The following is a 49,903-nucleotide window of genomic DNA, read 5'->3' as shown; positions in this document are numbered from 1 at the left end:
CGCACCGCGGAGTCGGTGGTGTTCACGCTCTGCCCACCCGGGCCGGAGGACCGGAAGACGTCCACCCGGATGTCCTTCTCCGGGATCTCGACGTGGTCGGTCTCCTCCACCACCGGGAGCACCTCGACACCGGCGAAGGACGTCTGGCGGCGCCCCTGGTTGTCGAAGGGGGAGATGCGCACCAGGCGGTGGGTGCCCTGCTCCACGGAGAGCGTCCCGTAGGCGTAGGGGACGTTGACCCGGAACGTGGCCGACTTCAAGCCGGCCTCCTCCGCGTAGGAGGTGTCGTAGATCTCCACCGGGTACTCGTGCCGCTCCGCCCAGCGCAGGTACATGCGCATCAGCATCTGCGCGAAGTCCGCGGCGTCCACCCCACCGGCCTCGGCGCGAATGGTGACCATCGCCTCGCGCTCGTCGTACTCCCCGGAGAGGAGGGTGCGGACCTCCAGCGACTCGAGGTCCTTCTTCAGCCGGGCGCGCTCCTCGTCCGCCTCGGCCAGACCGGCGGAATCGCCCTCCGCCTCACTGAGCTCGTAGAGCACCTCGAGGTCTTCCAGGCGCTGCCGCAGCTCGGTGACCTTGCGCAGCTCCGCCTGGCGGTGCACGAGCTGGCTGTTCACCCGCTGCGCGTGTTCGACGTCATCCCAGAGGTCGGGCTTGGCGGCCTCGGCCTCCAACTCCGCGATCTTGGCTCGCAGCGAGTCCAGATCCATCACACTCTCGATGCCCTCGAGAGTGCTGGCCAGTTCCTTCAGCTCAGCGGCGACGTCGGGATTCACAACCTCCAGGGTACTTCACCGGTACCGCTGGAGTTCTGCGGCAGCCCGGTCCTCGGCGTGCCGGGCTGCCGCAACCCCCGGGGTCACTCCGGAATGGCGTCCAGCATTTTGATGACGGCCCGGTTGTAGGCGACGGTGAAGTCGGCCGCGGCCTTCTCGTACGGGTTGTCCGCCGCCTTCGCCCTGGCCCTGGCCTCGTCCAGTTGTTCCACGTACTGCTCCCGGGCCGACTGCACCAGGTTCGCCCGCTGCCTGGGCGTCAGGGAACCGGAGTAGACCAGGCGCAGGATCAGCGGGCTGCGGACGTTGTCCGGCCCCGGCTCGGTGTTCAGCCAGGCCTTGAACGCCCGCTTGCCGGCCGCCGTGATCGCGTACTGCTGGCTGGACCGCGGCCCCTGCTTCCCCAGCCGCAGCAGCCCCTGCTCGGCCAGCGCGGGCAGCTCCCGGTAGACCTGGCTGCGGGTCACGCTGAAGAAGCCGTTGAAGCGCTCGGCGGCCGCAGCCACCAGCTGTCCACCAGTCTTCGGACCTTCGTGCAGTAGCCCCAACAAGGCTGCAGATGTCGAATTCAGCTCGGTCACAGTGACAACCGTGCCACGTAAACGCGATGCTGTCCACAATGGTCGCTAAATCTGTCCACTGTGGTTGCAGTCAACTGGTCCAAGTGGACGAACCGTTGGGCCATTAGTGCGAGATCGGACGGCTTGTGGATCACCACAGGTAATCATCCGTCACTCCCAGCACTCCAACACCACCCATCAGGTGCTCAGCGCTTTCCCATGCCCCCTTCATTCGCTCGAACGGGGGTTCTTCGCCACACAAAAAGGTGCTATCACCGAAAGCCTCTGCCACGGCGGGGGAGAAATGAGCACGCTGCAGACAACCGGCTGATCTGCGGCCACCACGGGCCGCCAGGGAGGTGCTAGCAGTGCGCTGGTCCGGACGCGAGAACGCCGACCACCGGCCCCCCGACACCGGGACCGAAGAACCCCTGACCCCGGTGCGCCCGGACGATCCCGCGGACAGCTGCATGATCTGCGGGCGGCCGCTGCAGCGCAACGAAGTGGTGCGCCGCGCGCAGCGCATCTGCTCACCGGAGTGCGCCCACACCTGGGCGAGCCGGTCCTGACCACGTGAAAAGGGCCCGGCTGCAGCCGGGCCCTTCCTCAGTAGCGGGGGCAGGATTCGAACCTGCGACCTCTGGGTTATGAGCCCAGCGAGCTACCGAGCTGCTCCACCCCGCGTCGTTTTCTGTTCTGCCCATAACTGTACACGCCCCGGAAACCGGGGCGCACAGGGGGGGGTGCCCCGAGCTGGAAACCGCAGCTCGCGCCCCCACCGGCCACGCCGGACGATCCGGCCGGCGAGGTCCGCGACGGGACGGCCCGACCGCCGGCATGACGAAAGGCCCCCGCGCACAGCGAGGGCCTTTCTTCAGTAGCGGGGGCAGGATTCGAACCTGCGACCTCTGGGTTATGAGCCCAGCGAGCTACCGAGCTGCTCCACCCCGCGTCGGCAACATCCACTTTACGGGCCGAAGAACCTTAGTGCAAATCCCGCCCCGGTAAAAGTGACGTATCGCATTTTCCACCGAACGGCTCACCGAAAAACTGTGGCGGCGGGGATTCCCCGCCGCCACAGCTGCGCTCAACTCGCTCAGCCGCCCTGGGCCTGTTCGAAGCGCCGGATGGCCGCGTCCAGCTCCTGGTACGCCGCGCCGATGTCGCCGAAGTCACCGGCCTGCTGAGCACGGCGCAGGTGCTCCAGCGCCGACTGGATGTCCGAGACCGCCCGCTGCAGTTCCGGGCTGGCCTGCTGGTCCTGGTCCGACGGAGGCGGCGGCTGCTGGCCCGGCCGCTCCGGGCGCTGCGGCTGCTGCTGCTCGGAACCGTCCTCCGTGCTGGCGGCCTGCCCGGCACCGGGGCCGAACACTTCCTCCAACGCGCCTTCCAGCGTCTCGGCGAACCCGACCCGGCCACCGAACGACACCAGCACACGAGCCAACTGCGGATACGAATCCGGCTCGTTCCGCTGGATGTAGATGGGCTCCACGTAGAGCAGACCGCCGGCGACCGGCAGGGTCAGCAGGTTGCCGAAAATCGCCGTCACGTTCGGGTTGTTGAACAGCGTGCGGTTCTCGGTGACCTCCGGTGTGGACTCCATCTGGTTCTGGACCTGGTTGGGCCCCGGGGTCTGGGTGTTCGTCGGCAACCTGAGGACCGTCAACTTGCCGTACTCCTCCGGATCCGACGACGCCGAGACCCAGGCCGCCAAGTTCTGCCGCCGCAGCTGGGTCAGCGCACTGGTCAGCTGGAACTGCGGCCGGTCCTGCCCCGGGATCTGGGCGATCACGTAGTACGGCGGCTGCGGCGAGCCCTCGGTGCCCTGCGCCGCGGTCGGGTCCGCCGGAACCTCCCAGAACGTGCGGTTGGCGAAGAAGTCCCCGGGGTCGGTGACGTGGTACTCGGTCAGCAGCTTGCGCTGGACCTTGAACAGGTCCTCCGGGTAGCGGAAGTGCTCCCGCAGCTCCGGCGAGATCTCGCTGGAGGGCTTCACCAAGTCCGGGAAAACCCCCCGCCACGCCTTGAGGACCGGGTCCTCCTCGTCCACCGCGTAGAGCGTCACGGTGCCGTCGTAGGCGTCCACCGTGGCCTTCACCGAGTTCCGGATGTAGTTGATCTCCTGGTTCGGCTGGCGCTCCACACCGACCAGACTGTCCTGGGTGGCGGTGCCGAACTCGGTCAACCGCGAGTACGGGTAGTTGTTGAGCGTGGTGTAGCCGTCGACGATCCACTTGATCCGACCGTCGATGACCGCCGGGTACGGGTCACCGTCCAACTTCAGCCACGGGGCGACCTTCTGCACCCGGTCCCGCGGGTTCCGCTCGTACATGATCTTCGACTCGGAACCGATGGCCTGGTTGAACAGGATGTTGCGCTCGCCGTAGTAGGCGGCGAAGACCAGGCGCTGGAACAGGTTGCCCAACGGCACACCGCCCTGGCCGGTGTAGGTGTACTGCTGGGTGTCGGTGTCGTACTCGCGCGGCGCGTCCCCCGGGGAGCCGCCCACGATGGCGTAGTCGGTGACCAGTTCGCCGTAGTAGATGCGGGGCTGCTCGACCGGGATCTCGCCCTGGCCGTCGTTGGCCACGTCGCTGATGGAGAAGACCGGGTAGCCGCCCTCGGTGGCGCCTTCCTCCAGGGTGGAGTCCACCCGGTCGGCCGGGGCGCTCACGAAACCGTTGCCGTGGGTGTACACCATGTGCCGGTTGATCCACGACTGCTGGTTGGCGGCCAACCGGTCGGTGTTGATCTCGCGCACCGCCACCAGGTAGTCCTGCAGCTCGCCGTTCTCGTCCCGGTAGCGGTCGATGTCGAGCTTGTCGGTGAAGCCGTAGAAGTTGTACTGCTGGGTCAGCTGGGTGAAGGTGTCCGACAGGACGCTGGGGTCCAGCAGGCGGATGTTCGGGATCGATCCCTTGTCCGCGGCGACTTCGGACGGCTCCAGCTGGGTGCGCCCCGGGTAGTCGATGAACTCGACCTCGTCCGGGCCGATGGCGAAAGCGTCCTTGGTGGCCGCCAAGTTGCGACTGATCGACTCGGCTTCCTTCTGGTTGGCGTTCGGCCGCACCGAGAACTGCTCCAGCAGCGCCGGCCAGATCGCCCCGACGATCACGCTGGACAGCACCAGCAGCACCGTGGCCAGCGCCGGGATCTGCAGGTTGCGCAGGAAGATCGCGGCGAAGAAGGCGATCCCGCAGAAGATCGAGATGAACATCAGGATCAACTTGGCGGGCATCACCGCGTTCAAGTCGGTGTAGCTGGCGCCGGTGAACAGCGAGTTCCGCTGCGACAGCAGCAGGTCGTAGCGGGCCAGGAAGTAGTCCACCGCCTTCAGCAGCACGAACACCCCGGCCAGGACGGCCAACTGCACCCGGGCCGGCATCGACAGCTGCCCGGAGCGGCCGGCCAACCGGATGCCGCCGAAGATGTAGTGGGTGATCAGGGCGCCGATGAAGCTGATCACAACGGCGACGAAGCCCCAGGCCAGCAGGAAGCGCCAGAACGGCAGCTCGAACGTGTAGAAGCTGATGTCCTTGCCGAACTCCGGGTCGGTCTTGCCGAACGGCACGCTGTTGAGGAACAGCTGGAGGGTCTGCCAGTCGGCCTGCGCCGCCAGACCGGAGATGACACCGACCACGATCGGGATGCCCAGCCCGAACAGCCGGGACCGCTCGGTGGTGACCGTGCGGTACCGCGCCAGCGGATCGTCAGGACCGCTGACCGGCACGAACACCGGCCGGTTCCGATACGCCAACCACAGGTTCAGCAGCAGAACCGCGAAGATGAAGACGGCCACTGCCAGGCCCAGCCCCAGCCGGGTCACCAACTGGGTGGTGAAGACCTGTCGGTAGCCGACCTCGCCGTACCACAGCCAGTCCACATAGGTGCCCAGCAGACGTGATCCCGCGATCAGGGCGACCAGCAGGATTCCACCCAGGATCAGCAGGATCCGGTTCCGCCGGGACAACTTCGGCATTCCTACCGGGGGCCGCATGGCCACAGCGCACACTCCTGGCGACGATCAGCGGGACCTCAACCGGCAGCCATGGTGGTCGCCACGGCCGCCCACGTGATGTCCAACTCTACGTGGAGCCGAAAAGTTCCTCCGAACGGGTTCACGAAATGGACGAACCGGATATCGATCCGGGGTCCGCCACCCGCGCGGGGGTGGACAGGGCGATGCTCGGCAATGCGACCATGGCATGCATGCCATCGCCCACCGCCGAAGAATTGTCGGCCGCGCTGCCCGCCGCCGCCCGGGAGATCGAGGAGTTCGTCGGCAACGCCGGCTGGGACCAACCGGCCCAGGTGTTCGCCCTGGTGCCCACCAGCGAGCTGCTGGCCGCTGAACCGGAACTGGCCGACCAGCTCGACCAGAGCGCTCCGCTCACCCCGGTCGCCCAGGAAGCGCTGCCGAACGAGGACCTGGGCGAAGCGCTGGCCCAGATCGCTTGGCCGGAGCAGGTCGCCGGCTGCGCGGTGGCGCAGGAGATCGTGGTGCTGCCCCCGGAAGCCGAAGCGGAACTGCCGACGGACGCGGAGCAAGCGCGGCAGGCCGCCGCCCAGCACCCGCAGCGCCAAGAGGCCCGGCTGGTGGCCGCGGTGCTGCGCAGCGGCGGGCAGACGTGCCTGCTGCGGCTGCGCGACCCCGAGCAGACCGGTGGCGAGCTCATCCAGGACCCGTCGTTGGCCCCCAATCTGACCAAGGCGCTGCTGGCCACCTTCGCCGACTAGGCGTCAGCAGTGGTCGGGCTCCAGCCCGGAGCGGTACTTCTCCAGGTTCTTGACCGCGTCGTCGAGGGTGGCCACCTTGACCAGCTCCAACCCCTCCGGTGCTTGGGCCTTGGCCTCGGCGCAGTTCTTCTCCGGGACCAGGAAGAGCTCGGCCCCGGCTTCGCGGGCCTGCACCATCTTGAAGTTGATGCCGCCGATCGGTCCGACGTTGCCGGCGGCGTCGATCTCCCCGGTGCCGGCGACGAAGTGGCCGCCGTTGATCTCGCCCGGAGTGAGCTTGTCCACGATGGCCAGGGCGAACATCAGCCCTGCGGAGGGGCCGCCGACGTCGGCCAGGCTGATCTCGATGTCGAAGTCGACGTCGGGCCGCTCCGCCGGCGCCACCCCGATGAAGCCGCGACCCGGCTGGCGCGGGTGGTCGGCGAGCTCCACCTGGACCTCGCTCGGCCGTTCTTCCCCGCGCTGCAGCCGGATCGAGATCTCCTCCCCGGGCTTGGTCCGGGCCACCGCCTTGCTCACCGACTCCGGGTCGCGCACCGGCTGGCCGTTGACCTCCAGCAGCCGGTCACCGGGTTCGACCACCCCGTCCGCGGGGCTGCCGGTGACGACTTCCTGCACCACCACCTTCATCGGGTAGCCCAGGTACCGCAGCGCGGCGGCTTCGGCCGACGTCTGGGAATCGTTGAACGCCTTGGTGTTCTCCTGCTCGATCTGCTGCTCGGTCTTGTTCGGCGGGAAGTACAGCTCCCGCGGGGCGAGCGCGTAGCGGCCACTGGCCCACAGGCCCAACGCGCCGAACAGGGAGAGCTGGTCGGTGACCGAGACGGTCGTCATGTTCAGGTGCCCGCCGGTCGGATAGGTCCGCTCCCCGTCGATCCGGACGACCGGGGTGCCCTCGTTGTCCCCGAGGGTGTCGTAGGTCGGCCCCGGCCCCAACGCCACGTACGGCACTCGGGCGAACGTGCCGAGCAGGCCGAATACGGCGACTAACACGACGCTGAAGAGCAAGGTCCACGTTCGGCGGTTCACGGTCCGACAGCGTACGTGTTCGCTGTCAGCGATGTGCCTAGGTGGACCGGGGCACAGTGGGCAGGACGTCTTCTAATGCCGCCACCGGGCCGCGTACGGTGGAACTATGACCAACTTGCCGTTCGGGTTCGGCCCCCAGGATCCCGACGACCCCGACAAGCGGGGTGAGTCGGAAGGGCGCTCCGAGGGTGGCGCCGGTGACTTCTCTGCGTTCGGTTTCGCCGGCATGCCCGGCCCCGGCGGCACGCCTAACTTCGACATCAGTTCGCTCGGGCAGATGCTCACCCAGCTCGGCCAGGCCTTGAGCCAGTCGGCCAGCAGCACGTCCGGCCCGGTCAACTACGACCTGGCCAAGCAGCTGGCGGTCCAGCAGCTGCACCAGACGCAGCGGACCGAACGACCGGCACCGGACCAGGTGACGGCGGTGGAGGAAGCGGTCCGGCTCGCCGAGCTGTGGCTGGATCCCGCGACGGCACTGCCCACCGGTGTGCGCAGCGTGCAGACCTGGTCCTCGGTCGACTGGGTGGAGAAGACCCTGGGCACGTGGCAGCGGCTGTGCGACCCGATCGCCGAGCGGATGTCCGAGGCTTGGGTGGACGCGCTTCCGGAGGAGGCCAAGCAGGCGGCCGGCCCGCTGCTGTCCATGCTCAGCCAGATGGGCGGGCTGACCTTCGGTTCGCAGCTCGGCCAAGGTTTGGCCCAGCTCGGTGGTGAAGTGCTCACCTCGACCGACGTCGGGCTGCCGCTGGGCCCCGAGGGCACCGCGGCGCTGCTGCCGGCGAACATCCAGCGCTTCCTCGAGGGCCACGACCGGCCGCTCAGCGAGGCGACGGTCTTCCTGGCCGCGCGGGAAGCGGCCCACCACCGGCTGTTCAGCCACGTGCCGTGGCTGCGGCAGCGGTTGCTGGCGACCGTCGAGGAGTTCGCCCGGGGCATCCACATCGACACCTCCTCGCTGGAGGACATGGCCAGCAAGGTGGACCCGTCGAACCCCGCCTCGATGCAGGAGCTGATGAACTCCGGCGCCTTCGAGCCGAAGACCACGCCCGAGCAGCAGGCGGCGCTCACCCGCTTGGAGACGCTGCTGGCGCTGGTCGAGGGCTGGGTCGACGTGGTGGTCGCCGACGCCGTCGGGGAACGGCTGCCCGGTGCTGACGCGCTCAGCGAGATCGTGCGCCGGCGGCGGGCCACCGGTGGGCCGGCGGAGCAGACCTTCGCCACCTTGATCGGCCTGGAGCTGCGCCCGCGCCGGATGCGGGACGCGGCGAACCTGTGGCGGTTGATGACCGAGCGGCACGGCCTGGAGAGCCGGGACCGGGTGTGGGAGCACCCGGACTTCCTGCCCACCAGCGAGGACTTGGACGAGCCGCTCGACTTCGCCGACCGGTGGGGCAGCAGCGACCTGGACGACCCGATCGCCGCCATCCGGCGGGCCGAGGAGAACGAGGCCGAGCAAGGGCGTCGTGACGGGGAGCAGGAGCGCCGGGACGACGAGGAGCAGTGAGCTTCAGCTGCGGGCGTCATCCTCCAGGGTGAGCTTCAGCTGCGGGCGTCATCCTCCAGGGTGAGCCCCAGCTGAGCAGCTGCCGACAGGCCCTCCAGGTAGCCGATCGCCCGTTCCGCCTTGGGGTAGCGCCGCACCCACTTCCAGAACCGCTCGTTGTGCCCTGGCTCGAGCAGGTGGGCGAGCTCGTGCACGAGCACGTAGTCGAGCACCCAGCCGGGTACATCTTGCAGCTTGCGACTCACCCGAATGGTGGCAGTGCTGGGGGTGCAAGAGGCCCAGCGGGTGCGCATCGGCGGCACCCACCGCACGGAGCTGGGGCGCGCTTTGCCGTCGAGGTAGTGCTCGGACAGTTCGGCGCACCGCTGCGCCAGTGCTCCATCGGATTCCCGCGCCGGTGAGCGCCGTCTGGTCTCGCTGCGCTCGAGCCGGCTGATCATGTCCGCTACCCAGCGCTTTTCCGCTGCTCGGGACAGGTGTGCGGGGAGCAGCACGACGATCTTGTCGCCATCCCGGTATGCGCTGACCGTCTGCCGCCGCCGCTTGCTGCGACGCACCTCCACCCGCGGTTCGGTCACGGCTGTGGACCTTAACCGGTGTGCCCGCACTTGATACCCACGTGTGATCTGAGTCTCAACTTTCACCCGACGTCTGGCTGCGGGGCATTACCCCGTTAAGCCGTACGTGCGATGCTCTCATTGCATGCGCGGCACGTGGCCCGCATGTACCGTTCCTCGAGTTGCTGCAGGAGCAACCAGCAGCGGCGAGGAACACCGGGGCAGGACCGAAGGAGGAGACCGTGGCCGAGACCTACAACGGCTACTGCGTCAAGTGCCGCGAGAAGAGGGACTTCTCCGGCGAGGTGTCGGAGACCAACGGCCGCCGGATGGCCAAGGGGACGTGCCCGGTCTGCGGCACCAAGATGACTCGGATCCTCGGCAAGGCGTGAGCCACGCGGGTGGGCGGCACCCGTTGTCCACCCGTTAGAAGCGCCACAGCACCGCACCGGACAGCCGGCGCGGCTCGACGTGCTGTGCTCATTGCGGCCCGTTGAGCCGAAAACGGCCGCGGAATCGCCGGCATAACGAAACGGAAAAGAACCTTTTTCCAGTTGATCACGCCCCAAACTTGCTGCGAAAGTCTCTAGCATGGGACTGGGTTACTCAACTTCGAATGCGCCTTCGGGTGCAGAAGGAGTTCCCTGACTCGCAGCAAGGGAGAATTCGTGACCGACATCCCCCGCCGAGCGGCCCACCGCACCGCGAAGCTGGCAAGTCTCCCGTTCGGTGTTGCGGGCCGGCTGGCTGCAGGCTGGGGAAAACGCCTGACCGGCCAAGACTCCGAAACGGTCAACGCCGAAGTCTCCGCCAAGACCGCCGAGCAGTTGTTCGAGGTGCTCGGGCAGCTCAAGGGCGGCGCGATGAAGTTCGGCCAAGCCCTGAGCGTCTTCGAGGCCGCTGTCCCGGACGAACTGGCCAGCCCGTACCGGGAAGCGCTGACCAAGCTCCAGTCCGCCGCTCCCCCGATGAGCCGCCACAGCGTGTTCCGGGTGCTCGACGAGCAGCTGGGCCGGGCGTGGCGGAAGCGGTTCGCGAGTTTCGAGGAAACCCCGGCGGCCGCGGCCAGCATCGGCCAAGTGCACCGGGCCGTGTGGCACGACGGTCGGGACGTGGCGGTGAAGATCCAGTACCCGGGGGCGGACGAGGCGCTGCGGGCCGACCTGCGCCAGTTGCTGCGCTTCTCCCGGTTCTTCCAGTCCCTGGCCCCGGGCACGGAAGTCAAACCGCTGCTCGTCGAGCTGCAGGACCGGATGGTCGAAGAGCTCGACTACCGGGTCGAAGCGGACAACCAGCGCGCCTTCGCCAAGGCGTTCGCCGGTGACGAAGCGGTCCTGGTGCCGCGGGTCGTCGCCAGCGCCCCGAAGGTGATCGTCACCGAGTGGGTGACGGGCAAGCCGTACTCGCGGATCATCGCCGACGGGGATCGGCACGAGCGCGACACCGCCGGGCGGCGGTTGGCCGAGTTCCACTTCTCCTCCCCGAGCCGAGCCGGGTTGCTGCACTCCGACCCGCACCCGGGGAACTTCATGCTGCTGGACGACGGCCGGATGGCCGTCATCGACTTCGGCGCGGTGGCGCGACTGCCGGAGGGGCTCCCGCCGACGTTGGGCCGGATGCTGCGATTAGCGCTCGACAACCGCGCCCAGGAGTTGCTGGACCTGCTGCGGGCGGAGAACTTCGTCCAGCCCGACATGGAACTGACCGCCGAAGACGTGTTCAACTACCTGGCCCCGTTCATCGACCCGGCCCGCACCGAGGAGTTCCACTTCACCCGTTCCTGGCTGCAGCGGCAGGCCGAGCGAGTCGGCGACCTGCGCAGCCCCGACTTCCACACCGGCAGGTCGCTGAACTTGCCCCCCGAGTACTTGATGATCCACCGGGTGACGTTGGGGGCCACCGGAATCCTCTGCCAACTGGACGCGAAGGTCCCGGCCCGGGACATCATCGCCAAGTGGCAGCCGGGCTTCGCGGCCTGACGCACCGGTCACCGCACCCCGGAGCGGTGCAGGGGCGCGGCAATCCAGCGGTGCTCTCCTTCAGTTCCCGCGCGCCCGGAAGGCCGAAGCGCGCTCGGCGCGCTCGGCCGCGTACTCCGCCAACCAGCGCCACCAGCGCCCGGCGGTGAACAGCCGGGCGCGGCGTTGCCAGCGCGCTTCAGCCATCAGTTCGGCGCGGTGGATGTGCTGCATGTCCTCCGGGTAGAGCCCCGGCAGGCCCGAGCTGCACAGGTTGATCCGGTGCGCGAACGGCTTCCCGGTCATGCGGCGTTCTCCTTCCCCCTGGATCGAGTGGTTCCCTTCGGCTGCTCCTCCGCAACCGGGTGCTTCCGCGGACGGCCTCGCGACCGCTTGCGGGCCACGACCACGCCCCGGTCGAAGATTTCGCCGCCCCAAACACCCCACGGTTCACCGCGGGAAAGCGCACCGGCCAAGCATTCGGCCCGGATCGGGCACTGACCGCACATCGCTTTGGCCCGCTCCAGCTCGTGCGGTTTTTCGGCGAACCACAGGTCCGGATCTTGCCGGCAGGGCAGTTCTTCCCCGGACGGCAACTGCTCCGCCCCCGCGGAGGAGTCTTCAGCTGCTGAAGCGCGCCCGGCTTCCGGGGCGATCGGCTTGGACATCAGAACACCCGCCGTCACCATGCAATTTCCTCCGGTAGTCACTTCTTGGCGCATGTCGGTTGTCGCGAACACGGATGACGCAAAAAGGCCGCGGACCTGAGCTCGGTCCGCGGCCTTCGCAAGCCCCTGGGAAGCGCCTAGATCAACGGATCAGGTACGCCCCGGCCAACGGACCAAAGCAGATCGCCAGCAACCGGCTCGAACTCGTGAACTCGCCGGCGCGGTGCGACGTGCACACGGATCCCCCAGAACTGGGCGAGCGGTTTACGAGCAGCCAGGAGAACAGCGGCCACCACCGCGGGAAGGTGCGCAACAACGCCGGCTCGGCCAGTGCTGAGCATCCGCGCACCTCCTCCAGAACGCCGCTGACGGACGGCATGAACTGCTTGTCCGCAGAGTATTGCGAAGCAGCACAGCGGCGCAACGTATTTTTTCGCGGTTCCCCCGGATTCCGGAAGAACTGCTTCGACCAGGAGTTTCAGTCCGCGTACGGGGATTCGCCGCGGACCAGCGCCAGCACTTCCGCCCCGAACTTGTCGATCTTGGCGGGACCGATCCCCGATATCTGCACCAGACCCGCCTCGTCCAGCGGGCGCTGTTCGGCTATGGCGGTCAGCGTGGTGTCGGTGAACACCACGTACGCCGGCACTTTGAGCTGCTTGGCCCGACTGCGCCGCCACTCCTTCAGCCGAACCAGCAATTCTTCGTCCACATCGGAGGGACAGGTGGCGCAGCGGCCGAGCTTGACCTCCGGCGTGCTGGCCAGCTCCTCGCCGCAAATCCGGCAGCGCGGCTTCTCCTTCTTGGGCCGCGGCAGCAAATCCCGCTGGCGCGCCTTCTTCGGCAGCGCAGCCGGGTGCTCGTCGGGAACCAGGTTGTACAGGAACCGGCTGCGCCTGCGGTACCGCCGACCACCCGGGGTGCGGGACAGCGCCCACGACAGGTGCAGGTACTGGCGAGCCCGGGTGACCCCGACGTACAACAGCCGCCGTTCCTCTTCGACGGCGCTGTCGGTGTCGGCGTGCTGGATCGGCAACGTGCCCTCCACCAAGCCGGCCAGGAAAACCGCGTCCCACTCCAGGCCCTTGGCCGCGTGCAGCGAGGCCAACGTGACGCCCTCCACCGTCGGCGGGTGCTGGGACTGGGCGCGGACTTCCAGCTCCCGCACGTAGTGCGCCAGATCCGCCTCCGGCTGCACCGAAACCAGTTCGCCGGCCAGCTCCACCAGGGCGTTCAACGACTCCCAGCGCTCCCGGGCCGCCCCACCGGTCGGCGGCTCGCTGGTCAAGCCGACTTCGGCGAGCACCTTGCGCACCGCTTCCGGCAAGTCACCGGCGGCAACACCGTGCCCTGCGGCAGCGCGCAACGCCGTCATCGCCTGCCGCACCTCGGCCCGGGAGAAGAACCGCTCTCCCCCGTGCAGCTGGTACGGGATCTCCGCCTCCGACAGCGCCCTTTCGTACACTTCGGACTGAGCGTTGACCCGGAACAGCACCGCTATCTCGGACAGCGGCACCCCGGAACCGACGAGTTTGGCGATCCGCCGGGCGATGGCCTGCGCCTCGGCGGGCTCGTCGTCGTACTCGGCGAACTCCGGGCGCGGGCCGTCGGGACGCTGCCCGATCAACCGCAGCCGGGTGCCGGCCGGCCGCTCCCGAGCCGCCCCGATGACCTGGTTGGCCAGCGCCACTATCTGCGGGGTGGAGCGGTAGTCCCGCTCCAACCGCACCACGGTGGCGTCCGGGAACCGGCGCGGGAAGTCGATCAACCACTTCGGGGTCGCCCCGGCGAACGAGTAGATCGTCTGGTTGGCGTCCCCGACGACGGTGATGTCGTCCCGGTTGCCCAACCAGGCGTCCAGCACGCGCTGCTGCAGCGGGTTCACGTCCTGGTACTCGTCCACCACGAAGGAGCGGTACTGGCTGCGGAACTCCTCCGCGACCTCCGGGTACTCCTCCAGCAGCGCGGCGATGTGCAGCAGCAGATCGTCGAAGTCCAGGGCCTGCGCCCGGTTCTTGAGCTTCTCGTACGCGGCGAAGACCTCGGCGAGCTTGCTGGGCAGCACCGGGCATTCCCGGCCCGCCCGCTCGGCCGCGGCCGGGTACTGCTCCGGGGAGACCAGGGACGCCTTGGCCCACTCGATCTCGCTGGCCAGGTCCCGGACGTCCTCCTTCTCAGTGGACAGCCCGAGCCGGTTGGCCGCCTGCGTGACCAGGCGGAACTTGTTGTCCACCAACTGCCACACCTGACCGCCGTGGACCCTGGGCCAGAAGTAGCGGAGCTGCCGGAAAGCCGCCGCGTGGAAGGTCTGGGCCTGCACCCCGGCCGCGCCCAGGGCGCGCAGCCGGGTGCGCATCTCACCGGCGGCGCGGGCGGTGAACGTGACCGCGAGCACCTGCTGCGGCACCACCAGACCCCGCTGCACCAGGTACGCGATGCGGTGGGTGATCGTTCGCGTCTTGCCGGTGCCCGCACCAGCGAGGATGCAGACCGGTCCGCGAGGTGCCATGACCGCCTGCCGCTGCTCCGGATCCAGCCCTTCCAGGAGTCGCGGTTGCTCGGCCATGCCGGCATCTTCGCAGACCGGCCCCGCCGCACCGCGGTGCACCCCGGGCTCGACCCGCGTGTCGCCCCGGCCGCGCGGCCGGCCGCCGCTCAAGCGGTGGCCCAGCCGCGCAGCATCCGGTAGGCGATCGAAACGCTGGGCGGCAACCGCAAGCCGTCCGCCTCCCCGGTCTCCAGGGCGGCCAGCACGGTGCTCCGGTGCACCCAGCGGGCCTCGGCGATCTCCCCGTCAGCCGGCCGCAGCGGCGTGCTGCGGTCCGCGGTGGCGGCGAAGCCGAGCATCAGGGAGCGCGGGAAGGGCCACGGCTGGCTGCCCAGGTAGCGCACGTTGTCCACCTGGACGCCGACCTCCTCGGCCACTTCCCGCTGCACGCAGGCCTCCAGCGACTCGCCGACCTCGACGAAACCGGCGAGCACCGAGTAGCGGCCCTGCGGCCAGGACGGCTGCCGGGCCAGCAGCACGTGGTCGTCGCCGTCGTGGACCAGGCAGATGATCGCCGGGTCCGTGCGCGGGTACTCCTCCCGCTCGCACCCGGTGCAGCGGCGGGCCCAGCCCGCCCGCACCTGCATCGTGGCCGCTCCGCACACCGCGCAGTACCGGGCGTGGTCGTGCCAGTTGAGCAAGCCCACCGCGGTGGTCAGCAGGCCGGCGGCGGTGTCGTCCAGCACCGCTCCCGCCGACCGCAGGTCGCGCCACTGGTCCGAGGAGCCGCGCTCCACCCGCAGCGCCCAGTAGCCGGTCCCGTTCTGCACTCCGAGCAGCACCGCGTTCGGCGGCGGCTGATCGCCGTAGTCGACCGCTCGCTGGCAGACGAGCCGACCGCCGTCGAGGGGCGCCCGCCCCTTGGCGTCGACCAGGACGAGCTTGCCGTGGGCCCAGAGCTCCGCCCCGCCGTCCGGGCCGTCCCGCCAGACCTCTTTTCTGTCCACAGTAGAACGCGAGAGCAGTGGTACGGCGTCCAACTGGAATTCCAACTGCGCGTTGAGCTCAGAGGTCATGCCTCACCGCCAAGATCAAGGCAACTCCACTCCACCCAGCAGCTGAAGCTGATCGGCGAGCTTGTCCGCGTCACCGACCACGACGCCGGTGAACGCGGTCGGCGCGAACAGCTGAGCTGCTTCGGCGACCTGCTCCCTGGTCACCGCCTGCAGCCGCTCCGGGTGCTCGACCAACCAGTTCTGGTCGAGACCGTGCGAGGCGAGGGAGATCAGCGTGGAGGCCATCCCCGCCTGGGAAGCGGTCGAGGTCATCAGACCACCGATCGCGTACCGGCGAGCGGATTCGATCTCGGTGTCGGTGGGCGGCACCAGGGCCAGCCTGGCGAACTCGTACCTGGTTTCCAGCAGCGCGGCCGCGGTCACCTCGCTCGCGGTGTCGGCGTCCACCACCAGCGTCCCGTTGCCCTCGGTGAACTCGAAGGCCGAGTGGGCGCCGTAGGTGTAGCCCTTGTCCTCCCGGATGTTCTCCACCAGCCGGGAGGAGAAGTACCCGCCGAACACCAGGTTGGCCAACTGCAGCGCGGGGTAGCGCTCGTCGGTGCGCGGGATCGCCTGCGCGGAGAACCGCAGCTGGGACTGCACCGCGCCGGGCCGGTGCACGAGCTTGACCGCGCCGCCCTGCACCCGCGGCAGCTCCGGCAGCTGCCGGGCCGAGCTCTCCGAGCGCCAGCCGTCCAGCCGCCGCTCCACTTCCGCCACCGCCTGCTGCGGGTCGATGTCACCGACCAGCACCAGAACGGAACCGCGGGGCAGCACCGCGTCCCGGTGCAGCTGGCGCACCTCGTCCGCGGTCACCTCCGCGACGTCCTCGGCCTGCGGCACCTCCCGCACGTACGGGTGGTCGCCGTAGCGGCGCCGCTGCAGCTCCTCCCGGGCGATCACCCGCGGCTGGGAACGAGCGACCGCGATCCGCTCGACCAGGCGGGAGCGCTCCCCGGCCACCTCGTGGTCCCGGTAGACCGCGCCGGTCAGCGCGTCGGCGAGCACGTCCAGCAACTGACCGAGCCCGCTGGCCAGCGCGTCACCGGCGATGCTCAACCGCTCCGGGTCCACCACGACGTTGAGGTCGCCACCGACCAGGGCCAGATCGGTGTCGACCTTCACCCGGTCCCGCTGCTCGGTCCCGGTCAGCATGGTTTCCGCCAGGACCTCGGCGATCGCCGGGTGCTTGCGGTCCTCGCCGGCGAACGGGATGCGCAGCCGCAGCTCCACCATCGGCACCGAGCCGTGCCGGGCGGCGATCACCCGCAGCCCGTTCGGCAGCACGGTGTCCAGTGTGTCCGGCAGCGTGAGCTTGCCGAACTCGCCCAGTTCCGGCAGCGGCCGCGGACCCGCCTCGGTCCGGCCGATCTCCTCGGCGCTGCGGTGCTCCACCCGGGTCATGCCGCACCTCCAGTCGAGTTGTTGGCGGGCTCCACTTCCAGCATGGCCCGCGCGTCCGACCGCAGCGCCTTCGCCGCTGAGGCCACTTCCTCCACCCCGACCTCGGAGATCAGCCGGGGCAGTTCCGCCACCAGTTCAGCCCGGCCGTGCAGCAGTTCGGCGCTGCCCAGGTCGAGCGTCCGGGACAGCACCCGGTCGTGCTCCCGGTGCAGGGTGGCCGCCCACCGGGCGGTGACCCGGGTCAGCTCCTCGGTGCTCGGTCCGTCGGTGGCCAGCTTCTCCAGCTCCTCGTCCACCGCGCTGACCACCCGCTCGCACTCCACCTCGGGGCTGTGGATGGCGGTGATGGTGAACGTGTCCGGGTCCCGCGCGTCCAGCGGGGCTCCCATCAGCCCGCAGCTGGCGTGCACGTCCACCACCAGCGAGCCCTGGTGCACCAGCCGCTGCTGCAGCCGGGAGGCGTCCCCGTCGGACAGCACGGCGGCCAGCACCACGTTGGCCAAGTAGGCCTTCAGCTCCCCCACCGGGTCCGGCAGCCGGTAGCCGAGCGCGACCGCCGGCAGCGGGGCGTGCGGGTCCACGTGCTTGCCGCGCTGCTCGCTGGTCGGGAACGGTTCCGCGAACGACGGGCGCTCCGGGACCTCCCGGGCCGGAACGTCGTCGAAGTGCTTGTGGATCAGCTCGATCGTGTGATCGACGTCGATGTCTCCGGCGACCGTGAGCACCGCGTTGCTCGGCGCGTAGAAGCTGTCGAAGAAGGCGGCGCAGTCGTCCACGGTCGCCTGCTCCAGGTCGGTGAAGTCGCCGTAGCCGTTGTGCGCGTTGGCGAAGGTCGAGTACAGCACCGGCGGCAGCAGGATCCAGGGGAAACCGCCGTAGGGGCGGTTGAGGACGTTGAGCCGGATCTCCTCCTTGACCACGTCGACCTGGTTGCGCAGGTTCTCCTCGGTGATCTTGGGAGCTCGCATCCGGTCGGCTTCCAGGAACAGCGCTCGCTCCAGCGCCGCCGAGGGGAGCAGTTCGTAGTAGTCGGTGTAGTCCTGGTGCGTCGAACCGTTGAAGGTTCCGCCCGAACCTTGGACGTGGCGGAAGTGGGCGAGCTTCTCCAGGCTTTCACTGCCCTGGAACATCAGGTGCTCGAACAGGTGGGCGAAGCCGGTCCGTCCTTCCGGTTCGGAGCGGAATCCCACGTCGTAGTGCACGCTGACGCCGACGACCGGCGCCCGGCCGCGCTGTTGACCAGCGGCGTCCGGGGCGAGCACCACGCGCAGCCCGTTGGGCAGGGTGACGCGATGCAGCTGGGGTTCGACCATGCCTTGCAGCCTACGTGCGACGGGCTTCCCCGTGTGGGCCCCCTGGGCACAAAAGGACGCTGGGGTCCAGGGAATCGTGACGAACAACTCACCCGACCCCCGCCGGAGCCCGCATCCGCAGGCTTCCGCCGGCGAGCCGACCGAGCTGCTCCACCAAGAGCGGGAAGTGCTGCCGGAACTGCCGCAAGTCCGGCTGTTCGCCCTGCTCGCGGTACCAGTACAAGCCCGGGGTGCCGTCCGCGGCCGGATCCAGGCCGGCGAACTTGGCCAGCCACCGAGGCGCCTCCTCCAGCACCACCGCGTACGGCAGCGACCTGGAGAACACCAGTTCCCGGTTGGCCGGCGGGATCGACTCCGCGGTGACCTCGTGCAGGTAGCGACGCAGACCGCGCACCTGCAGCACCAGCGCGCTGCCCCGCCGGGTGCGCGCCGGCATCGCCCTGGCCCCGACCACCATGGCGCCACCGCCGAGCACCACGCCCACTCCCAGCAGGGCCAGGTGGGTGGTCAGCGCCAGCACCGCGGTCAGCGCGACACCGCTGAGCACCACCCCGGCGCCGATCCACCAGAACAGGTTCCGGTCGGCGTCCGGGCGGCGGGCGAACCAGTCCTTCTCGACCACATCGCGGTACAGCTGGTCCCGGATCTCGCCGAGCGGCAACCGGTGCAGTTGGGACAGCCGGACCTCTTCGGCGCCGCCGAACAGACCTCGGTGGACCGCTCGTTCGAACGGCCGGAGGTGCTCGTCCGGCGGGTTCAACTGGACGAACCGCCAGTCCGGACCGGGTAATTCCTCGATCACCAGGTAGTTGCGCACCGCCAGGTCGATGATGGTGGCCGCCACGTCCACCGGGTCCACCCGCTCGTCGATGACCGTGCCGATCTGGCCGGGCAGCACGCCGTCCGGGGAAGCGAAGGTGACCCCGCCCCGCGAGTCCGGCAGGAGCACGTCGACCGGTTCGGCCGCCTCCGCGAGCGCTTGCCCGTCCCGTCCGCGCAGGTACCACAGCACGCCGAAGACGCCGATCAACGCCAAGGCGATGCCGACCAGTCCGGCGCCGCTGGCCGGGGTCAGCGAGAACGCCCGCGCCAAGCTGAAGTCCCGGGTCAGCACCGCGTTCGCGGGCACCGCGCCGGGCGGCAGCTTCAGGTCCAGCACCATCCGCTCGCCCGGGTCCAGCTGGTTCGCGACGGCGTGCACGGCCAGCGTGTGCGTCAACCCGTACTCGGCGCAGCGCTCCGTGCTGCCCAACGGGCCGGCCAGGCATTCCACGTGCAACGGGAGTTGAGGGGACAAAAAGGACTCCACCTCGACGCGGTCCACCGGAACGTTCCAGCCGCTGGAGACCTGCCACTGCACCCGCTGGCCGTCCTCGGCGTCCGCGACCGCGCCGCGCACCGAGTACCGCAGCGTCGAAACCCCTGGCTGCAACCGGACTTCCAGCTGCTCATCGGTGACCTCCACATCACCACTGCCCTCGACTTCCGCCTGCGGCACCGAGAAGACGCGCGCGGTGTCGTCCCCCGAGCTCTGCCGCAGCGGCACCACGCGGTGCACGCTGGTCCCGGCCGGAACGGTGATCCGCTCGGTGACCGAGAGCACCCCGTCCCGCTCCAGCTTCAGGTTCACCACGCTGGAAAGCGTGTCCGCCGCGAAGGTTTCCTGCTGCGCAGCCGCAGGTGCGGGCAGTCCCAACAGCAAGACCGCCAGGCCCGCGAGCGACCCCAGTTTGGCCAACACGGCCCAAACGATAGTCCGCCGCGGCTAAGCTCTGGTCCGCAATCGCGAGATCCGGGCGAGAACCGGGGAGCTGACCGAGCGGCTGGAAGTCCACACTGAACACTCCGGAGAGAGAGCACCATGACACCACCGCCCTGGCCACCACCGCCACCGCACCAGGGCCCGCCGCAGCGCGGCACGTGGCAACCCGGACCACCGCAGCCACCTGTTCAGCACCGACCAGTCGTACCGCCGCCCGCGGCGCGACCGCTGCCGCAAACCCCTGTTCCGCGCAACCCTTCGGTCGCCCCACCGCCCCCGCGATTACCGGGGCCCGGGCAACCGGGCGGTCGCCCGCCGAAGCACAAGGTGCCCCCGGGCGCCATCGTCGGCGTGGTGGCCATCAACCTCGTGGTGCTGGTGGTCGGCTTCATCGGGCTCATCACCCCTTCGTCCACCAGCGAGGCTTCGGACTACACCTACACCCCCACCTACAGCTACACCTACACCCCCAGCTACACCCTCAACTCCGCCACCGAGGACACCGACAGCTACACCGCTGAAACCGAGACCGAGACCAGCTACGAGGACGAGTACACGACCGAAGACGAGGTCGCCGCGCAACCGCAGCCGGTGGTAGCCCTGGAGGACAACCCGATCAACATGCCCGGGACCGGGGCGGTGACGACTTCCTGCGAAATCCCGCAGTTCAACACCGATGCGGCCTCCCAGGAGCGGTTCTACCAGGCGGTTCTGCCCTGCCTGATGGAAGCGTGGACTCCGGCGCTGGAGGCGGCCGGGCTGCCGGTGGAACCACCGACGGTCATCACCAGCGGGGAGAACGTCACCAGCCCCTGCGGTCCCCGGCAGTGGAACCAGACCGCCATGTACTGCCCGGCGAACCACACCATCTACATGACGGCCAGGTACTACGCCGAAGTCGAGAAGCGCACCCACCCCGGGGTCTACCTCGGACAGTTCGCCCACGAATTCGGGCACGCGCTGCAGGGGATGGTCGGCATCAGCCAGGGCTACTCCAACGCCCTCTACGACGTCGGAGGATTCGACACCGAGGAGGGGTTGGAGCTCTCCCGGCGCATCGAGCTGCAGGCCACCTGCTTCGAGGGCATGACCCTGGCCGCGCTGCAGAACGGCGGGGTCAGCAACGACTACATCTTCACCGCGCTGGAGGACTCGTCGAACCGCGGGGACGCGTACGGCAACCAGCGCGACCACGGCACCCCCGAGTCCAACCGGATGTGGGTGGAGCAGGGCTTCTACAAGAACCAGGTGAGCGAGTGCAACACCTGGGCGATCGACTCCTCCTACGTGCAGTAGCGCTGTCTACGCGGGACGGGGGCGCAGCAGCAGGACGTACCCCGCGCCCGCCACCGCGGCGAGGGTGAACAGCACCCAGTACAGCCGCTGCTGCAAGTCCTCCCGGTCGGACGGTCTGGCGTGCGCCGGCAGCGCGACGGCGTCCTCCCCCAACTGCTCGGGAACCAGCACGTCGAGCTGCTGCCCGACGGAATGGCCGCAGCCGTCGTAGCGGACCTGCTGCGGCTGTTCACCGACCCGCACCTCGAGCAGGTCACCGGGGCTCCTCGTCCCGCACGGGGCCGATTCCACCACGGTGGCGCTGACCCGCTGCAGGTTCGCGCGCTCCCGATCCGCTGCTGCTCCCAACGGCCACAGCACCAACACCACGACCGCTGCGCCCAACAATCCGAGGGCGAGCAGAATCGGCGCCACGGCCGCCGAACCTCGCTGGCTACCCACGGTTCGATATTGCCGTGGAACCGAAGTGGTGGCGAACACAGGCCCCTCCGTTCACCGGCCCGCGTGCTCCACCTCAGGGGCTGGCCGGGGTGACGCGCTTGACGTAGAGCAGCCGGTCGCCGCTCTCGATCGCGTCCGCTTCCGGCGCGTCCACCCGGTACAGCACCCCGTTCCGGACGATCCCCAGCACGATGTCGGACAGGTGCCGCGGCGAGCCGCCCACTTCCTCCGGCTCCACTTCCCGCTCGGCTATCGCCAGCCCGGCGTCCGGGGTGAGCAGGTCTTCGAACATGTCCACCACCGACGGCGTGGTGGTGGCCATGCCGAGCAGCCGCCCAGCGGTTTCGCTGGAGACCACGACCGAATCGGCCCCGGACTGCCGCAGCAGGTGCACGTTGTCCACTTCCCGCGCCGAAGCGACGATCTTGGCGTTCCGGTTGAGCTCCCGGGCGGTCAGCGTCACCAGCACCGCGGTGTCGTCCCGGGCCGGGGCCACCACGATCGCGCGGGCCCGCGGCACGCCCGCCACCCGCAGCACGTCGGACCGGGTCCCGGAACCGCTGACCGTGACCAGGCCCTGCGCGGACGCGGTTTCCAACGCGTTGCGGTCGGTGTCCACCACCACGACCCGGCCGGGGTCCACGCCGTCCCCCAGCAGCGCGGTGACAGCCGAGCGGCCCTTGGTCCCGTATCCGATGACGACCACGTGGTCTCGCACCTTCGACCTCCAGCGTTGGATCTTCCAGGCCTGCTTGGACCGCTCGGTGAGGACTTCGAGCGTGGTGCCGACGAGCACGATCAGGAACAGCACCCGCAGCGGTGTGATGACCAGGACGTTCACCAGCCGCGCTTGCGCGGAAACCGGGGTGATGTCGCCGTAACCGGTGGTGGAGAGCGACACCGAGGCGTAGTAGAAGGCGTCCAGCAGGCTGAGCTCCCCGTCCGCGGAGTCCCGGTAGCCGTCCCTCCCCGCGTAGACGAGGACCACGGTGACCAGCAGTGCGATCACCGCGCCGACCACTCGCCGGAAGATCGAGCGCACCGGGCTGCGCCTGGTCTCCGGCATCCTGATCACGCCGACCAGCGCGTAGTCGGGGCGCCTGGTCAGCACGTCCGCCGGTTCCTCGTCCGCTCGGCGGACCAGCGGACTGGCCAACTCCTTCGCCTTGCGCCACGTCATGAAACGGCCCTCCGCCGCGTTCGGGCGGCACCCGTCGGTCGCCTGTCCACGGCGCAGACAGTAACCCGACCGCCGGCACCGGGATCGGCCGGTCAACGTAATCCGCGCCTCAACCGCAGCGTGGAAGGAGTTGTGGCTACCGGCGGCCGCGTCGTCTTACGATGCTCCGGTGCAGCAGCTTGAGCATGCAGCCCGGGCGCTCGGCTGGGATGGTCAGCTGATTCCAGAGGTGGAAGTCTTCGGCGCCCGTTTCGCCGCTGTGGCGCGGATGCGGCCGGACGTGCACGAGTGGCGCAGCACGCACGGCTGGGTACCGGAGCTCAATCCGGCGTGGTTCCGCTCCTGGGCGGAACCGAGCACCCACGACCACGTTCCGGTGCCGGCGGTGGACCTGCTCGGCATACTCGTGCCGGTTTCGCACGCCCGGCACGCGCTCCGCGCCTGCGGAACGCTGATGACGCTGGCCCCCTGCGCCGTGGTCCTGCCCGCCAACCACCCGTACCGGCCGTGGCCGATGCTGGAACTGGACTACTACGGCATCGGCGTGGTCAACGCCGGGTACGACGGCCCGGGAGAGCTGGTCGTCGGTCCGGAGGACAGGTCGTCGGAGTTCGGCACGTCGCTGTTCGGCCGTTGGTTGCTGGAAGTGCTCTACTCCAAGTTGCTCGAGCGCGACTCGCAGCTGACCGAGAACTCCTGAGCCCTCCGGAACCCGGTCAGGCGGCCACGCGGTACTCGTGCCAGTTGAGCCCCTCGGGGTTCCAGCGCATCCCGCGGCCCTCCTGCAGCGCGCGCAGCGCGTGCATGGTGTGCGGCCAGCGGCGGATCACGTTGGCCATCGCCACCGGGGCCATCAGGTCGGCCGTGCGGCGGTGATCGCCCGGCCCGAGCAGGGCGATGCCGTCCGGGGTGTCGATGATGTCGGTCAGCGGAACCTGCCCGGTCAGCGCGGCCTTCTCCACGCTCACCAACCGGTGCGGCTGCAGCTCGGCCGGCCAGCTCCCCCGGTCGATGTCGGAGGCCACCGGCGGGTCGCAGTTGCCGCACTCGCACGTCTCGGCGGCCCACCCGTGCTGCCGCCACGACCAGACGGCGGCGTCCCCGTGGCCGAGCCCGGCCAGCGCCGCCACGTGCGGCCAAGCACCGACCACCGCACCGAGGGTGGTCTGCTGGGTGGGCTTCGGCGGCTGCCCGGGCCCTTGGAAGGCCCAGCTCCCCCTGCCGTCCCGGCACACCCGGACCAGCGGGGCGCGCATCGCCAGCACGTCCCGGTCGACCTGGACCGGTTCCTCCGGCGGGCTTTTGAGTCTCCACGCGGTGTTCATCGCGGGCATACTGTTCCGCCGCGCGCGGTGAACTCAAGCTCCGCCACCCGAAGGTGTGGTCACCGATCAGCGCGCGGAACCCGCCTGATCAACTCCCGCAGTCCGTCCACATCGAACAGATCCACCGGGCGCAGCGTGTGGTCGTGCTTGACGTAGTGGAACACCGCGCGGACCTTCTCCAGCGGAGATCCCGACAGTTCGGCCCACGCCAACCGGTAGACGGCCAGCTGCACCGAAACCGCGGCCCGCTCCTCCTCCGACGGGATCGCGCCGGTCTTCCAGTCCACCACCGTCCAACCGCCGTCCGGATCCGCGAACACCGCGTCCATCCGGCCGCGCAGCACGATCCCCTCCACCTGGGTTTCGAAGGGCACCTCCACCCGGTGCGGGGTCCGCTTGGCCCACTCGCTGGCCAGGAACGCCTCCTTCAACGCGTCCAGGTCCTCCTGCTGCGGCGCCGCTCCGTCCGCGGCACCGGGCAGCTCGTCGAGGTCCAGCAGCGCGGTCGAGGTGAACCTGTGCTCCAGCCAGGAGTGGAAAGCCGTTCCCCGCCGGGCCATCGGGTTCGGCGGGAACGGCAGCGGGCGGCGCAACCGCCGGGCGAGCCCCGCGGTGTCCCCGGCGAGCTCCACCAGCTGGCTGACCGAGAGCTGCTCCGGGAGCTTCACCTGCAGCTGCTGCTGGGCCGCGGCGGCCCGCTCCGCCAACAGCACGTCGACGTCCCGGGCCCACTCGTCCTGGTCGTCCTCCGCCGTCTCCCACTCCTGCGCGGTGGACATCGCCGAGCGCACCAGATCCGCCCCCTCGGCCACGGCGTCCCGCCGGGAACCGAGCGGATCCACCGGCCACTGGGCGCTCCGCACCGCCTCGGCCAGCGGGTTCTCCGCCTCCTCGGGCGGCTCCGGAGCCCACCGGTCGAAGATGCCGCCCCCGGTTTCCCGGGCCGCCTCGGCCAGTTCGACGAAGAAGTCGGACGGCCCCTTCGGCTTCCCGCCGCTCTCCGACCACCAGTGCGCCGACAGCAGCAGCGCCCGCTCGGCCCGGGTCACCGCCACGTACAGCAGCCTGCGCTCCTCCTCCAGGCGGCGCTGCTCGAACTCGTCGTCGTGCAGTTCCAGGGCTTCGGCGAGCTCCTTGCGGTCCATGCCGGCCAACCGGTCCAGGTCCAGCTCGGGCAAGTCCTGGGCGTCCCCGCGCAGCGGCGCGGGCAGTTCGGTCACCGAGCGCAGCCAGGACGAGGACTTCCGCTTGCCCGGGAAGACGCCGCGGACCAGGTGCGGGATCGCCACGACCTCCCACTCCAGCCCCTTGGCCGCGTGCACGGTGAGCACCTGGACCCGGCCTTCGACCACCTCGGCCTCCCCCGGCTCCAGCCCGTCCTCGGCGCGCTCGGCCGCGGAGAGGTAGTCCAGCAGCGCGGGCAGGGTGGCCGAGGGGCTGGCCGCGGCGAACTCGGTGACCACGTCGGCGAACGCGTCCAGGTGGGTGCGGCCCGCCCCGGCGGGCCGGGCCAGGCTCTCGATGTCCAGCAGCAGGGTTCGCTCCACGTCGGCCACCAGCTCCGGCAACGGCTGGTCCAGCCGGTGGCGCAGCGCGGCCAGTTCCCGCCCCAGCTGGCGGATGCGCCGGTAGCCGTCCGCGGAGTAGCGCCGCGGGTCCCCCGGGTCGTCCAGGGCGTCCACCAGCCCGGCCTGCTCGGTGCTCTCGCCCGGGAGCGCTGCGGTGACCAGCGCCTCCGGCTCCGCGGTGTCCGGTTGGGCGCCGGTTTGCGCGCTCAACTCCCGGGCCCGCTCCCACAGCGCGGCGATGTCCGCCGCGCCGATCCGCCACCGGGCCCCGGTCAGCAACCGCATCGCGGCCGTTCCCGCCAGCGGGTCCACCAGCACCCGCAGGGCGCTGACCAGATCGCGCACTTCGGGTTCGTCCAGCAGACCGCCGATGCCGACCACCTCGACCGGCAGTCCCCGGTCCCGCAGCGCGGCGGCGATGTCCGCCATGTCCGCCCGCCGGCGCACCAGCACCGCGGCCGTGGGCGGTTCCCCGCTGGTGTCCAACGCGGCCTGCCACTGGGCGGCGATCTGGTCGGCGACCCACTCCCGCTCCTGCCGCACGTCCTCGGTCAACGCCAAGCGGATGTCCGCGTCCGGTGCGTCCGGTCGGGCCCGCAGCGGGTCCACGCGCAGCCCGGTCTTCCGCAGCGGTTCGGAAACGGCGTTGGCCAGCTGCAGCACTTGCGGCGGGTTGCGGAAGCTGGTCAGCAGCCCGTACTGGTGGGCCGGGGCTTCGCCGCGCGGGAAGTCGGTGGTGAACCGGGGCAGGTTGGCCGCGCTGGCGCCGCGCCAACCGTAGATGGCCTGCGCCGGGTCGCCGACCGCGGTGACCGGCATCGAGTCCCCGGAACCGAACAGCGAGCGCAGCAGCACCCGCTGCGCGTGCCCGGTGTCCTGGTACTCGTCGAGCAGCACCGCGCCGTAGCGTTCCCGTTCGGTGGCCACCACTTCCGGGTGCCCGGCGGCCAGCAGCGCCGCCAGCGACATCTGGTCGGCGAAGTCCATGGCGCCTTCCCGGCGCTTGTGCTGGGTGTACTCCTCGACCAGCGGCAGCAGCGCCGCCCGGAGCCGCTGGGTGGCGAGGATCTTCTGCAGGTCCTGGGGGAGCTTGGCCCGCTGCCGCTTGGCCGGCGGGGCGCTCTCGATGATCTTGCAGAGCCTTTCGGCGTGTTCGGCCAGCTGCTGCGGCTGCACCAGGTGCTCGGCCAGTTCCCCGGCCAGCGCCAGCAGGTAGCTGGTCACCGTGGCCGGGACCTTGTCGGTGTCCAGGTCTTCGGTCCAGGTGCTGACCACCCGGTGCGCCAGCTGCCAGGAGGCGGTTTCGGTGAGCAACCGGGCCCCGGGTTCGACCGGGATCCGCAGCCCGTGCTCGCCGACCAGGCGCCCCGCGTAGGCGTGGTAGGTGAGCACGGTCGGCTCGGTGGCCAGCACGACGGCTTTGAGCTGCCCGCCCGGGTCGATCTCGTCGAGCAGACCGGATCCGGCCAGTCGCCGCAGCCGGGCGCGCACCCGGTCGCCCAGCTGGCGGGCTGCTTTGCGGGTGAAGGTCAGCCCCAGGATCCGCTCCGGGGTGACGATGCGGTTGGCCACCAGCCACACCACGCGCGCGGCCATGGTTTCGGTCTTGCCGGCGCCGGCTCCCGCGACGACCAGCGCGGGTTCGGGCGGTGCGGCGATCACCGCCGCCTGCTCCTCGGTCGGCTGCGGCAGCCCGAGCTCCTGGGCGATGCGCTGTGGACTGATCATCTGCGTTCCTCCGGCTGGGCACCAGGGCTGTCACCGAAACCGCGGGTCACTGGACCACCTGCCGTCCCGCCGGGTGCACCGGGCAGGAGAACTGCGCCGGGCAGCGCGCGCAATCGCTGTTCTCCTTGGCCAGGTAGGCGGGCCCGACGCTGTCGGCCGCCGCGGAGTGCAGCACGTCCAGCCAGACCTGGACCTGCTCCTGGTCCAGCGCGGGCTGCTCGCGTTCCGTGGCCGCCCCGTTGCGGTCGGACTTCGCGACGTAGAGCAGGCGCGCCCCGCCCGGCTGCCGGTCCGCGTCGCCGAACGCGCCGAGAGCGGCGGCCAGCTGGTAGACGGCGAGCTGCGGGTGCTGTTCGGCTTCCCCTTTGCTGACCGGGGTTTTGCTGGTCTTGATGTCCACCACCACGGGGCGTCCTTCGGAGTCCACCTCCAGCCGGTCGACCCGGCCGCGCAGCCGCAGCCACGGCCCGCCGTCCCGGGCCGGGATCGAAATGTCCAAGTCCTTCTCCACCCCGGCTTGGGTGAGCTCCTGCCGGGTCCTGGCCAACCACACCCGGAAGCTGTCGAGCATCTGCTCGACCCGCTTGCGCTCCCGGCGGGAGAACCACGGCGCCCCGGCGTCCACCGATTCCCAGGCCGCGTCCAGCGCCCGGCGCAGCTGTTCGTCGTCGGCCCCGTCAGCTGCCGCCTGCACCAGGGCGTGCACCAGGGTTCCGGTCACCGACGCCAGTTCCGCGGCGTCCTGCCCGCCGTGCCGTTCCAGCAACCAGCGCAACGGGCACTTGGCCAGCACGTCCACAGTGGATGGTGACATGGGCACCGGTTCGTCCCCGGACACCAGCGGATCGGTGCACGTCGGCTCGGCGACCCCGTACCAGGTGTCCGGATCGGCCCCGGGCACCCCCGCCCGGGCCAACCGGGCCAGCTGCACCGACGCCCGCTGCCGCCGCTCCCGGTCCTCCTCCGGATCGCACACCACCCGGCGCAGCTCCCCCACCAGGTCGGCGAGGGCCAACCCGCGCTGCGGACGGGCCACCGGACGCTCCACCGCCTCCGGGTCGCCCACGATGCCTTCCAGCTCGTCCAGGAACCGCGACGGCTGCTCGTCCTCCCCGCGCACCGCGCTGACCAGCACCCGGCGCCGAGCGCGGCTCACCGCCACCAGCAGCAGCCGCCGCTCCTCCGCCAGCAGCGGCGCCGTGGCCGAAACCCGATCGCTGTCGTCCACCCCGGACAGCACGTCGATCAGCCGCTCCACGCCCAGCAGCGAACCGCGCAACCGCAGGTCCGGCCAAACCCCTTCCTGCACACCGGGAATCGCCACCACTTCCCACTCCTGGCCGCTGGCGGCGTGCGCGGTCAGCACCTGCACGGCGTTGTCCCGGGGAGCCGTCGGCGCCAGCGAACTACCGGCGATCTGCTGCCGGTCCAAGTAATCCGCGAAGGTGGCGACGTCAGCGCCCGGCCACTTGTCCACGTACTGGGCGGCGGCGTCGAACAGCGAAACGATCGCGTCCAGGTCACGGTCGGCCTGCGCCCCGGTCACCCCGCCCCGCTCGGCCAGCGACACCCACCGCTGCTCCAGACCGCTGGCCTTCCACACCTTCCACAGGGTTTCCTCGACCGAATGCCCGGCCGCCACCGAATCCCGCGCGGTGCGCAGCAGCGAACCCACCCGGCGGGCCGGCTCCGCCGCGGAGTCCTCCAGCGCGGCCAACCGGTCCTGCTCCAGCAGCACCTCGACCAGCAGCTCCCCGCTGCCGCGGGCACCACCGGAGGCCAGCTCCAAGCGGCGCAGCCCGCGCCGCAACCGGCGCAGCGCCAACGGGTCCGCGCCGCCCAGCGGAGACGCCAGCAGCTCCTCGGCGACCTCCGCGGTGAGCTCGCCCGGGCGAGCGGCGGCCCGGAGCAGCAGCAGGAACGGGCGCACCGCGGTGCGCTTCGCCAGCGGAACGTCGTCCACCGGCAGCACCACCGGCACCCCGGCGGACAGCAAGGCCCGGCGCAGCACCGGGAGCGACTCCCCGGTGGACCGCACCAGCACCGCCATGTCCGACCAGGCCACGCCTTCCAACAGGTGCGCTCGGCGGAGCTGGTCGGCCACCCAGGACGCCTCCTGCGCGGCGGTCGCCCACAACCGCACCTGGACAGAACCACCCGGCCGCTGCTCCGCGGCGGTCAACGTCCGCTGCGGACCGGTCCCGGGAAGCCGGTGCGCGAGCCGGTGCACCGCCTGCCGGACCGGGTCGGACATGCGGTGGTCGACGGTGAGGACTTCGGTGCGCGAACCGTCCGGGTCGGCGTCCAGCAGGCACCGCGGATCCGCCCCGCGGAAGGCGTACACCGCCTGGTCCGGGTCTCCGGCCAGGATGAACTCGGTGGCGGCATCGCCGAGCTCCCGGACCAACTCGTACTGCCGCGGGTCCAGGTGCTGCGCGTCGTCCACCAGCAGGTAGCGGACTCGCCGCTGCTCGGCCGCCAGCAGGTCCGGGTCGTCGCGGAACGCGTCCAACGCGGCCACGATCAACTCCGCCGCGTCCAGCGCGGGAGCCTGCTGGCTGCCCATCCCGCGCAGCAGCGTCACCTGCTCGTACTGCCGGGCGAACTTCCCCGCCGCAATCCACTCCGGACGGTTGTGCTGCTCGCCGAGCTCGATCAGCCGCTCCGGCCCCACGCCGCGCTCGGTGGCCCGCAGCAGCAGGTCCCGCAGTTCCTCGGCGAACCCCGGCACCGTCAGCGCCGGGCGGAGCGATTCCGGCCAATCCGGCGCTCCTCGCTCCACATCGCCCTCGAGCAGTTCCCGCACCTGCGCGTCCTGATCGGGCCCGTTGAGCAGCTGCGGTGGCGGCAGGTCCTCCCGCGCCGCCTGCAACCGCAGCACCCCGAACGCGTACGAGTGAACGGTGCGGACCAGCGGTTCCTGCGCGGTGCGCATCCCGGCGTCGGCCAGCCGACGGGTGATCTCCACGCGCATCCGCTTGGCGGCCTCCCGCCCGGCGGTCAGCACCAGCACGTTCTCCGGTGACACCCCGCCCAGCATGCGCTCGGCGGCCACCTCGGCGAGCAACGTCGTCTTTCCGGTGCCCGGCCCACCGAGCAACCGGAGGAACCCCTCGGTGTGCTCCAGCACCCGGCGCCCGGTGGCGTCCCACGTGAGCCGCCGGCGGGGCTCCGCACGACGCACCAGAACAGGCATGGTCGGGAATGGCACGATCCGATGGAATCACGCATTCCCGATCAGGTGGTGCAAGGACCCGCCGCGAGTCAGATGCATCTCAATCGACCACCGCGTTCGTTCCCGGGCCGTGGCGGGCCCGCCACGGCAGGTGACACTGGACGCGTGGACGAGCGAATCCTGGAGCGAGTGCGGGCGGTCGTGGCCGCGATCCCGCCCGGCCGCGTGCTGTCGTACGGGGACGTCGCCGAACTCGCCGGCCTGCGCTCCCCCAGGTTGGTGGGGCGGATCCTCGCCGAGGACAGCGCCGACCTGCCGTGGCACCGGGTGCTGCGCTCCAACGGCACGGCGGCCGATCACCTGCGCGAGCGACAGCTGGGGCTGCTGCGCGCCGAAGGCGTCATCCCGGACGGGAGCCGGATCGACATGCGCCGCTACCGCTGGGGCGCCTGAGCGGAACCGCTGCCGGCGAGCCGCTCGGTGACCAGCCGCACCAGCGCACCGGTGCGGGCCCGCTCCGGCTGGACGCAGGACAGGCCGGCCGCCACCACCGGCGCGGCGGTGACCGGGCCGACGCACGCGATGAGCACCTGCTGCAACGCCTCCCGCAACTGCTCGCCCCGGCCGGTGCGGTCGGCGCGGCCAAGCAGGTTCTTGGCCGCCGGAGCGCTGGTCAGCGGAAGCGCGTCGACCTCCCCGGCGATCAGCGAGTCGATCAGTCCGTCCAGGGCGGTCAAGTCCGCGGGATCTGTCCACCGGTAGACGGTCACCGGCACCACCTCGGCTCCCGCCTCGGTCAGCCGCTGGCGGAACTCCAGCATCGGCTCGCCGTGCACCTGCACCACGACACGCCGACCGGCCACGCCGCGGTCCAGCAGGAAGTCCAGCACTTCGGCCGATTCCTCGGCCGGTGAGGTCCACTGCTCGGTCAACCCCGCGCCGCGCACCGCGCCCCGCGCCTTGGCCCCGCGGGCCAGGATCTCCGCCGCCCCCAAGTGCTCGAGAAGGCGCTCGTGCTGCCCGTTGGCGCGAGCCGCCTCCAGCCATCCGCGGAACCCGACCCCGGTCATCACGACCAGGTGATCGACCGGGGCGCTGAGCACCCGTTGCGTGGCCTCGGCCAGTTCCCCGTCGCTCTCCAGCGGAACCGTGCGGATCGCCGGTGCGCGCAACACCCGGGCACCGCGCCGGGCGAACGCCGCCGCGATCTCCTCCGCCTTGCGTTCTGCGGTCACAGCCACCGTGCGGCCGGTGAGCGGTAGTTCCTGCACCCGCCCATCGTCACACACCGCCCTGCCGTCCCGCGGTGATCGCGCAAGGCGTCACAGCACTTCGAGCACCATCTGCGAAGCGCGTTCCAACCCCGCCAGGGACTCCCGGGTCGACCTCGGGTGCAGCGCGTGGACGGCGAGCCGGAAGAGCAGCGCGCGCAGCAGCGCCTGCGGCCACTCCGCCAAGTGCGACCAGCGCTCCACAATGGCCGGATCAGCGCCGCCCCACGCCAGGGCGTCGATCACCACCACGGCCGCGGCCCACTCGGCCGGTCGCCAGTACGGCTGGAAGTCGAGCAGTCCCGGTGGCTCGTCGTCGGCGAACAGCACGTTGCCGAACAGGTCACCGTGCACTATTTGCGGGGAGAGCTCCATTTCCCGCCGGGAACCGGCGAGCACGTCGTACAGCCGGCCGCCCTTCTCCTCCGGCAGCTGGTACTCCTCTTCGCCCCACGCCATCCGATCGGCCACCGCGTAGATGTCCTGCCGCGCAGCCAGAAAACGCGGACGCTCCAACTGCTGGCAGGCCAGGTGCAAGCGCAGCGACATCGCCACCACGTCGTCGTGCCGCGGCTGCGGGCGCCCAGCGATGTCCCGGCTGGCCGACCAACCGGACACCACCCAGCGGCCGTCCGACGAGCGGACCGGCCGGGAGATCCGGACTTCTTCCGGCTCCAGTGCGTCCAGCGTCTGTGCCACCCAGGCAGCTTCCGCCGTGTTCGCCGCGGGTTTGAGCACGATGTCTCCGCAGCGCCAGGCCAGGGAACCGGGCAGCTGCTCGGGTTCTTCCTCGCGCGCACCGAATGCCGCGCGCACGTGCGGCGGTGGCGGCTCCGGCGTAGGACTCACGAGCCAGACGCTACCTCGTGCCCAGCGATTCTCGCAGCTGCCACTCCGGAATGGACCCGAAGAAGCCGAAGGCCGGGTGGCGTGCGCCACCCGGCCGGGCAAATCCAGTTGCTGCAGCCGTCAGTAGGTCGGCAGTTCCGGGTCCACGTCCCGGGCCCAGCCGAGAACCCCGCCACCCAAGTGGACGGCGTTGCTGAAGCCGGCCTTGTGCAAAGCGGCCAGCGCTTCCGCGGACCGGGCGCCGGACTTGCAGTGCAGCACGATCTGGCGGTCCTGGGGCAGCTCCGCCAGGGCTTCCCCGGACAGGATGCGGTCCTTCGGGATCAGCTTCGAGCCCTCGATCTTGACGATCTCGTACTCGTGCGGCTCCCGGACGTCGATCAGCTCGAACTTCTCACCCCGGTCGAACATCTCCTTCAGCTCGCGCGGGGTGATGGTGCTGCCGGCGGCGGCCTGCTGCGCGTCGTCGGAGACCACACCGCAGAAGGACTCGTAGTCGATCAGCTCGGTGACCGGCTTGGTGTTCGGGTCCTTGCGGATCTGCACGGTGCGGTAGCTCATCTCGAGCGCGTCGTAGATCATCAGCCGGCCGAGCAGCGTCTCACCGATGCCGGTGATCAGCTTGACCGCCTCGGTGGCCATGATCGAACCGATCGACGCGCACAGCACGCCCAGCACACCGCCCTCGGCGCAGGACGGCACCATTCCGGGCGGCGGCGGCTCGGGGTACAGGTCGCGGTAGTTCGGGCCGTACTGGTCCCAGAACACGCTCGCCTGGCCCTCGAACCGGAAGATCGAACCCCACACGTACGGCTTGCCCAGCAGCACGGCGGTGTCGTTGACCAGGTAACGGGTGGCGAAGTTGTCCGTGCCGTCCAGGATCAGGTCGTAGTCGCGGAAGATGTCGAGCGAGTTCTCCGACGTCAGGCGCGTCTTGTGCAGGTTGACCTTGACGAACGGGTTGACCTCGGCGATCGAGTCCCGGGCGGACTCGCCCTTCGGACGGCCGAGGTCGGACTGGCCGTGGATGACCTGCCGGTGCAGGTTCGACTCGTCGACCTCGTCGAACTCGACGATGCCGATCGTGCCGACGCCGGCAGCAGCGAGGTACAGCAGCGCCGGGCTGCCGAGCCCACCGGCGCCGATCACCAGCACCTTGGCGTTCTTCAGCCGCTTCTGGCCTTCCATCCCGACATCGGGAATGATCAGGTGGCGGCTGTAGCGCGCGACCTCTTCCTTTGTCAGCTCCTCCGCCGGTTCGACCAGCGGCGGAAGCGACGTTGCGCCGGACATTCCCAGCTCCTCCTCGATGGTCGGTACAGCGCGCACGACACCCTGGCCCACCCCGGTTTCGGGGGCAGGGCACGGCGGCAGCACCTCAAGCTTCCTCGAGGGCCCAGCGGGCCTCCCGGAATCTGCAACGCAAGACTCCCCGAAAAGCTTCCGCAGGCCAAAGTCCTCCCACGATCCGGGAGGCAGACCCCTCAAGCCTACGCACCGGAGTCGGCCAGCGGGAAAGGCCAGGGGTTGGGCTTGCAGACGAAACCGTTGGCCGGGATGTAGGTCCCCTGGTCGGCGATCTCGTTCAGCTCGTTGAGCTCGTTGTTCGACACGCTGAACGTCTGCTGCATCATCACCGGCGCGAGCCCGCCCTGCTTCGGGCAGGCGACGTGGCCGTTGCCGAAGACGTGCCCCACTTCGTGATTGATCGCATAGCGCCGGTAGTTACCAATGTCACCCTGGTAAGCCACCGCGCCGCGCACCCAGCGGGCCGCGTTGATGTAGACCATCTCGCCCTGCCGGCACGAGCTGTCATAGGGCACGCCCGAGCTGTACCCGCACACCTCGCGGGCGGTCTGCTGGCTGACCAGGATGACCCGGAAGTCCGGGCTGGGGCCGGAGCTGTCGACCCGCTGCAGCGCGATGCCGCCGGCCTTCGGGTTCGTCCAGCTCCGAGGATCGGCCAAGGTGGCGTCCACCAGGTGCGCGAAGCTGTCGTTGCCCTCGGCCAGTTCCACCCCGACTTCGACTTCGACGGTGTAGCGGTACAGCTTCCCGGAGCCGATGACGTCGGTGGAACCGGGCAGCACCTCGTAGGTCCGGGCCCCGGTTTCCGGGATCTCGCCGCCCGGCGGCAGATCGGCCGAGAACATGTTCTCGTCGAAGACCTGCCCCGGCGGGGCTTCGGTGACCACCGGCTGCTGCTCTTCCGGCTCCTCCTCCGCGAACTCGGCCGAGTGCTCGCTGGCCGCGGAGCCACCGCCCACCGGGCTCACGGTCTGGAGCACCGCGAGCGCGCTGATGACGACCAGCAGCGGAACCGCGTACATCCGCCAGCCGTAGCGGGACAACCGCCCACGCCGCTCCGGTTCGGCCCCTTCTTCCGGTGCGAGCTGTTCGCCCACCGGATCCCAGGCAGCGGCGAGCGGCTCGGTTCGCGTTGCGCTGGAAGGGGATTCGTCGGTGAATTCCTCACCGGACTCGGGGGGAGACGGAGAGCTGGCCACGGCCCTTAGATTGCCACAACTCCAGAACCGCTGCGGCGGCCGAGTGAGCCGCTCGCAGGAAGATCACCCCATGAAATGACCGGTTGATTACCAAGTGTCTTCCTTGATCATGCCGATCATCGCTGCGGCGACGATCCGGGGACGCTCGATCTGGGCCACGTGCCCGGTTCTGGGGAGCACGAGGAGTTTTCCGCGCGGCAGCGCTCTGGCGGTGCGGACGGCTTTGCGGACGCTGACCACCCGGTCGGCCTCACCCCAGATCACCAGGGATCGCACCGGCACCCGCTGCAGCAGGGACCACAGCGACTGGTTCGGCGGCGCCAACCAGTGCCGCAGCAGCTGCACCAAGGTGCGCTCCTCCGCCGTTCCCGACCACGGCAGGGCGGCGACCTGCCGGATCTCCTCGGCCACCTGCGCCAGCCGGTGCGGTGGCGCCAGCGAGGGGTCGGCGAAGCACAGGTGCAGCAGCCGCTGCGCGCGTTCCTCCGGGGTCATCCCGGCGAGCCGCCGCCGGATCCGGGGGCCGATCAGCGGCAGCACGGTCAGCCCGAGGCGGGGGTCGGAGAGCCGGCGCGGATCGGGGCGCAGGTCCGGCACCGCCGGCGAGATCAGGGTGAGGCTCGCCACCAGATCCGGACGGCTGGCCGCGACCTCGACCGCGACCGCCCCGCCGAACGAGTTGCCGGCCAAGTGCACCGGTTCGTCGGTGTGCTCGTCCAGGTACCGGATCACGACGTGGGCGTGCTCCCGCGGGCTGAAGCTGAACCCCTCCACCGGTTCCGAGAGCCCGAACCCGGGCAGGTCGAGCGCGGTGCTGGACAGGTGCGGCACCAACAGCCGGGAGAGGTCCGCCCAGTTGGTGGAGGAACCGGCGAGCCCGTGCAGGAGCACCGCTCGCCCCGGCGCGTCGCTCGGCGTCTCCCGCAGGTGCAGCCGCATCTGCCCCCACTTGGTAACCAGCCGCACATGCTCGCCGTCCGGTGGAGCGGGAACTGGCCCGGACGCCCGCACCTGGTCCACCGCCAAGGGCACCCTGGTCAGCTCCGTCCAGCGGGCGGATTGGGCCGGATGTGCCATCACGGCCTTCAGAATGACGGATTTTGGTTAGCCCGGCTGTCCGTATTGAGTTCTACTGGCGAGTAGAGTCTGATTTCCGGGGGTTCGACAGCGGCCTGCCCAGCCGGAGGTTCGGTGCGGAAGGCGTATCCTGCGCGGTTGCGCTTCCACCCCGGAGGACAGGCAGACCGGGTGGGGCCGGCACATGGGAACTGGAGGCGAGGATGACCGAGACCGCGCAGCCGAGCCGAGGCGTTCGGCTGCCCCGCGATGAACGCCGGGCACAGCTGCTGGAGGCAGCGCAGCACGTGTTCGTGAACAACGGGTATCACGCTGCGGCGATGGACGACATCGCCGAGCAGGCGGGGGTCAGCAAACCGGTCCTCTACCAGCACTTCCCAGGCAAGCTCGACCTCTACCTGGCACTGCTCGAGCTGCACGGAAACGAGCTGGTGCGCCGGGTGCGCAAGGCGATCGAGTCCACCTCGGACAACAAGCAGCGGGTGCGGGCCGCGGTGGGCGCCCTGTACGAGTTCGTCGACGGGGAGGGCCAGGCCTTCCGGCTGGTCTTCGAGTCCGACCTGCGCGGCGAGCCCGCCGTGGAGAAGGCCGTGGAGACCGCGCTGAACGGCTGCGTGGACGCAGTCGCGGAAGCGGTCACCGCCGATGCCGGGTTGAGCACCGAGAAAGCTCGCCTGCTGGCCGTCGGCCTGGTCGGGCTCAGCCAGGTGACCGCGCGGTACTGGCTGGACTCGGCGCACTCGATCCCGCGCGAAGAAGCGGTGAACTTGATGTCCACACTGGCCTGGAAGGGACTTGCCGGCTTCCCCCTCCAGCAGGGCTGACCGGCCGGTCCGGAGGGCGGTGCTCCGGACCGGGCGCGTCAGGCCGCCTGCCGCGCGGAGAGCCGCACCAGTTCGGCGATCTGCCGGGTGACCTCGGGTTCCCGTTCCAGCGGCAGCATGTGACCGGCGCCGCCGTAGAGCAGGAACTTCGCCTCCGGCAGCGCAGCCGCGATGCGCTCGGCGTGCCGGCGCGGGGTGAGCCGGTCGGCGGTTCCGGCGAGCAGCACCACCGGCTTGGAGCCGAGCCTGCGCAGCGCGGCCAGCCGGTCGTGCTCGGCCAGCGATTCCCGGTAGGCGGCCATGTTCGCCGGGTTGCAGGCGGCCACCCATTCCGCCGTCGCCGCGATGTCGGCGCGCACCGGGTCGCTGCCGAACAGCAGCCAGCGCAAGCCCGGCCGCAGCCAGCTCGACCGCCGCGCCAGTCGCCGTCCGGTGGCCTTGGCCAGGTGTGGGCGGACGGCCCGCTCGACGCGGTTGGCCAAGGCCGCGACCGGTTTCGGCAACCGGAGGTCGGGCTCGGCCAGATCGCCGGCCGAGGTGGCGACCAGGGCGACCCCGGCCACGCGCTCGGCGAACAGGGCCGGGTGCTGCTCGGCCAGTGCCATGATCGCCATGCCGCCCATGGAGTGCCCGACCAGCACGACCTCCCCGGTCGGCACCCGCCGGTCGATCAGTTCCGCCAGGTCGTCGGCGCACTGCCGGATGGTCGCCGTGCCGCGCGGCGCCGGGTCGCTCTCCCCGTGGCCGCGCAGGTCGAACCGGATGGTCCGCGGTCGGACCTCGGCGGTCTCCGCCAGGCGGGCGACCGCCCGGTCCCAGGTGTGCCGGGTGAGCGTCCAGCCGTGGAGGAACACCACGGTCACCGGCGCCTGCTCCGGTCCTTCCTCGACCACGCGGAGGCGGGTGCCGTCGCCGGTGGTGAACATGTCTTGCTGCGCAGTTGTGCTCATCGGATCAGGTGTGCCTTCCTCCACCAGTACATCCCGGGCTTGCCGACCAAACCGACCTCGTCGAGGAAGCCCATGATCTTCTCCCCGCACCAGTGCAGGGTGTCCAAGTAGTTCGGGTTGCGCCAAGCGACCTCGTGCGCCTGCTTGGGGTCCAGTCCCACCGCCCGGTAGACCCGCGGGTTGATCAGGCTGTAGCAGATGCAGTACGACACCAGCGCGGTCAGGTACTGCTGGTGGGCCAGTTGGACCTTGTTGAGGCGGGGCATCAGCCGCACGACCTCTTCCCGGGCGAAGGTCACGTGCCGGGCCTCTTCCAGGACGTGGATGCGGTTGACCATGCGCACCAGCGGTTGGACGTCCTCGTCCCACATCTGGTCGCGCTGCAGCCGGTCCAGGATCTCCTCGGCGACGAGGATCGACGCGTACGCCGCCGGGCCGCGCAGGGTGGCGGGCAGCAGCCGGCCGCCGAGGCGCAGCAGCGGCACCGGTCCGTACGCGGGGGCGCCGACCCGCTGCACCGCTTTGGCGAACATCGTGGAATGCCTGGTCTCGTCGCCGATCTCGGTCAGCGCGTACTGCGCGTGGCTGCTGCACGGGTCGGCGTTGTAGTACTCCCGGAGCAGGATCTGCATCAGCAGCACTTCGAACCAGATGCCGTTGGAAGCCATGCTGGCGAACTCGTGCTTGGTGAGTTCGATGCGCTGCTGCTCGGTCAGCCGGTCCCACAGGTGAGTGCCGTACAGCGAGGAGCGCTTGAACGGGATGTACGGCTTGTCCTCGGCCAGGGGGGCGTCCCAATCGATGTCGACTTCCGGGTCGTAGCTGTTCCTGGCCGATGAGTTCAGCAAGCGCTGCGCGGTTTTCTCCCGGTCGTTGACCTGCAGGCTTCCTCTCATGCGGTGATCACTCCCTCGGGACCTCCGCCCTTTGCGTGTTACCTGAAGTAACAGTTACCTTTGGTAGCGTGATTCAGGTCTCTCGATCTGTCAAGCCGTCATCCGACCGACGGCGAGAGCGCTGGCAGGAACACCGGCAGGCGCGACGCGCGGAGCTGGTGGAAGCGGCGGTGCGAGCCATCGGCCGGAAAGGCCACGACGTGGGCATGGACGACATCGCCGCGGAAGCCGGGATCAGCAAACCGGTCCTCTACCGGCACTTCAGCGACAAGAGCGAGCTGTACCTGGCCGTCGGCGAATGGGGCACCCAGCTGCTGATGCAGCGGCTGAAACCGCTGTTCGACGAAGGCGGCAGCCCCAACCAGCGCATCCGCCGCCTGCTGGACGCCTACCTGCGGACCATCGAGGAATACCCCGAGCTCTACCGGTTCGTGGTGCAGCGCAACTTCATCGACCAACCGGTCCGCAAAGACCCGGTGTCGGCGGAGAAGACGGTGATCGCCAACTCGCTGTCCCGCGTCCTCCGGCAGTACCTGGAGGCGCTGGAGATCGATTCCGGCGGCGTGGAGGCGTGGAGCCACGGCCTGGTCGGGCTGGTGCAGGCCAGCGGCGACTGGTGGCTCGACCAGAAGACCATGAGCCGTGCCGACCTCATCGACTACCTGACCCAGATCATCTGGCACGGGATCGACGGCGTGCTGCGCACCGCGGGCATCGTCATCGACCCCGACCAGCCCTTCGACCTGGACCGGTTGCCCACCGGGCAGCACGACTCCGGCAACGGGGAGAACACGGAGGAAGACGATGCACGAACACGATGAGGACGACTACCGCGGCCCGGCCACCCTCGTCGCCGACGACCGGGAGATCCCGGTCGAAGTGGTGTTGCGCGGGCACTTCCAACCCATCGACGGCCGCTTCCACTGGTACGGGCGGCTGTCCGCCAGCGACAGCGTGCGCCAGGCGGCGGAGGGCAAGCGGAAGACCGTGGTGCTGCGCACCGAGGTCGGCGAGGCCAGCGGAACGCTCTCCGACCCGGACCCGTGGGGCCGCTACCGGATCACCGGGACCGGCAAACCACCGTTCGCCGTCCCGCAGGAACTCCCCGAGGAGTGAGCACCGGGGGTACGGAGAGCACGCCCGTACCCCCAGCGGCACCTCACTGCTGGGGCACGCCGAAACCGACGCGCGGCGCGTCGGCCGGCCCGATCTCGACGTAAGCCACCTTCGAGGAAGGGACGATCACCCGACGCCCCTTCGAGTCCGTCATTGCCAGCACACCGTCGGCGTTCTTTAGCGCGTCGGCGACCAGCGACTCGACCTCACTCGGGGACTGTCCGCTGGCGATAGTCAGCTCACGCGGGCTGTCCACGACGCCGATCTTGACCTCCACGCCGACCTCCGTTGAGTTAAGTGTTCGTTCGATGCCGAAAGGCTATCCCAAATGCGAAGCCGACCGGGGCAAGCGTCGCCCGTCGACGACTCATCCCAGGCCCAGCCGGAACATCCGTTCGGCGTGCTTGCCCTGCAGCCGGCGGAACATCTCCGCGATGCCGGTGATGTCCCCCGAACCCGTGATGATCAGTTCCGCCAGCGCATCCCGCTCGGCCACCACCCGTTGGGCTTGGGTGATCGCCTCGCCCAGCAGCCGCCGACCCCACAGCGTCAGCTTGTCCCGCAAGGACCGGTCCTGCTCGCAGGCCGCCTGGACCTCCCGTTCGGCGAACGCGGAATGCCCGGTGTCGTCCAGCACGGTGAGCACCAGATCCCGGTGCTCCTGATCCAGCCATTCCGCCACCTCGCGGTAGAAGTCAGCGGCCAAGCCGTCCCCCACGTACGCCTTGACCAGGGACTCCAGCCAGGAGTGCGGCGCCGTCGCCGCGTTGAAGCTGTCGAACGCGGTGACGAACGGCTGCATGGCGTCCTCCACCGCGACCCCGTGCCGGGCCAGCTGCTCCTCCAGCAGCCGGTAGTGCCCCATCTCCGCCGTGGCCATCTTCGCCAGGGCAGCCCGGCCGCTCAGGGTAGGAGCCGTCCGCGCGTCCTCGGCCAGCCGGTCGAACGCGGAGAGCTCCCCGTAAGCGAGCACCCCCAGCAGATCAACCACACCCTCGGTGTAACGTTCGCCACGTTGCCCGGACAGAGCTTCGCTCTGGTCAGCCTCACTCATGAGCGCGAGCGTAAACCCGCGACGCACCCGGCACACACAGTCCTACCGGACAACGGGGGGTTAGCGGGTATCCTCGGCAGTGGAAACATTCAGCGCCAGGCGGTACGGCCTCACCGGGCCGGTTCTGCGCAGATTGCCGCCGGTCCCGGCGGCCCTGGGATATCCGCCGGCGCGACGCTGAGCTTTCGACAGCTCGCCTCGGTGTTGCAGCGCCAGCGACGCCGACCGGGACAAAAGCGTCAGACCGCTCAGCGGACCATTGCGCGGCTGCGCCGCTGACACGGCGAACTGCGGCGCAACTGGAAAAGCCACGCGTCCAGGAGCGGTCCGCAGTCGGACACGAAGCGCGCAGAAACCAAGAGAGGCGATCACTCTGACATTCACCGAAAGCACAACCGAACACGAAACCATGCCGGAAACCGGACGAACACCTGCTGAACCGGCAGCCCCGAACACCCAGGTCTCCGCCGGCCCGACCTTCGCCGAGCTGGGCGTGGCCGAGGAAATCACTCGCGCCCTCGCGGAAGCCGGCATCGAACGGGCCTTCCCGATCCAGGAGCTCACCCTGCCGCTCGCCCTGCGCGGTGAGGACCTGATCGGCCAGGCGCGCACCGGGACCGGCAAGACCCTGGCGTTCGGGATTCCCCTGCTGCAACGCATCGACCTGCCCGGGAACGGGACGCCGCAAGCCCTGATCGTGGTGCCGACCCGGGAGCTGTGCCTGCAGGTCACCCGCGACCTGGCCAACGCCGGCAAGCACCTGGACGTCCGGGTGACCGCGGTGTACGGCGGGCGACCGTACCAGGAGCAGATCAAGGCGCTGCGCAGCGGCGTCGACCTGGTGGTGGGCACCCCGGGCCGACTGCTCGACCTGGCCGAGCACGGGCAGCTGAAGATCGGCGAAGTCTCCGCCCTGGTGCTGGACGAAGCCGACGAGATGCTGGACCTGGGCTTCCTGCCGGACGTGGAGCGCATCCTGCAGATGCTCCCCGAGCAGCGGCAGACCATGTTGTTCTCGGCCACCATGCCGGGCCCGGTGCTCACCCTGGCCCGCACGTTCATGACCCAGCCGACCCACATCCGGGCCGAGCAGGGCGAAGAAGGGCCGGTGCACAAGCGCACCCGGCAGCTGATCTACCGGGCGCACTCGCTGGACAAGCCGGAGCTGATAGCCCGCGTGCTGCAGGCCACCGGCCGCGGTCTGACCATGATCTTCACGCGCACCAAGCGCTCCGCCCAGAAGCTCGCCGACGACCTGGCCGAGCGCGGTTTCGCCGCCAGCGCCGTGCACGGCGACCTGGGGCAGAGCGCGCGGGAGAGGGCGCTCCGGGCCTTCCGGTCCGGCAAGATCGACGTGCTGGTCGCCACCGACGTGGCCGCCCGCGGCATCGACGTGGCCGGAGTCACCCACGTCATCAACCTGCAGTGCCCGGAGGACGAGAACACCTACATCCACCGGATCGGCCGCACCGGCCGGGCCGGCCGCACCGGTGTCGCGATCACCCTGGTCGACTGGGAGGACGAGCAGCGCTGGAAGCTGATCGACAAAGCGCTCGGCCTCGGCCAGCCGGACCCGGTCGAGACGTACTCCACCTCCCCGCACCTGTACTCGGACCTGGACATCCCGGAGGACGCCGGCGGGCGGTTGCCCCTGTCGAAGCGCACCCGCCCGGGGCTGGATGCCGAACCCGAGCACGGCAGCGGTCGTCGGCGCCGGCGGCGCCGGACCCGCGGTGGCGTGGAGGTCAAGCCCAGCGCGGCCAACAGCGAGGAGACCCGCCCCCGCAAGCGCCGGCGGCGGCGCACCCGCGGCGGCAAGGAGACCGACGTGGCCAAGCGGACGAGTTCGGCCAAACCGCAGTCCGCGATCCGCAAGCAGTCCGGTGAAGCCAACGCCGAATCCTCCAGGGGGAACGCTTAAGCTGGCGCTGAAAGCAGCCAGCCGAGCAAGGAGTACCTGTGGTCCGGCCGGAACGGCGCACGAAGACCGATCTCGCAGTGGTCGTCTCACTCGTCCTGGCCGTAATCGCCGGGGCCGGTGCGCTGTGGTGGAACAGCGACGCCCGGGCCACGGTCTCCGAAACAGCAGCCACCCCGCTGCCGGACCTGGCACCTGCCATGGCGGTCCCGGACCGGCTCACCGAGCAGTGGCGGGCCGCCAGCCCGGCCACCCCGGAACCGGTGGTCGCCGGGCCGGCCGTGGTCACCGGCTCCGGCAACGAAGTTCTCGGGCGTGATCCGCGAACGGGCGAAGTCCGCTGGCGGTACGCCCGAGACATTCCACTGTGCACGGTCGGCCAGGAGTGGGGCATGGCGCTGGCCGTCCACCGCAAATCGCACAACTGCAGCGAAGTCACCGCGCTCAAGGGGGACACCGGGGTCCGCGGCCCGCAGCGCAACAGCGACGCCGAGCTCGGCACCCGGCTGATCGGCGACGGGACCTACGTCACCGCCACCGGCTCCCGCGTGTTCGAGACGTGGCGCTCCGATCTGGTGCACACCCAGAAGTACGGGATCCCACCGGCGCTGAAGAACCCGGACAACAAGATGCGGCGCCCGGACTGCACGTTCTCCTCGATCATGCCCGGCGACGACCGCATCGCGCTGGTCGAGAAGTGCCCGCAGGAACCGGGCGACCGGCTGACCACGGTCAAGGCGCGCCCGGAGGACCACGAGGAGCCCGAAGAGGTCTTCACCACCATCCTGGGCAGCTCCCAGGCCAGCGTGGTGGCCACCAACAAGGAGCGCACCGCTGTTCTGCTGCGGGACCGGTCGGAAGTGCTGGTGTACAACGCCCAGGGCAACATCGAGCACCGCTTCCCGGTCCGGGTCGGGGAACCGTCCGGGCAGGGCGATGTGCTCGTCGAGCCGACCTACCGGAACCAGCAGCGCATCCACTGGTACACCGGACGGGACACGGTGGCCCTGGACGCGAAGACCCTGCGCCCGCTGTGGACGCTTCCGGACACGCTCGGCCCCGGGACCAGCTTCGCCGGCAAGCTCCTGGTCCCGGTTCCCGACGGGCTGGCCGTCGTCGAGCTGCGCAGCGGGCAGCCCGAGCGGATCATCCCGGTCGACCGGGGCGGCCACTCCGGGCCGGTGCAGCTCGCCAGCACCGGGTCGGTGGTGCTGGAACAGCGGGGTGACGAGCTGGTGGCACTGGGCTGATCACAGCCACCACCAGAACCACAGCGAGCCGAGGCCGAGGGCGAACACCCCCAGCAGCGCCGCGGTCCCCGTCCCGTCCGAGCGGCGGTCGGCCACCCGCTGCAGCGCGACCGCCAGCACGGCCGCTATCAGCTGGCAGGCGACGGACACCGCGCCCGGGCCCTGCTGCCCCCGCGAGACCACCCAGAAGTGCACAACGACCAGTCCCAGCGCCAGCACCAGCAAACCGGCGGCGAAAGATCCGCTCAACCCGCGCACCGACGACCGGAGCCGGCTCTCCCGCCGCGGTCGGTGGCGGGCATGCCGCCCGGCCGAACGCCCACCCGGTCTAGGGCGGGGACGCACCTCGGCGGACAGCGGGATGGTCCTCCGGGGGGCAGGCCGCGTCGGCGGGTAACGCCGGGGCGAAGGCGCCATCGGCCCATCGTCAAACGGTCCTGGCATTCAAAGGTCCTCAAGCGAAGCCCACGGTGCAGTCTCCGGCGCGGCCTGCTGGCCTTCCGGGCAGTGCTGCCGAAACTCGCAGAACGCGCAGCGCTTCCCAGGCCGCGCCGGGAACATCGCTTCTCCCACCTCGGTCGTTTCGGCCTGAAAAGCGTCCGTAGCCGCCTGCAGTTCGGCAGCCAGCCGTTCGGCCTTGCTGCGAAGGTCGGCCAGGGATTGCTCGGAATGGTCCCAGCCGACAGTAGTACCGGTGGGCAAGTGGTGCAGCTCCACCCGGCGGCACGGGCGGCGCATGTGGTGGCTGACCGCCAGCGCGTACAGGGCGAGCGCCAACGACTTCCCGGCATCGACCGACCGCACCCCGCTGCGCCCGGTCTTGTAGTCGACGACGACCAGTTGACCATCGCGGTCGTCGATGCGGTCCACTCGACCTTCGGCGATGATGGTGCCCACGGGAGCCGACACCCACCGCTCCACCGCCACCGGGGCGAATCCCGGCTCGAGCTGCTCGACGTAGGCCTGGACCCACTCCTGAGCGCGTGCCCGGTGGGCAGCGGCCTGTTCCGGTCCGGAGAACCCCTCGCTGCGCCAGTACTGGCGCACCAGCGCGGCAGCTCGACCAGCGGTGCGCTGCTCCGCCGGGAGCTCGAAGAACGCCCGCAGGGCGTTGTGCACGACCGCGCCGAGCGTGCTGCTGGCGCTGGCGCCGGCCCGGGACGGCGACGGTTGGTCCACATAGGCCATGCGGTACTTGCGGGGGCACTGCTCCCAGGTGCTCAACCGGGCGGGCGTGACCCGGACGAGCTTTTCCGGAAGCCCTTCGAGAGCGAGTTGCCCCTGCATGTTCTCCACACTACGTGTCTTCCTGGTGCGCGGTGATCGGGGCCATCACCCGATGATCTTGCTCCCGGTGGCCCGCTCGGCGAGCCGCTCCAGCGACTCCGGAGCAGTGGTCTCCTGGCCGATCCGGATCGTCTTGTTGGTGCCGTGGTAGTCGCTGCTGCCGGTGGGGACCAGGTCCAGCTCAGCGGCCAGTTCCCGCAGCCTGGCCCGGGTTTCCGGGTCCTGGTCGGGGTGGTCGACCTCGATCCCGACCAGCCCCTGGTCCACCAGGTCGGCGACCACTTCCGCGTCGATCACCGGTCCGCGCGCCGCGGCGAACGGGTGGGCCAGCACGGTCACTCCCCCGGCTTCGGTGATCATTTCGATCGCCCGGTGCACCGGTGTGTCGGTGCGCGGCAGGTAGTACTGCCCACCGGTGCCGAGGTAGCGCGCGAAGGCTTCGTCGACGCTGGCGACGGTCCCCGCGGCGACCAGGGCTCGAGCCAGGTGGGGACGCCCGCCCGGCGAGTCCGGCGGCAACCCGGCCATCAGCTCGTCGGGGTCGACGGGGAAGCCGTCGTCGGCCATCCGCCGGGCCATCTGGTGGAGCCGGGACCGGCGTTCCGCCCGCAACCTGGCCTGTTCCTGCTGCAGCGCCGGTGATTTCGGGTCGAACAGGTAGGCCAGCAGGTGGACCGTGGTGGTCCCGCCCCGCCCGGTCGGGCAGGAGCAGGACAGCTCGGCACCCGGAACCAGGCGGAACGTGCCCGGAGCGGCCAGTTCTCGGACCGCCCGCTCCGCCTCGGCCCACCCCGCGGTGGTGTCGTGGTCGGTGATCGCGATCGCGTCGAGCCCCGCGGCGAGCGCGGTCGCCACCAGCTCCGCCGGGGTGTCAGTCCCGTCGGACTCCGTGGAATGCGTGTGCAGGTCGATTCGCACACCGACAGTGTGACTGACGTTGCCCACCGGCGGCTCGTCAGGCGGCTGTTCCCGCCGGATCAAGCCTTGGCCTTGACGGCCCGGCGGTGCCCGAGAGCCGCCCGGCGGGCCTTGAGCATGGTGAACCGGTCCTGCTGGGCCTTCTTGTCCCCGAAGACCAGCTCCGAGATCGCGTCTTCCACCTCGTCCGGGTTCGGCACGTATTCGATCCGGTTCAGCGCCTGGATCTGACCAGCGGATTCCAGCACCAAAGTCCCGTAGCCGAGGACGCGCCCCATTAACGGCCGGTGGAAGGTCAAGTCGGTGACCTTGGTGACCGGCATCATGCCCACGTCGATGGTGAACAGGCCTTTGGCGATCAAGAACCTCTTGTCAGTGACCACGATGCGCTCCACGTACCAATCGAGGATTTGGTACGCGAAGCGCACCAGCACGAGCAGGCCGGCGTACCAGAGCACGTTCTGCAGCAGCTGGCTGTCCGGGGGCAAGAGGTAGGACACCATGACCACACCGAGCAGCAGACCCACTGCCTCGAAGAGCTCCCACATCAGACACGCCCAGTGTCTGCGCACCCGGATCACTCGACGCTCGCTGTCGAGCAGGTACTCGTCTGGGTCCCTCGGAGCGAACACGGCACCGGCCTCCCGCGGATCGCACTACTTACAAGAAGAGGTTCTGCATGAAGGTGATGACGGATTCGGCAGCCATCCGCAGGCTCCCCAGAATGCCTTGCACCACATCACTGGCTTGAGTGGGAGCGGTAATCAGGAAGAATAGGACAAAAGCGATTCCCAGCCAGGTGAGGATTTTCTTCATGTTCACTGTGACGCACCCCGTCCGAAATGCTGTGAGTAGCAGGCGCTGCTGATCCGTTGTACCGCATTCCACCCTGTTACGGCAGCTTTGTACCGCACTTGGGGCAGCGTTTCCAGATGTCTCGATCAAACTACTCTCCGTAGTCATGACGAAACCGGAAGAACCGCTCATTCGTTGCGTGGGGGCCGTGGTTTTCGACCCTTTCGGCCGATTGCTGCTGGTCAAAAGGGGTCACGAACCCGAAAAGGGGAAGTGGTCACTGCCGGGTGGCCGAGTAAAGCCCGGAGAAACGGACGAAGCGGCCGTACAACGGGAAATCCAGGAAGAAACGGGACTCTCCGTCATCGTCGGCCCTCTTGTCGGGCGTATTTGCCGACCCGCCCCCAAGGGGACGTACGTGATCCTCGATTACTCCTGTTGGAGCAATGAGCAGGAGCTCCTGCCGGGCGATGACGCGGTGGAAGCCATCTGGGCGGACACTGCGACGTTCACCACTTTTTCCGAACGGGGCGCCCTGACGACCGGTTTGGCCGACACACTTCGAACGTGGGGCTGCCTTCCCCGCGACCGGTAGGCAACCAGCTGACAACTCCATACCCGGACGCGGTCGCCGGGAAACGCTAATGCAAAGTTAGCTTCGAATTCACCTTTCCGTCAGCTCCCCGTCCGGGTGGGCAATGCGCCGTCCACCAGTTGGAACTCTTCGACGGGCGGAGGGTATGGTTGTCTGCTGGCCAGCAGGGTCCACCGGCTCGGTGGTGGCCTAAGGAGGTGAGGGACCGTGGGGAGTAGTGCCGACAGCGCACTGCCGTGCAGTACCAACCGCGTCCCCGCCGGAAAGGCGATCCACTAGCCACCGCACTGCGGCTTTCTCCGGCCGGGGATGCGCGACCAATGAGAGGACCGCCTAGCGCTCAACCCCCGGACTTGGAGGTCGCCGTGCCCGCTTTGCCCGCCATCAACCTGCGCAATCGCACCGGACGAAAACCGGTCACCGCTCCGCGCAGATCCGAACCGATCGCGAACTACGTCGTCGATTGCGCTATTTACGTCGACGGGCACCGCCTCCCCGGCACCTGGAACCACCAGGAGGCCATCGAAGAGGTCCGGCGGCGCGGGACCGGTTTCGTCTGGATCGGGTTGCGCGAGCCCAACGAACAGCAGATCAACGGCATCGCCGAAACTTTCGGGCTGCACGAGCTGGCGGTGGAGGACGCGGTCCACGCCCACCAGCGCCCCAAGCTCGAGCGCTACGACAACACGCTGTTCATGGTGCTCAAGACGGTCCGGTACCTGGAGAGCGACACCCGCTCGGCCAGCGCCGAGATCGTCGACACCGGGGAGCTCATGGTCTTCCTCGGCCGGGACTTCGTCATCACCGTCCGGCACGGGGACCACATGAGCTTGGCCGAGGTGCGGACCCAGCTGGAGGACGACCCGGAGCAGCTGGCCCTGGGCCCCTCGGCGGTGCTGCACGGCATCGCCGACCACGTGGTGGACAGCTACCTGGACGTCACCGAGGCCATCCAGGACGACATCGACGAGATCGAGGCGGAAGTCTTCGAGCCGCGCACCAGGATCGACGCCGAGCAGATCTACATGATGAAGCGGGAGGTCATGGAGCTGCGGCGCGCCGTGATGCCGCTGACCAAACCGCTGCAGCGGCTGGCCGAGGGCTACACCCCGATGATCGCCGACGAGGTGCGCTCCTACTTCCGCAACGTCGAGGACCACCTGACCAAGGTGTCGGAGATGGTCGGCTCCTTCGACGAGCTGCTCACCACGCTGGTGGACGCCACCCTCGCCAAGATCACGATCCAGCAGAACACCGACATGCGCAAGATCTCGGCGTGGGTCGCGATCATCTCGACCCCGACGATGATCGCCGGCATCTACGGCATGAACTTCGATTTGATGCCGGAAACGGAATGGGCGTTCGGCTATCCGATGGTCCTCGTCGTGATGCTCGTCGCTTGTATCGTGCTGTTCAAAATTTTCCGCCGGAACAGGTGGCTATGATGGTGTAACGGACCCGGAGCGAAAAACGATCTCACCACTGGGTCCACTTCTCGTCCGGCACGTCTTCGGCCGGAACCGATTCTCGATCCGTCACCGCCGCTTCGTGCGAGCAAGTGACCTGATGATCCGTGAGGAGGTTGTCATGCAGGGTGTTCTGCGTCGAGAGCGCATCCGGCAGCATCCTCTCACCAATCGGATCAGACGCAACCCGGTGAGCCGACGACAGATCGCTGAGCGGCTGTTCCGGCACACCGCTTGGGTGGTGCGAAAACCCAGCACGATGTGGAACGCGACTTCCTGAGGCGCTGCACCGCGTCTTCGCCCAACTGGTCGCGGGCCGCATCGTGGAACGAATTTCCCTGCAGATCTTCGTTTTCCTGGGGAGGCGCCACATGACCCGCTTGGTGATCAACAAGCTCACCGTTCTGCTCGCGCTGATCAGCGGCTGGATCATCACCGTTTCCGTGTTGATCGCCAACCAGATCTGAGCGATCTCGATCAACCTCCACTGTGGGCAGAAGCCGGTTCCAGGCAGAACCGGCGGACGCGTTCCGCGTGCTGGTGCTCCCCGGCACCGGCTCCTGCCCGCAGCGGATCAGACCACCGTCCGCCCGGTCTTCGGGT

The 49,903-nt window shown here is 69.7% G+C and carries 48 protein-coding genes and 2 tRNA genes (1 of these 50 running past the window's edge); 15 read left to right on the top strand and 35 right to left on the bottom strand.

Features of this window, described 5'->3' with window-relative positions:
• On the bottom strand, positions 1 to 779 hold a 779-nt coding region (locus SREC43747_RS0102370; protein WP_029719555.1), incomplete at its 3' end, for a PCRF domain-containing protein.
• Positions 780 to 862: 83 nt separating this feature from the next.
• Positions 863 to 1,360 (bottom strand): PadR family transcriptional regulator, encoded by a 498-nt coding sequence (locus tag SREC43747_RS0102365; RefSeq protein WP_029719554.1) that lies wholly within the window; start codon positions 1,358 to 1,360, stop codon positions 863 to 865.
• A 347-nt stretch (positions 1,361 to 1,707) separates the two neighbouring features.
• Here SREC43747_RS0102365 and SREC43747_RS0102360 point away from each other — a divergent pair, with 347 nt between their 5' ends.
• Entirely contained in the window at positions 1,708 to 1,908 is a 201-nt protein-coding gene (locus tag SREC43747_RS0102360) for a hypothetical protein (RefSeq protein WP_029719553.1), read from the top strand.
• A 41-nt stretch (positions 1,909 to 1,949) separates the two neighbouring features.
• Here the strand turns inward: SREC43747_RS0102360 and SREC43747_RS0102355 are convergent.
• The 3 genes from SREC43747_RS0102355 to SREC43747_RS0102345 form a co-directional block, all read right to left on the bottom strand.
• Positions 1,950 to 2,023: transfer RNA gene (locus SREC43747_RS0102355), tRNA-Met, on the bottom strand.
• 194 nt (positions 2,024 to 2,217) lie between these two features.
• A tRNA-Met gene (locus tag SREC43747_RS0102350) sits at positions 2,218 to 2,291 on the bottom strand.
• Between the two features lie 144 nt (positions 2,292 to 2,435).
• Positions 2,436 to 5,336, bottom strand: coding sequence for a UPF0182 family protein (locus SREC43747_RS0102345; protein ID WP_081722391.1), 2,901 nt, complete (start codon positions 5,334 to 5,336; stop codon positions 2,436 to 2,438).
• A 212-nt stretch (positions 5,337 to 5,548) separates the two neighbouring features.
• Here SREC43747_RS0102345 and SREC43747_RS0102340 point away from each other — a divergent pair, with 212 nt between their 5' ends.
• A complete protein-coding gene (locus SREC43747_RS0102340; protein WP_029719551.1) occupies positions 5,549 to 6,076 on the top strand; it encodes a PPA1309 family protein in 528 nt (175 codons plus the stop codon).
• Between the two features lie 3 nt (positions 6,077 to 6,079).
• Here SREC43747_RS0102340 and SREC43747_RS0102335 read toward each other — a convergent pair whose 3' ends face one another.
• Positions 6,080 to 7,069 carry a YlbL family protein gene (locus SREC43747_RS0102335; RefSeq protein WP_236622984.1) on the bottom strand — a complete coding sequence of 330 codons (990 nt, stop codon included), beginning with the start codon at positions 7,067 to 7,069 and terminating at the stop codon, positions 6,080 to 6,082.
• Positions 7,070 to 7,211: 142 nt separating this feature from the next.
• Here SREC43747_RS0102335 and SREC43747_RS0102330 point away from each other — a divergent pair, with 142 nt between their 5' ends.
• Positions 7,212 to 8,609, top strand: a complete 1,398-nt coding sequence (locus SREC43747_RS0102330) for a zinc-dependent metalloprotease (protein WP_029719549.1) — start codon at positions 7,212 to 7,214, stop codon at positions 8,607 to 8,609.
• Between the two features lie 35 nt (positions 8,610 to 8,644).
• On the opposite strand, the gene SREC43747_RS0102325 is transcribed toward SREC43747_RS0102330, so the two are convergent.
• On the bottom strand, positions 8,645 to 9,187 hold the full coding sequence (locus tag SREC43747_RS0102325; protein ID WP_029719548.1) for a M48 metallopeptidase family protein: 543 nt from the start codon (positions 9,185 to 9,187) through the stop codon (positions 8,645 to 8,647).
• Between the two features lie 221 nt (positions 9,188 to 9,408).
• Here SREC43747_RS0102325 and SREC43747_RS21585 point away from each other — a divergent pair, with 221 nt between their 5' ends.
• Complete coding sequence (locus tag SREC43747_RS21585; protein WP_010693945.1) at positions 9,409 to 9,558, top strand: DUF5679 domain-containing protein; 150 nt, start codon at positions 9,409 to 9,411, stop codon at positions 9,556 to 9,558.
• 276 nt (positions 9,559 to 9,834) lie between these two features.
• Positions 9,835 to 11,145, top strand: coding sequence for an ABC1 kinase family protein (locus tag SREC43747_RS0102315; RefSeq protein ID WP_029719547.1), 1,311 nt, complete (start codon positions 9,835 to 9,837; stop codon positions 11,143 to 11,145).
• A 60-nt stretch (positions 11,146 to 11,205) separates the two neighbouring features.
• Here the strand turns inward: SREC43747_RS0102315 and SREC43747_RS21505 are convergent, their stop codons facing one another.
• The 7 genes from SREC43747_RS21505 to SREC43747_RS0102280 form a co-directional block, all read right to left on the bottom strand.
• Positions 11,206 to 11,430: a hypothetical protein gene (locus SREC43747_RS21505; RefSeq protein ID WP_051387596.1), complete on the bottom strand. Its 225-nt coding sequence runs from the start codon at positions 11,428 to 11,430 to the stop codon at positions 11,206 to 11,208.
• Complete coding sequence (locus tag SREC43747_RS0102305; RefSeq protein WP_081722387.1) at positions 11,427 to 11,813, bottom strand: WhiB family transcriptional regulator; 387 nt, start codon at positions 11,811 to 11,813, stop codon at positions 11,427 to 11,429. Before SREC43747_RS0102305 ends, SREC43747_RS21505 begins: the two co-directional genes overlap by 4 nt.
• Positions 11,814 to 12,270: 457 nt before the next feature.
• Positions 12,271 to 14,358, bottom strand: coding sequence for an ATP-dependent DNA helicase UvrD2 (locus SREC43747_RS0102300; protein ID WP_029719544.1), 2,088 nt, complete (start codon positions 14,356 to 14,358; stop codon positions 12,271 to 12,273).
• A gap of 89 nt (positions 14,359 to 14,447) precedes the next feature.
• Positions 14,448 to 15,356 (bottom strand): NAD(+) diphosphatase, encoded by a 909-nt coding sequence (gene nudC, locus SREC43747_RS0102295; RefSeq protein ID WP_029719543.1) that lies wholly within the window; start codon positions 15,354 to 15,356, stop codon positions 14,448 to 14,450.
• Between the two features lie 15 nt (positions 15,357 to 15,371).
• Positions 15,372 to 16,739 carry a M16 family metallopeptidase gene (locus tag SREC43747_RS0102290; RefSeq protein WP_029719542.1) on the bottom strand — a complete coding sequence of 456 codons (1,368 nt, stop codon included), beginning with the start codon at positions 16,737 to 16,739 and terminating at the stop codon, positions 15,372 to 15,374.
• Positions 16,736 to 18,052 (bottom strand): M16 family metallopeptidase, encoded by a 1,317-nt coding sequence (locus SREC43747_RS0102285; RefSeq protein ID WP_029719541.1) that lies wholly within the window; start codon positions 18,050 to 18,052, stop codon positions 16,736 to 16,738. Before SREC43747_RS0102285 ends, SREC43747_RS0102290 begins: the two co-directional genes overlap by 4 nt.
• Positions 18,053 to 18,140: 88 nt before the next feature.
• Positions 18,141 to 19,793 (bottom strand): DUF2207 domain-containing protein, encoded by a 1,653-nt coding sequence (locus SREC43747_RS0102280; protein ID WP_201768607.1) that lies wholly within the window; start codon positions 19,791 to 19,793, stop codon positions 18,141 to 18,143.
• Positions 19,794 to 20,141: 348 nt separating this feature from the next.
• Between SREC43747_RS0102280 and SREC43747_RS0102275 the strand changes: the two genes are divergently transcribed.
• Positions 20,142 to 21,110, top strand: a complete 969-nt coding sequence (locus SREC43747_RS0102275) for a neutral zinc metallopeptidase (protein ID WP_029719539.1) — start codon at positions 20,142 to 20,144, stop codon at positions 21,108 to 21,110.
• Positions 21,111 to 21,116: 6 nt separating this feature from the next.
• Here SREC43747_RS0102275 and SREC43747_RS0102270 read toward each other — a convergent pair whose 3' ends face one another.
• Together SREC43747_RS0102270 and SREC43747_RS0102265 are read right to left on the bottom strand one after the other, a co-directional pair.
• A complete protein-coding gene (locus tag SREC43747_RS0102270) occupies positions 21,117 to 21,551 on the bottom strand; it encodes a hypothetical protein (RefSeq protein ID WP_029719538.1) in 435 nt (144 codons plus the stop codon).
• A 73-nt stretch (positions 21,552 to 21,624) separates the two neighbouring features.
• Positions 21,625 to 22,617 (bottom strand): potassium channel family protein, encoded by a 993-nt coding sequence (locus SREC43747_RS0102265; RefSeq protein ID WP_236622986.1) that lies wholly within the window; start codon positions 22,615 to 22,617, stop codon positions 21,625 to 21,627.
• 283 nt (positions 22,618 to 22,900) lie between these two features.
• On the opposite strand from SREC43747_RS0102265, the gene SREC43747_RS0102260 reads away from it, so the two are divergent.
• Complete coding sequence (locus SREC43747_RS0102260) at positions 22,901 to 23,431, top strand: hypothetical protein (protein WP_029719535.1); 531 nt, start codon at positions 22,901 to 22,903, stop codon at positions 23,429 to 23,431.
• Between the two features lie 16 nt (positions 23,432 to 23,447).
• On the opposite strand, the gene SREC43747_RS0102255 is transcribed toward SREC43747_RS0102260, so the two are convergent.
• From SREC43747_RS0102255 to SREC43747_RS0102245, 3 genes are read right to left on the bottom strand one after another with little or no spacing between them, the layout of a single operon-like run.
• Positions 23,448 to 24,056 (bottom strand): hypothetical protein, encoded by a 609-nt coding sequence (locus tag SREC43747_RS0102255; protein WP_037331183.1) that lies wholly within the window; start codon positions 24,054 to 24,056, stop codon positions 23,448 to 23,450.
• A 59-nt stretch (positions 24,057 to 24,115) separates the two neighbouring features.
• A complete protein-coding gene (locus SREC43747_RS0102250; RefSeq protein ID WP_029719533.1) occupies positions 24,116 to 27,352 on the bottom strand; it encodes an ATP-dependent helicase in 3,237 nt (1,078 codons plus the stop codon).
• 46 nt (positions 27,353 to 27,398) lie between these two features.
• Positions 27,399 to 30,548 (bottom strand): ATP-dependent helicase, encoded by a 3,150-nt coding sequence (locus SREC43747_RS0102245; RefSeq protein ID WP_029719532.1) that lies wholly within the window; start codon positions 30,546 to 30,548, stop codon positions 27,399 to 27,401.
• A gap of 144 nt (positions 30,549 to 30,692) precedes the next feature.
• Here SREC43747_RS0102245 and SREC43747_RS0102240 point away from each other — a divergent pair, with 144 nt between their 5' ends.
• Positions 30,693 to 30,980 carry an MGMT family protein gene (locus tag SREC43747_RS0102240; protein ID WP_029719531.1) on the top strand — a complete coding sequence of 96 codons (288 nt, stop codon included), beginning with the start codon at positions 30,693 to 30,695 and terminating at the stop codon, positions 30,978 to 30,980.
• Here the strand turns inward: SREC43747_RS0102240 and SREC43747_RS0102235 are convergent.
• From SREC43747_RS0102235 to SREC43747_RS0102215, 5 genes are all read right to left on the bottom strand, one after another.
• Complete coding sequence (locus tag SREC43747_RS0102235) at positions 30,962 to 31,798, bottom strand: uroporphyrinogen-III synthase (protein WP_236622983.1); 837 nt, start codon at positions 31,796 to 31,798, stop codon at positions 30,962 to 30,964. The genes SREC43747_RS0102240 and SREC43747_RS0102235 overlap by 19 nt on opposite strands.
• Before the next feature lie 51 nt (positions 31,799 to 31,849).
• Positions 31,850 to 32,647, bottom strand: coding sequence for a TIGR02569 family protein (locus SREC43747_RS0102230; protein ID WP_081722384.1), 798 nt, complete (start codon positions 32,645 to 32,647; stop codon positions 31,850 to 31,852).
• A 120-nt stretch (positions 32,648 to 32,767) separates the two neighbouring features.
• A complete protein-coding gene (moeZ, locus tag SREC43747_RS0102225) occupies positions 32,768 to 33,940 on the bottom strand; it encodes an adenylyltransferase/sulfurtransferase MoeZ (RefSeq protein WP_029719528.1) in 1,173 nt (390 codons plus the stop codon).
• A gap of 197 nt (positions 33,941 to 34,137) precedes the next feature.
• The gene (locus SREC43747_RS0102220) at positions 34,138 to 35,154 is read right to left on the bottom strand and encodes a DUF3152 domain-containing protein (protein WP_201768606.1); all 1,017 of its coding nucleotides are present in this window, start codon (positions 35,152 to 35,154) and stop codon (positions 34,138 to 34,140) included.
• A gap of 87 nt (positions 35,155 to 35,241) precedes the next feature.
• Entirely contained in the window at positions 35,242 to 36,231 is a 990-nt protein-coding gene (locus SREC43747_RS0102215) for an alpha/beta fold hydrolase (protein ID WP_029719526.1), read from the bottom strand.
• A 203-nt stretch (positions 36,232 to 36,434) separates the two neighbouring features.
• On the opposite strand from SREC43747_RS0102215, the gene SREC43747_RS0102210 reads away from it, so the two are divergent.
• Entirely contained in the window at positions 36,435 to 37,055 is a 621-nt protein-coding gene (locus tag SREC43747_RS0102210) for a TetR/AcrR family transcriptional regulator (protein WP_029719525.1), read from the top strand.
• A gap of 38 nt (positions 37,056 to 37,093) precedes the next feature.
• Here SREC43747_RS0102210 and SREC43747_RS0102205 read toward each other — a convergent pair whose 3' ends face one another.
• On the bottom strand, positions 37,094 to 38,005 hold the full coding sequence (locus tag SREC43747_RS0102205; RefSeq protein ID WP_029719524.1) for an alpha/beta fold hydrolase: 912 nt from the start codon (positions 38,003 to 38,005) through the stop codon (positions 37,094 to 37,096).
• Complete coding sequence (locus tag SREC43747_RS0102200; RefSeq protein ID WP_029719523.1) at positions 38,002 to 38,901, bottom strand: AurF N-oxygenase family protein; 900 nt, start codon at positions 38,899 to 38,901, stop codon at positions 38,002 to 38,004. The genes SREC43747_RS0102205 and SREC43747_RS0102200 overlap by 4 nt, the downstream gene beginning before the upstream one ends.
• Before the next feature lie 35 nt (positions 38,902 to 38,936).
• Here SREC43747_RS0102200 and SREC43747_RS0102195 point away from each other — a divergent pair, with 35 nt between their 5' ends.
• Complete coding sequence (locus SREC43747_RS0102195) at positions 38,937 to 39,722, top strand: TetR/AcrR family transcriptional regulator (RefSeq protein WP_306413760.1); 786 nt, start codon at positions 38,937 to 38,939, stop codon at positions 39,720 to 39,722.
• Positions 39,706 to 40,017 carry a DUF4873 domain-containing protein gene (locus SREC43747_RS0102190; RefSeq protein ID WP_029719521.1) on the top strand — a complete coding sequence of 104 codons (312 nt, stop codon included), beginning with the start codon at positions 39,706 to 39,708 and terminating at the stop codon, positions 40,015 to 40,017. Before SREC43747_RS0102195 ends, SREC43747_RS0102190 begins: the two co-directional genes overlap by 17 nt.
• Before the next feature lie 43 nt (positions 40,018 to 40,060).
• Here SREC43747_RS0102190 and SREC43747_RS0102185 read toward each other — a convergent pair whose 3' ends face one another.
• Positions 40,061 to 40,294, bottom strand: a complete 234-nt coding sequence (locus tag SREC43747_RS0102185) for a DUF3107 domain-containing protein (RefSeq protein ID WP_029719520.1) — start codon at positions 40,292 to 40,294, stop codon at positions 40,061 to 40,063.
• A 90-nt stretch (positions 40,295 to 40,384) separates the two neighbouring features.
• The gene (locus SREC43747_RS0102180; protein WP_029719519.1) at positions 40,385 to 41,071 is read right to left on the bottom strand and encodes a ferritin-like fold-containing protein; all 687 of its coding nucleotides are present in this window, start codon (positions 41,069 to 41,071) and stop codon (positions 40,385 to 40,387) included.
• A gap of 409 nt (positions 41,072 to 41,480) precedes the next feature.
• On the opposite strand from SREC43747_RS0102180, the gene SREC43747_RS0102175 reads away from it, so the two are divergent.
• Together SREC43747_RS0102175 and SREC43747_RS0102170 are read left to right on the top strand one after the other, a co-directional pair.
• Positions 41,481 to 42,992: a DEAD/DEAH box helicase gene (locus SREC43747_RS0102175; protein ID WP_081722383.1), complete on the top strand. Its 1,512-nt coding sequence runs from the start codon at positions 41,481 to 41,483 to the stop codon at positions 42,990 to 42,992.
• Between the two features lie 38 nt (positions 42,993 to 43,030).
• The gene (locus SREC43747_RS0102170) at positions 43,031 to 44,239 is read left to right on the top strand and encodes an Rv3212 family protein (protein ID WP_029719517.1); all 1,209 of its coding nucleotides are present in this window, start codon (positions 43,031 to 43,033) and stop codon (positions 44,237 to 44,239) included.
• On the opposite strand, the gene SREC43747_RS21800 is transcribed toward SREC43747_RS0102170, so the two are convergent.
• From SREC43747_RS21800 to SREC43747_RS21580, 5 genes are all read right to left on the bottom strand, one after another.
• Complete coding sequence (locus SREC43747_RS21800) at positions 44,240 to 44,488, bottom strand: hypothetical protein (RefSeq protein ID WP_081855537.1); 249 nt, start codon at positions 44,486 to 44,488, stop codon at positions 44,240 to 44,242.
• Positions 44,489 to 44,683: 195 nt separating this feature from the next.
• On the bottom strand, positions 44,684 to 45,526 hold the full coding sequence (locus tag SREC43747_RS0102160) for a RecB family exonuclease (RefSeq protein ID WP_029719515.1): 843 nt from the start codon (positions 45,524 to 45,526) through the stop codon (positions 44,684 to 44,686).
• Between the two features lie 45 nt (positions 45,527 to 45,571).
• Complete coding sequence (locus tag SREC43747_RS0102155) at positions 45,572 to 46,444, bottom strand: PHP domain-containing protein (RefSeq protein WP_029719514.1); 873 nt, start codon at positions 46,442 to 46,444, stop codon at positions 45,572 to 45,574.
• 59 nt (positions 46,445 to 46,503) lie between these two features.
• Positions 46,504 to 47,076: a PH domain-containing protein gene (locus SREC43747_RS0102150; protein ID WP_029719513.1), complete on the bottom strand. Its 573-nt coding sequence runs from the start codon at positions 47,074 to 47,076 to the stop codon at positions 46,504 to 46,506.
• Between the two features lie 28 nt (positions 47,077 to 47,104).
• Entirely contained in the window at positions 47,105 to 47,266 is a 162-nt protein-coding gene (locus SREC43747_RS21580) for a hypothetical protein (protein ID WP_162832377.1), read from the bottom strand.
• A gap of 139 nt (positions 47,267 to 47,405) precedes the next feature.
• Between SREC43747_RS21580 and SREC43747_RS20455 the strand changes: the two genes are divergently transcribed.
• Entirely contained in the window at positions 47,406 to 47,834 is a 429-nt protein-coding gene (locus tag SREC43747_RS20455) for an NUDIX hydrolase (RefSeq protein ID WP_029719512.1), read from the top strand.
• Positions 47,835 to 48,199: 365 nt separating this feature from the next.
• Positions 48,200 to 49,279 (top strand): magnesium/cobalt transporter CorA, encoded by a 1,080-nt coding sequence (gene corA / locus SREC43747_RS0102135; protein ID WP_029719511.1) that lies wholly within the window; start codon positions 48,200 to 48,202, stop codon positions 49,277 to 49,279.
• A gap of 31 nt (positions 49,280 to 49,310) precedes the next feature.
• Here corA and SREC43747_RS20900 read toward each other — a convergent pair whose 3' ends face one another.
• Together SREC43747_RS20900 and SREC43747_RS0102120 are read right to left on the bottom strand one after the other, a co-directional pair.
• The gene (locus SREC43747_RS20900) at positions 49,311 to 49,529 is read right to left on the bottom strand and encodes a hypothetical protein (protein WP_152528291.1); all 219 of its coding nucleotides are present in this window, start codon (positions 49,527 to 49,529) and stop codon (positions 49,311 to 49,313) included.
• A 345-nt stretch (positions 49,530 to 49,874) separates the two neighbouring features.
• Positions 49,875 to 49,903, bottom strand: the 3' portion of a protein-coding gene (locus tag SREC43747_RS0102120) for an ABC transporter ATP-binding protein (protein WP_029719510.1). Its footprint extends 1,138 nt past the window's final position; the window shows 29 of its 1,167 coding nt (coding positions 1,139–1,167); its start codon lies off the right edge, out of view; its stop codon occupies positions 49,875 to 49,877.

It is taken from the genome of Saccharopolyspora rectivirgula DSM 43747 (assembly GCF_000497205.1).
Taxonomy (GTDB): Bacteria; Actinomycetota; Actinomycetes; order Mycobacteriales; family Pseudonocardiaceae; genus Saccharopolyspora; species Saccharopolyspora rectivirgula.
The sequence above is the reverse complement of the archived record's forward strand: the minus strand, read 5'-3'. Positions and strand labels throughout refer to the sequence as shown.

Coding starts and splice junctions, on each gene's coding strand:
- SREC43747_RS0102345 (WP_081722391.1), bottom strand. CDS start 5,336: ATGCGGCCCCCGGTAGGAATGCCGAAGTTGTCCCGGCGGAACCGGATC.
- SREC43747_RS0102340 (WP_029719551.1), top strand. CDS start 5,549: ATGCCATCGCCCACCGCCGAAGAATTGTCGGCCGCGCTGCCCGCCGCC.
- SREC43747_RS0102330 (WP_029719549.1), top strand. CDS start 7,212: ATGACCAACTTGCCGTTCGGGTTCGGCCCCCAGGATCCCGACGACCCC.
- SREC43747_RS21505 (WP_051387596.1), bottom strand. CDS start 11,430: ATGACCGGGAAGCCGTTCGCGCACCGGATCAACCTGTGCAGCTCGGGC.
- SREC43747_RS0102305 (WP_081722387.1), bottom strand. CDS start 11,813: ATGGTGACGGCGGGTGTTCTGATGTCCAAGCCGATCGCCCCGGAAGCC.
- SREC43747_RS0102300 (WP_029719544.1), bottom strand. CDS start 14,358: ATGGCCGAGCAACCGCGACTCCTGGAAGGGCTGGATCCGGAGCAGCGG.
- nudC (WP_029719543.1), bottom strand. CDS start 15,356: ATGACCTCTGAGCTCAACGCGCAGTTGGAATTCCAGTTGGACGCCGTA.
- SREC43747_RS0102290 (WP_029719542.1), bottom strand. CDS start 16,739: ATGACCCGGGTGGAGCACCGCAGCGCCGAGGAGATCGGCCGGACCGAG.
- SREC43747_RS0102285 (WP_029719541.1), bottom strand. CDS start 18,052: ATGGTCGAACCCCAGCTGCATCGCGTCACCCTGCCCAACGGGCTGCGC.
- SREC43747_RS0102265 (WP_236622986.1), bottom strand. CDS start 22,617: ATGCCGGAGACCAGGCGCAGCCCGGTGCGCTCGATCTTCCGGCGAGTG.
- SREC43747_RS0102255 (WP_037331183.1), bottom strand. CDS start 24,056: ATGAACACCGCGTGGAGACTCAAAAGCCCGCCGGAGGAACCGGTCCAG.
- SREC43747_RS0102250 (WP_029719533.1), bottom strand. CDS start 27,352: ATGATCAGTCCACAGCGCATCGCCCAGGAGCTCGGGCTGCCGCAGCCG.
- SREC43747_RS0102245 (WP_029719532.1), bottom strand. CDS start 30,548: ATGCCTGTTCTGGTGCGTCGTGCGGAGCCCCGCCGGCGGCTCACGTGG.
- moeZ (WP_029719528.1), bottom strand. CDS start 33,940: ATGTCCGGCGCAACGTCGCTTCCGCCGCTGGTCGAACCGGCGGAGGAG.
- SREC43747_RS0102215 (WP_029719526.1), bottom strand. CDS start 36,231: ATGGCACATCCGGCCCAATCCGCCCGCTGGACGGAGCTGACCAGGGTG.
- SREC43747_RS0102210 (WP_029719525.1), top strand. CDS start 36,435: ATGACCGAGACCGCGCAGCCGAGCCGAGGCGTTCGGCTGCCCCGCGAT.
- SREC43747_RS0102205 (WP_029719524.1), bottom strand. CDS start 38,005: ATGAGCACAACTGCGCAGCAAGACATGTTCACCACCGGCGACGGCACC.
- SREC43747_RS0102200 (WP_029719523.1), bottom strand. CDS start 38,901: ATGAGAGGAAGCCTGCAGGTCAACGACCGGGAGAAAACCGCGCAGCGC.
- SREC43747_RS0102190 (WP_029719521.1), top strand. CDS start 39,706: ATGCACGAACACGATGAGGACGACTACCGCGGCCCGGCCACCCTCGTC.
- SREC43747_RS0102180 (WP_029719519.1), bottom strand. CDS start 41,071: ATGAGTGAGGCTGACCAGAGCGAAGCTCTGTCCGGGCAACGTGGCGAA.
- SREC43747_RS0102175 (WP_081722383.1), top strand. CDS start 41,481: ATGCCGGAAACCGGACGAACACCTGCTGAACCGGCAGCCCCGAACACC.
- SREC43747_RS0102160 (WP_029719515.1), bottom strand. CDS start 45,526: ATGCAGGGGCAACTCGCTCTCGAAGGGCTTCCGGAAAAGCTCGTCCGG.
- SREC43747_RS20455 (WP_029719512.1), top strand. CDS start 47,406: ATGACGAAACCGGAAGAACCGCTCATTCGTTGCGTGGGGGCCGTGGTT.